Consider the following 54,773-nt stretch of genomic DNA (forward strand, 5'->3'; position numbering starts at 1 on the left):
GACAGTGAAACGACTTTGCGCCGATGATAGTGCGGGTTCCCGTGTGAAAGTAGGTCATCGTCAGGCTCTTACAGCCCCAAATCCCCTCAGTCCCCAAAGGACTGGGGGGTTTTGCGTTTGGGGAAGGCAAATTTGCTGAAATCCCCGCGGAACCATCGGCTTTGTCAGGGCTGGCGCGAGGTGCCTGCCTTGATTGCCCACCTGTTTCTCACCTTCGTTCGACCACCATGCAGCTGCAAGACATTCTGTATTCCCAGGGATTTGGAACCCGGCGCGTATGCGCCGGATTGGTGCAGCAAGGCTGGGTGGCGGTAAGCACCACTGGGGTGCAAGGCGAGTATGTGCCGTGCACCGAGGCGGCCGCCGACTTCGAGGCCGAGGGCCTGCAGCTGCGTGTGCAGGGCGTGGACTGGCCGTACTACGAGAAGGCCTATGTGCTGCTGCACAAGCCTGTGGGTACCGAGTGCTCGCAAAAGCCTTCGACCTACCCGAGCATCTACACCCTGCTGCCCGCCCCGCTGCGCCAGCGGCCGAGCAAGACGGCGGTGCAAGGCATCCAGGCCGTGGGCCGGCTGGACCAGGACACGACCGGCATGCTGCTGCTCAGCGACGATGGCCAGTTCATCCACCGCATGAGTTCGCCCAAGAAGCATGTGCCCAAGGTCTACCAGGTCACCACCAAGCACCCCGTGGACGAGGTGCAGGTGAACAAGCTGCTGGCTGGCGTGGTGCTCGACGACGATCCCAAGCCGGTGCGCGCTGCCGCCTGTGCGCTGGTGGACACGCACCGCCTGGACCTGACCTTGACCGAAGGCAAGTACCACCAGGTCAAGCGCATGCTGGCCGCCGTGGGCAACCGCGTGGAGGGCTTGCACCGCTCGCAGATCGGCAGCATGGCGCTGCCGGCGGACCTGGCGCCCGGGCAATGGCGCTGGCTCAGTGCAGACGATCTCCAGGTCCTGGTGGCATCGCCGCTCTGAGCGCCGTGCCGGGGATCCCGGCCTCTGCAAATTCGCCGGCAGGTGGAACTTCTTTGATCCAGGCCTTGTCCTGTGCAGATGTTACGCCTTGCGGCACAGGAGCCCGGACTCCCGGCGCTACACTTGCATACTGTCCTGAAAGTGCTTGGTTGTTTGTGAAGATTTTCTCTCCCGCGCGCGTGAGCGCCGCCCTGGCTGGCCTGGTCTTGCTGTGGGGCGCCAGCGTGGCGGCCGCACCAGCCGCAGCGCCCGTGCCGCCGATTTTCGTGCTGAACTCGCTGGAGGCCAATGTCAGTGTGATCGATCCGCTGACGTGGACGGAAACCTCGCGCATCCCCACCGGCAAGGAGCCGCACCACCTGTACCTCACGCCCGACGAGCGCTCGCTCATCGTGGCCAATGCGCTTGGTGACACACTGACCTTCCTGGACCCGCGCACGGCCCAGGTGCAGCGCACGATACGCGGCATCGTGGATCCCTACCACCTGCGCTTCACGCCCGACATGAAGTGGCTCATCACGGCCGCCAACCGCCTGAACCACGTGGACTTCTACCGCTGGGACGGCAAGGAGCCCACGCTGGTGGCGCGCGTGAACACCGCCCGCACGCCGAGCCACATGTGGATCGACAGCCGCAGCACCACCGTCTACGTGTCCATGCAGGACAGCGACGAGCTGGTGGCCATCGACATCGCCACGCAGGTGGTCAAGTGGCGCCTCAAGACCGGACCCATGCCGGCCGACGTGTATGGAACCCCCGACGACAAGCATGTCTTCGTGGGCCTCACGGGTGGTGACAGTGTCGAGGTGTTCGACGTCTCGGGCCGCGAGCCGCGCAGCGTGCGCAAGATCAAGACCGGCAACGGCGCGCACGCGTTCCGTGCGGCGGGCGATGGCAAGCACCTGTATGTGAGCAACCGCGTCGCCAATTCGATCAGCAAGATCGACATGGCCAGCATGGCCGTGGTGGACAGCTACCCCGTGCCCGGCGGGCCGGACTGCATGGAGGTCTCGGCCGATGGCCGTTTCATCTACGTGAGTTCGCGCTGGGCGCGCAAGCTCTCGGTGGTGGACACCGAGGCCAAGAAGGTGGTGCGCCAGGTGCCCGTGGGCAAGTCCCCGCACGGCGTCTGGACGCTGCAGCACGCGCCCCGGTAGTGGCAATGACCGCCGGCATGCCGCCCCGCATGGCTGCGGCTCGCGCCGTGCCCCGCTGGTGCCTGCAGGCCGTGCTGCCCCTGGCCTTGCTGGCCGGTTCGCCTGCCGGCCTGGCGCAGGCCAGCCCCTGCACCAAGCCCGTCTACCTGACCCTGGACACCGGCCACATGGAGGTGGCGCCGCTGATGGCCGATGTGCTCAAGCGCCAGAACGTGCAGGTGACCTTCTTCGCGGCGCAGGAGCGCACCAAGGAAGGTGACGGCAGCCTGGGCGAGCACTGGGCCCCTTGGTGGCGCGCCCGGGCCGCCGAAGGCCATGCCTTTGCCTCCCACACCTGGGACCACACCTACTGGCGCGCCGACCTGGGCACGGCCGCCAGGCCCTCCTTCAAGGTGCGCCCATCGGCCGGCCCGCGCGCGGGGCAGGACTTCACGATGACGGCGGCAGAGTACTGCGCCGAGATCACCAAGGCCGCCGACCGCCTGCAGGCCATCACCGGCCAGAAGGTGCTGCCGCTGTTCCGTGCGCCGGGGGGCAAGACATCGCCGCAATTGCTGGCCAGTGCCCAGGCCTGCGGCTACACCCACGTGGGCTGGTCGCCCGCGGGCTTTTTGGGCGACGAGCTGTCCACCGCACAGGCCAGCAACGATGCGCTGCTGCGCAAGGCGCTGCGCGATATCCGTGCGGGTGACATCCTGCTGGCGCACCTCGGTATCTGGTCGCGCACCGATCCTTGGGCGCCCGCGGTGCTGGAGCCCCTGATCGTGGGCCTGAAAGAGCGGGGCTTTTGCTTCAGAACACTGCGCGAGCACCCGGACTACGGTACAAAGCCCGTGCGGTGACGCCGGGCGATCACGGCAGCGATGGCACAGCAACAGGAGCAGCGAACGCAATGGAGTGGTTGAGCGCGATATTCGACGGGGCGCAGCAGTGGCTGTTCGAGACCGTGGTGCAGCCGCTGATGTTCGCGGGCGGCCTGGGCAACCTGCTCGAGGACGGCTACGACGCCACCGGCTGGCTGCTGGTGGGCCTGCTGCAGCTGGCGGTGATCATCGCCATCATCGGCCCCATCCAGCGCTGGCGCCCCGTGGAGCCGGTGACCAACCGCGCCACGATCCGCACCGACATCCTCTACACCCTGCTGCACCGCCTGGGCCTGTTCCGGGTGGGCCTGTTCTTCGCCATCGACCCGCTGATGGACGCCATGTTCGGCGAGCTGCGCATGTCGGGCGTCAGCACCTTCCACCTCGATGGCCTCTGGCCCGGCGTGACCGACGTGGCCTGGGTCAGCCTGCTGTTGTACCTGGTGGTGTTCGACTTCGTGGACTACTGGATCCACCGCGGCCAGCACCATTTCGGGTGGTGGTGGAAGCTGCATTCGCTGCACCACGCGCAGCAGCAGATGACCATGTGGAGCGACAACCGCAACCACCTGCTGGACGACATGCTGCGCGACACCATCCTCGTGGTGGTGGCCCAGCTCATCGGCGTGGCGCCGGGGCAGTTCGTGGCCATTGTCGCCATCACGCAGCTGAGCGAAAGTTTTCAGCACGCCAATGTGCGCCTGTGGTTCGGCCGTGTGGGCGAGCGGCTGTGGGTGAGTCCGCGCTTTCACCGGCTGCACCACAGCATCGGCATCGGGCACGAGACCATCAAGCCCGCGGCCGCGGGTGATAAGGCCCCGCGCGTGGTGCTGGGCGGCCACAACTTCGGCGTGCTGCTGCCCTGGTGGGACATGCTCATGCGCACCGCCAACTTCGAGCAGCGCTACGACCCCACGGGCGTGCGCGACCAGGTCGAGCCCGGGCCCGACGGCCGCACACGCGACTATGGCCGCGGCTTCTGGTCGCAGCAGTGGCGTGGGGTGCTGCGCCTGGTCGGAAAAGCCTAGGTCCGCCGCGCGGCGACATCGCGCACCAGCCCCCAGGCCACGGCAGCTACGGGCGCCAGCGCGCGGTTGGCGCGCCGCACCAGCACGATGGCGCGTTCCACACGCGGTGTGAGTGGTCGCACCTCCAGGCCCTGCAGTCCGGCGGGCGGCAGTGCCAGCGTGGGCACGACCGAGATGCCCAGGCCCGCATCGAGCATGCGGAAGATGGTCGTCACATGGCCCACCTCCTGCGCCACGGGCGCCTGCACGCCGTGCTGGCGCAGCGCATCGTCGATCAGCCGGCGGCTGCCGGAGGCATGGTCGAGCAGCACCAGGGGTTCACCGGCCAGGGCCGCCCAACGCACGCTGCGCTGTCTGGCCAGCCGGTGCGTGGGCGGGCAGACCAGGCAGAAGGGCTCGGAGAGGATGGGCTCGGCATGCAGCTCGTCGTTGCGCCCCGGCTCGGGCTCGATCACCACGCCGAAATCCACCTCTCCCGAGAGCACGCTGGCGAGGGCATCGTGCTGCATGCGGTCCAGCAGCAGCAGCTCCAGCCCCGGGTGGTCCTGCCGGCAGCGCGCAATGCACTCGGGCAGCAGGTTGGCCGACAGGGTGGGGCTGCTGGCCACCCGCACCCGGCCCTGGCGCTGCGTGGCTAGGCCACGCACATCCAGCAGCACGGTGTCCAGGTCTTCCAGCACGCGCGCCAGGCGCACCGCCAGGCTGCGGCCCGCTTCGGTCAGCACCACCTCACGCGTGGTGCGGTCCAGCAGCTTGATGCCCAGGTGCTGTTCCAGCTCGGTCACGCAGCGGCTCACGGCCGGCTGGGTCAGTCCGATCTGGTCGCCAGCGCGCGTGAAGCTGCTGTGCAGGGCCACGGCCTGGAAGACGCGCAACTGGCGCAAGCTAGGGTGTGCCATGGCCTATTTCCCCTTCGCGCGGGCCATGGCGTGGGGATGGATGCGCGAAGCGCGGCGCAGCCCATGGCGGGCCATGGGCAAGCCGTGCGACAAAGCAGACGCCGCACGCCGTGGGCCGCGCGTGGGGAAATAGGCCATGGCACACCCTTGATTCATGCAGGGAAATTATAAATTCATCAAATCAATCCATTTCTCTTGGGGTGGCAAAGCAGGTCCAATCGGTGCAACCCGTTTCTCTTGAGGCCCTCGCGCCCCTGTTCCCATGGCCCGTTCCCGTCTGCTTCCCGACAATTTCACGCTCTACCTCGTCGCCACGGTCGTCGCCGCCAGCCTGCTGCCGGCCTCCGGCGGCTTCGCCCGGGCGCTCGAGGTGGCCACCACCGTGGCCGTGAGCCTGCTGTTCTTCCTGCATGGCGCAAAGCTTTCGCGCCAGGCCATCCTGGCCGGCATCGGCCATTGGCGCCTGCACCTGGTGGTGGTGGCCAGCACCTTCGTGCTGTTTCCGCTGCTGGGCTGGGCGCTGCGCCCGGTGCTGGAGCCGCTGGTCACGCGCGACCTGTACACCGGCATCCTGTACCTGTGCGCGCTGCCGGCCACGGTGCAGTCGGCGATCGCCTTCGTCTCCATGGCGCGCGGCAACATCCCTGCGGCCGTCTGCAGCGCCTCGGCCTCCACGCTGCTGGGGGTGGCCTTCACCCCGCTGCTCGTGGGTCTGCTGATGTCGCAGAACGCGGCCATGGGCGATCCGCTGGCGGCGATGGGCCGCATCGGCGTGCAGCTGCTGCTGCCCTTTGCCATCGGTCACCTGCTGCGCCCCTGGATCAGCGGCTTTTTTCAGCAGCGCGCATCCGTCATGAAGGTGGTGGACCAGGGCTCCATCCTGCTCGTGGTGTATGCCGCCTTCAGCCATGCCGTCATCGACGGGCTGTGGTCCCAGGTGCCGCCCATGGCCCTGGCCGGCCTGCTGGCCGTGTGCGCGGTGCTGCTGGCGCTGGTGCTGACCCTCACCACCTGGAGCGCACGGCGCATGGGCTTTTCGAAGGAGGATGAGATCACCATCGTCTTCTGCGGCTCCAAGAAGAGCCTGGTGAGCGGCGTGCCCATGGCCAACGTGCTGTTTGCCGCCAATGTGGCGGGCGCCATCGTGCTGCCGCTGATGCTGTTCCATCAGATGCAGCTCATGGTCTGTGGCGTGCTCGCGCAGCGCTATGCGCGGCGCGAGGCCGCGGCCCAGGTGCCGGCGGGGCAGGGCGCGGCTGCGGCGGAAACGCGCGCCTGAGTGTGGGTGGGGGCAGCTCGGCTATGCTGTCCCGAGCCGTGCCCGCACACCGTGGGAGCATTTCCCTGCCATCCCCAAGGAGCTGATCGCCATGCCCCTCGTCCCTGTCTCGGCCACCCTTCTGGCGCAGGGCCAGGTGGCCTACCGGGTGCATGAGCACCCAGAAGCGCACACCACGCAGCAGTTCATGGGGCTGGGCTTTCCGGTGCCGCAGATGGTCAAGACGCTGGCGTTCCAGGCCGGGGATGGCGGCATCGTGCTGGTGGCCCTGCGCGCCCTGGATCCGGTGGACTATGCGGCCGTCGCGCGGGCCGTGGGCACGTCCCGCGCCAAACTGGCGCCCCTGGATGAAGAGCTGTTGCGCGAGCGACTGGGCATGCAGGCCGGCGGTGTGGGGCCCTTCGTGCAGCAGGACGGGGTGCGCGTGCTGGTGGATCGGCAGGTGCCCGCGTTGCCGGTGGTGTTCTGCGGCTCGGGCGAGCGCACCAGCACGCTGGAAGTGCCGGGCCAGGCCTTTGCCGCCATTGCCGGGGTCGTGCTGGGTGAATTCGCCAAGCCCGCGGGCACGCCGGTTCCAGCCGCATAGGCACGCACGCACGGGTGTCATCGGCACGGGGCAAGGCTCGCGGTATGCTCACGCGCATGGGACTACTGCTGGACTCCTTCTGGCGCGCCGCGGCGTATTGCATGCGCCCCCGCGTCATCCTCCTGTCGCTGCTGCCATTGATGCTGATGGCGGGGCTTGCGTTCGGGCTGGGCTACTTCTACTGGGACGTGGCGGTGCAGAGCATGCACTCACTTCTGGATGCCTCCCCCATGCTCAAGAATTTCTGGAGCTGGCTTGAAGGCTGGGGCCTGGGCAGTGTGGTGGCGGTGCTGGCGCCCATGATGGTCATCCTCACGGCGACGCCGGTGCTGGTGGTGGTCTCGCTGCTGCTGGTGGCCGTGCTCATGACGCCGGCCCTGGTGACCCTGGTGGCCGAGCGGCGCTTTCCCGAACTGGTGCGCAAGAAGGGCGGCTCGTTCTTCGCCAGCCTGGCCTGGTCGGTGGGCTCCACGGCCCTGGCGCTGGTGGCGCTGGCGGTGTCCGTGCCGCTGTGGCTGGTGCCGCCGCTGGTGCTGGTGCTGCCGCCGCTGATCTGGGGCTGGCTGACCTACCGTGTGATGGCCTTCGACGCGCTGGCCGAGCATGCCAGCAAGGAAGAGCGCAAACGCCTGTTCGAGCGCCACCGCGCCAGCCTGCTGGGCATCGGCATCATCACCGGCTACCTGGGCGCCGCGCCCAGCATCGTCTGGGCCTCGGGCGTGCTGTTCGTGGCGGCGTTTGCCGTCCTGGTGCCATTGGCGATCTGGATCTACATGCTGGTGTTTGCCTTCTCCTCGCTGTGGTTCACGCATTTCTGCCTGGCGGCCCTGCAGGAGCTGCGCGAGGACGACGTGCGGGCCACCATGCCCGTGCCCTCGCGCCTGCCGCTCGATGCGCTGGCACCTGCGCCCGCCATTGCAGACACCGCACCGTCCCCTGCCAGTGCACCCGCCCCTGCGGCGGCCACCCTGCCGGCCCCCGGCGCCCTCCCTACCGATTCCCGTAGCACCCCATGACCCCCACTTTCGGCCTCATCATCGTCGGCGACGAAATCCTCTCGGGCAAGCGCGCCGACAAGCACATGCCCAAGGCCATCGAGCTGCTGGCGGCGCGCGGCCTGGCGCTTTCCTACGCCGACTACGTGGGCGACGACCCGGCACGCATCACCGCCACGCTGCAGCGCGCCTTTGCCTCGGGCGACGTGGTGTTCTCGTGCGGCGGCATCGGCGCCACGCCCGACGACCACACCCGCCAGTGCGCGGCGCGGGCACTCGGGGCGGACCTGGCCCTGCACCCCGAGGCCGAGCGTCTGATCCGCGAGCGCATGCAGGACGTGGCGCGCGAGCAGGGCCTGCCCTACGAGCCCGAGCGCCACGACAACGTGCACCGCCTGAACATGGGCATGTTCCCGGCGGGAGCCCAGACCATCCCCAACCCCTACAACAAGATCCCGGGGTTCACCTTCGCCAGCCCGGGCGGGCAGGGCGGGGCCGTGCACTTCGTGCCGGGCTTTCCGGTGATGGCCTGGCCGATGATCGAATGGGTGCTGGACACCCTGTATGCCGAGCACTTCAACCGCACGCCCCAGACCGAGCATTCGGTGGTGGTCTTCGGCGCCATGGAGGCGGCACTCACTCCGCTCATGGAGCGCATAGAAAAATCGCACCAAGGCGTTCGGGTGTTCAGTTTGCCCAGCGTGGATCATCCACAATACGGGCGGCACATCGAACTGGGCGTCAAAGGCCCGGCCCAGGCGCTTCCCGCGGCATGGACGGACCTCAAAAATGGACTGCACGAATTTGGTGCAGAACTTGGCCCCGAAATGGTGCGCAACCTGTGATGTGCAGTGGGGGTGGTTGTGATGCACCAAATTTGTGCATTCGATGGCCCTTGCCAGAGCCCAGGTCGGGCCGCTGCTCCGCGATAGTGCGGTGATTGCACCCCGCTGGCACGCAAACTGCTTTTATTTCGGCAAATTCTTTTTTCAACAAGCGCTTTACCCAGGAGAACCTGATGGCCAAGACCGTTGCAGACGTGATGAAGATCGTGAAGGAAAACGAGGTCAAGTTCGTTGACTTCCGTTTTACCGATACCCGGGGCAAGGAACAGCACGTGACCGTGCCGGTTTCCCACTTCGATGAAGACAAGTTCACGTCGGGCCACGCATTTGACGGTTCGTCGGTGGCTGGCTGGAAGGGCATCGAAGCCTCGGACATGCAACTCATGCCCGACCCCAACACCGCCAACATCGACCCCTTCTTCGAAGAAACCACGCTGTTCCTGCAGTGCGATGTGATCGAACCCGGTGACGGCAAGGCCTACGACCGCGACCCACGCTCCATCGCCAAGCGCGCTGAAGCCTACCTGAAGGCCTCCGGCCTGGGCGACACGGCCTTCTTCGGTCCCGAGCCAGAATTCTTCATCTTCGACGGCGTGCGCTGGTCCAACGAACCCGGCAAGGTCATGTTCGAGATCGAAGAGTACGAAGCCCCCTGGAATTCGGGTGCCAAGCTCGAAGGCGGCAACCGTGGCCACCGTCCCACCGTCAAGGGCGGCTACTTCCCCGTGCCTCCCGTCGACAGCACGCAGGACATGCGCGCTGAAATGTCCCTGATCCTCGAATCCCTGGGCATCCCGGTCGAAGTGTTCCACCACGAAGTGGCAGGCGCTGGCCAGAACGAAATCGGCACGCGTTTCAGCACGCTGGTCGAGCGCGCCGACTGGACGCAGGTCCTGAAGTACGTGGTCTGGAACGTGGCCAACGCCTACGGCAAGACCGCCACCTTCATGCCCAAGCCCTACGCTGGCGACAACGGCTCCGGCATGCACGTGCACCAGTCCATCTGGAAGGACGGCAAGAACCTGTTCGCAGGCGACGGCTATGCCGGCCTGTCGGACTTCGCGCTGTACTACATCGGCGGCATCATCAAGCACGCCCGTGCCCTGAACGCCATCACCAACCCCGGCACGAACTCGTACAAGCGCCTGGTGCCCGGCTTCGAAGCCCCTGTGAAGCTGGCCTACTCGGCCCGCAACCGCTCGGCCTCGATCCGCATCCCTTACGTTGCCAACCCCAAGGGCCGCCGCATCGAAGCGCGCTTCCCCGATCCATCGGCCAACCCTTACCTGGCCTTCTCGGCCCTGATGATGGCCGGCTTGGACGGCGTGGAAAACAAGATCCATCCCGGCGAAGCCGCCACGAAGGATCTGTACCATCTGCCACCCGAGGAAGACAAGCTGGTGCCTACCGTGTGCCACAGCCTGGACCAAGCCCTGGAATACCTCGACAAGGACCGCAGCTTCCTGACCAAGGGTGGCGTGTTCACCGACTCCATGCTCGATGCCTACATCGATCTGAAGATGACCGAAGTCACGCGTTTCCGCATGGCTCCCCACCCTGTCGAATACGACATGTACTACTCGCTGTAATCTGCCCACCCGGCGATTACCCCGAAAAGGCGGCGCAAGCCGCCTTTTTTCATGGCGTCGGCACAACACTGGCTGCGGAACCAACGCAGGCGGCGGCGCCTCTGTAGAGCCTGGGCGCACTGTCTGCAGCCATGCCCCAGGCCCGTTGTCCGTCCCAAGACCCGCCCCGAAGCCCCCATGGCCGCGGTACTTGCTCAATTGGCGATGCGGGATGATTGGGGGATACTCTCTGGTTGTCCCCTGCATAAGCTGCTGCGCGAGGAATTTCCATGAAGAAGACTGTCACCACCCTGTTGTTGCTTGCCGCCCTGGCCCCCGTTGCCGGCTGGGCGCAGGACCGCATCTACCGCTGTGGCAACGAGTACACGAACAATGCCACCCAGGCCAAGGAGCGCGGCTGCAAGCTGGTCGAAGGCGGCAATGTCACCGTGGTGCAGGGCGCACGCCCGGCCGCGGCTGCGGGCGGCGCCGCCGCGCCTGCTGCGGGCAGTGCCCCGTCCGCATCGCCACCCGGCGCCCCGCGCGTGAACACCAACGACCAGAAGGCCCGCGACGCCGATGCGCGTGCCATCCTCGAGTCCGAGCTGCGCAAGGCCGAGGCGCGCCATGCCGAGCTGGTCAAGGAATACAACGGCGGCGCGCCCGAGCGCAATGCGCTGGATCTGCGCAACCCGCAGCGCTACATGGAGCGCACGGCCGAACTCAAGGCCAGCGTCTCGCGCAGCGAGAGCGACATCGCCGGCATCAAGCGCGAGCTGGGCCGCGTGGCACCCGCCAACTGAGAAGGTGTGAAAGAACCCGCCATGCCCGCTCATCCCTCCAAAACACGCGCGCTCGTCGTTGCAAATGCTCGCCATAGCCCGAGCTATGGCTGTGCTTTGCGCCTAGACCGCACGCGTTGTGGCGGCCTGCTCGGACACGCCGGATTCATTCACACCTTCTGAGCCGACCCCGCGCGTGAGCACTCCACCCGACACCACCTTCCTGTCCGAGACCGAGCGGTTCCATTCGCTGGACCTGATGTCCACGCTGGTGGCGGTGCTGCGCGCCGATGGCGCCGTGCAGTTCGCCAATGCCGCGCTGGAAAACACCCTGGGCCTGTCGCGCCGCACGCTGGAGGGCGGCGACTTCTCCACCTTCTTCACCGATCCGGCCCTGCTGCAGACCGCGCTGGCCGGTGCCCGCGTGCAGGACTTTGCGGCGCTGCGCTACGAGGCCAGCCTGAAGCGCCTGCACCAGGACCCCGTGCCCGTGCATGTCAACGTGGCGGCGGCCGAGCAGGCCGGCGAGATCCTGGTGGAGCTGTGGCCCCTGGAGCAGCAGGCCCGCCAGGACCGTGAGGAGCGCCTGCTCGACCAGGCCCAGGCCAACAAGGAGCTGATCCGCAACCTGGCCCACGAGATCAAGAACCCGCTGGGGGGCATCCGCGGCGCTGCGCAGCTGCTGGAGATGGAACTCGAGAGCCGCGAACTCACGGAGTACACCCAGGTCATCATCCATGAGGCCGACCGCCTGCAGAGCCTGGTCGATCGCCTCCTGGCCCCGCACCGCCACCCGCACCTGGTGGGCGACGTCAACATCCACGAAGTGTGCGAGCGCGTTCGCTCGCTGGTGCTGGTCGAGTACCCGCACGGCCTGCGCGTGCAGCGCGACTACGACACCTCCATCCCCGAGTTCCGCGGCGACCGGGCGCAGCTCATCCAGGCCCTGCTCAACGTGGTCCAGAACGCGGCCCAGGCCCTGTCCGAGCGTGTGGCTGCAGGCGATGCGGTGATCACCCTGCGCACCCGCGTGGCCCGACAAGTAACGTTTGGTCGCCAGCGCTACCGGCTGGCACTGGAATTGCATGTCATCGACAACGGACCGGGCGTACCCGATGCCATCAAAGAGCGTATTTTCTACCCTCTGGTGTCGGGTCGGGACGGCGGATCGGGGCTGGGACTCACGTTGGCGCAAACCTTCGTACAGCGGCACCACGGATTGATCGAATGCGACAGCGTGCCGGGTCGCACCGACTTCCGTATCCTGATCCCCTTGCCCTGAGGTCCCTGACACGCAACCACAGGGAAGGTAAGAAAAAGATATGAAGCCGATCTGGATAGTAGATGACGACCCCTCGATCCGCTTCGTCCTGGAAAAGGCGCTGGCCCGGGAGAACCTGCCCACGCGCAGCTTCACCCATCCGCGCGAAGTGCTCGACGCGCTGGCCGACATCACCGCCGGCGACCCCGCCCGCCAGGCACCGCAGGTCCTGGTGAGCGACATCCGCATGCCCGGGGGATCGGGCCTGCAGCTGCTCGAGAAAGTACGCGAACTGCAGCCCGGCCTGCCCGTCATCATCATGACGGCGTACTCCGACCTGGACAGCGCCGTGTCGGCCTTCCAGCGCGGCGCGTTCGAGTACCTGCCCAAGCCCTTCGACCTGCCCAAGGCGGTGGAGCTGATCCGCCGCGCCGTGGAGGAAAGCCAGCGCGAGGAAGTGACCGAAGAGCGCCAGGCCGAAACCCCCGAGATGCTGGGCCAGGCGCCCGCCATGCAGGACGTGTTCCGCGCCATCGGCCGGCTCAGCCAGAGCCAGGTGACGGTGCTGATCACCGGCGAATCGGGCTCGGGCAAGGAACTGGTGGCACGTGCGCTGCACAAGCATTCGCCGTGTGCGGACGGCCCCTTCGTGGCCATCAACACCGCGGCCATCCCCAAGGACCTGCTCGAATCCGAACTCTTCGGCCACGAGCGCGGTGCCTTCACCGGTGCGCAGACGCAGCGGCGCGGCCGCTTCGAGCAGGCCGAGGGCGGTACGCTGTTCCTCGACGAAATCGGCGACATGCCGTTCGACCTGCAGACGCGCCTCTTGCGCGTGCTGTCGGACGGCCAGTTCTACCGCGTGGGCGGCCATGCGGCCGTGAAGGCCCATGTGCGCGTGATCGCGGCCACCCACCAGGACCTGGAAAAGCGCGTCAAGGAAGGCGGTTTCCGCGAGGACTTGTTCCACCGCCTGAACGTCATCCGCCTGCGCCTGCCCGCGCTGCGCGAGCGCCATGAAGACGTGCCCATGCTCACGCGCCACTTCCTGCAGCAAAGCGCGCGGCAGCTGGGCGTGGAGCCCAAGCGCATCGCCGATTCGGCACTGGTGCGGCTGGAGCAGTTTGCCTTTCCTGGCAACGTGCGCCAACTCGAGAACATCTGCCACTGGCTCACCGTGATGGCGCCCGCGCAGGTGATCTCGCTGCAGGACCTGCCGCCCGAAGTGCTCGAGGCCCCGGTGTTCCAGGCACCTGCCCGTCCCGCCGTGGCCGACGGTCAGGCCGTGGCGCCGCAGCCGGTGATCGCCATGCCCGTGGCGGCCATCGCACCTGCGCCCGAAATGGTAGGGGGCCTGCATGCCGTGGCACCTTCGGCACCGCAGTTCGCGGCGGCCGCGCCGGCAGCCACCTGGGCTGCAGACGCTGCCGTGGGCCTGGCAGCGCCCGCTGCCGCGGCGACAAGCCCCGTGTTGAGCTGGGAACAGGCGCTGGAGGCCGAGGCGCAGAAGCTCCTGTCCGGCGGCCAGCCCGAGGTATGGGATGCGCTCACGCGCCGCTTCGAATCGCGCCTGATCCGCACCGCCCTGGTGGCCACCCATGGCCGGCGCATGGAGGCCGCGCAGCGCCTGGGCATCGGCCGCAACACCATCACCCGCAAGATCCAGGAGCTGGGCCTGGACGCGCCGGACGAGGGCTGAACGCCTGGGGCGCCGCTGGTGCAAGAAAAGAGCCTCGGAATCCCGGGGCTCTTTTTCTTAGGGGGCAGGGTGGGAGGGCGATGCGTGGTGCTCCTACACGCCGCGATCACGCGGCTGTGTAGGCTGCAGGGCTCACCCCAACGCTCTGGACGTCCCATGCACCTCGAAGGCTCCTGCCATTGCCGCGCCGTCCGCTTCTCGCTCGAAGCCGACAGCCCCGTGCCCTTCATGCACTGCCACTGCTCCATCTGCCGCAAGACGGCGGGTGGAGGCGGCTATGCCATCAATCTGGGCGGCGACGCGCGCACGCTCAAGGTCCGGGGTGCCAGGCATCTGGGCACCTACCATGCCGTGGTGCGCGAGGAGGGCCAGCGCGCCAAGCGCTCCAAGGCCGAACGCAAGTTCTGCCTGCAGTGCGGCAGCGCCCTGTGGCTGTGGGACCCGCGCTGGCCCGAGCTGGTCCACCCCCATGCCTCGGCCATCGACACGCCATTGCCCAAGCCACCCGAAGTGGTCGAGGGCATGCTCGAATTCGTCGCCAACTGGGTCGATGTGCCCAAAGGCAAGGGCCACCGGCACTACCAGGCGTTTCCGTCCGAATCACTGGCCGAGTGGCATGAGCGGCACGGGTTGAAGGCATAGCCCGTCAGGCATGGGCAACCCACCCCCGGAACGCCAGCCCCGCATAGAACAGACGGATGCCGCTGAAGCCTGCCTGCGCCAGCAGCGCTTCCTCCTCGCCCGGGCTGAGCAGGGGCAGGGCGGTGTCGATGGCCGTGGAGGCGCGGTGCGCGGCCTCTGGGTCCACGCCCGAGGCGATGGCGAAGGCGGCATAGCGGGCCAGCCACTGCGCGCTCTCCTCAAGTGATGCCAGCGGGAAGCTCAGGTGGGCCGTCACCAGCGGGGCGCCGGGCTGCAGGCGCTGGTGGATGGCCTGCAGGGTGGCCAGCCTCTCCTGATGGGGCACGAAATGCAGGGTGAGCAGGCAGGTCGCGCCATCGAAAGGGCCTGCGGGTGCCGTGTGCACATAACCCTGGTGAAAGTCCACGCGCGCCGCCAGCGGCCCGAGCGTGGCCTGCGCCAATTGCAGCATGGGTTCGGACGGGTCCACGCCCACGAAGCGCCACTGCGGCTGCGCCCGGGCGAAGACGCCCAGTTCGGCGCCGCCACCGGCGCCGATGACGAGCACCTGGGCCTGTGGCGGCGCATGTTCGGCCAGCAGCACGCCGGCCATCTTTTGCAGATCGTCCCAACCGGGCACGAGTCGGCGGGTGCGGTCAGCGTAGGAGGCCACTGCATGGGGATCGGCGAATGGCGCGTTCGGATCTTCGCCGGTGGATGAGGTAGGCATGGCGGGATGAAATTTAAGTAACATTCATTGTTGCATATGTGCAGCGCTCACCGCAACCCGCCCTGGCAGAGGCCGGCTGGGGTCGCCGACAATGGGGCTGCTGATCCGAGGACGCATGACCCCACCCGCTACTCCCGAACCCTCTCCCCCTGCACCACCGGCCGTGGCCGGCTTGCAGGACCCGGCCCTGCTCAGGCGCCTGCTGCGCGCCAAGGACCGCATGGACGCCGCGTCGCACGAGGCCTGGCCGGTCAGCCGGCTGGCCGAGGTGAGCGGGGTGTCCGAGGCGCATTTCGCGCGTTCGTTCAAGCAGGCCTTCGGCGTGCCGCCGCACCGCTACCTGCTCACGCGCCGCATCGAGCAGGCGTCGACCCTGCTGCGGGACACCGACCAGCCCATCACCGACATTGCGTTCGCCACCGGCTGGGAAAGCCTGGGCACCTTCGGCCGCATCTTTCGCGACATCACCGGCAAGAGCCCCAGCGCGCTGCGGCGCGAGGCCCGGGCCGAGGCCGGGCCGCTGGCCAGCGTGCCGGGGTGCATCGTCAAGGCGGCGGAGCGGCCGGACCTCACGATCGCAGTTTTGGAGAAGCGTCGGCGCGCGGCGGACGGTACAAACAGGTCTTCGACAACCCAGGAGATCGAACGATGACGATGACAAGCTTGATGAACCCGCCTAGCCAGGGCATCGGTGTGGTGGGCGTGTACGTGGACGACCAGGACGAAGCGCTGGCCTTCTACGTGGAGCAGCTCGGCTTTCGCGTGCACACCGATGTGCGCAATGGCAGCTACCGCTGGCTCACGGTGCAGGACCCGGAGCAGCCCTCGTTCCAGCTCGGCCTGTTCACCCCGGGGGCGCCCCTGCACGATGACGCCACGGCGCAGACCCTGCGCGCCATGGTCGCCAAGGGGGCCATGCCGCCGCTGGTCTGGCATGTGGCCGACTGCCGCGCGACTTGCGCGCAACTGCGCGAGCGGGGCGTGGAGTTCACCCAGGAGCCGGTGGACCGCTACGGCAATGTGGATGCGGGCTTTCGCGACCCGGCCGGCAATGGCTGGAAGGTCATCCAGCGCGCTGCCGGGGCGGCGCGATGAGCGGCGGCGGCAACCGGCTCCGGCAGGTCCACCGCTGGGTATCGATCGCCTTCACGCTGACTGTCGTGGCCAACTTCGCGGCCATGGGCCTGGGCCGAGGAGCACCGCCTGCGTGGATCACCTACGCGCCCTTGGCTCCACTGGCCGTGCTGCTGCTGACGGGGCTCTATCTGTTCGTGCAACCCTACCGGGCCCGCCGGTCCGGCGCGCGTGGCGGTACAGCACCGGTGTGCGGTTCACATCCGTTCTAGCCGTGCGCGCAGGCCGTGGGCACCATCGCGGGCATGACCTCTTCATCTGCTGCTTCTCTCCCGGCCTGGTCCCACCAGGGCTTTACCGCACCCTTCACCACCACGGGCCGCTCGGCCCTGGTGCCGCCGCCACCGTGGCACTACGCCGGCTGGCTGCTCAACGTGGCCTTCCAGTTCGATGCCGAGTGCGCAGTGCCACTGGTGCCGCCGGCGGCGGGCCGGCCGCTGGGGACGGGCTGCGTGCACTTTGCCGACTGGCAGGCGTGCACGCTGCACGGCGATGAACTGCTCGACCCGGTGCTGGCGCAGTACCGCGAGACCATCGTCGTGCTGGGGGTGGAGCGGCCCGATGGCAGCCGCGCCATGTACTGCCCGGCGATCTGGGTGGACCAGGACATCTCCCTGGTGCGTGGTCTGCTGCAAGGCTGGCCCAAGAAGCTGGGCAGTACGTGGCTGACGCGCAGCCTGCCGTTGGACCACCCCGCAGCCGCACCGCTGCGCGCCGGCAGCCGGCTGGGTGCTAGCCTGGCGGTGAAGGACCGCCGGGTGTTCGAGGCGCAGGCCACGCTCACGGGCCAGCCCGGCCGGGCGCTGGGTTTTCTGGGCATGCCCACCATCGGCGCCGTGGGCTGGCCGGACCTGCGGCAGCCCGCGCAACTGCCTGCCCTGGCCTTGGTGAAACCGGCCATCGGGGAGCGCGTCGGGGCGGGCTGGCATGAGGCCACGGCCACGCTGCAGCTCACCCCCCATCCATGCGAGGACATCGGCCTGCTGGGTGGGCTGGTGGCGGGGGGCGCCAGCGCTGGCTGGATCGGTATCACCGTCGCAGGCGCGGTCGATGCCTGAGCGCAGGGCTGCCGCCCCGCAGGGCCTGTCACCGTGGCGCTGAACCTGCGCTCCGAGGTGCGCCGGCTGCGCGTGTTCGACCTGGAGCAGGTGCGGCACCAGGAGCCGGGGCAGGAGTGGGTGCCGCACTGGCACGAGGAATGGTCGTTCGGCGCCATCGTGCGCGGCGAATGCCGCTGCTGCGTGGCAGGCCGTCCGTTCGTGGCGCGCACGGGCGACGTGATCGCGATTGCGCCGGGCATGGTCCACACGGGGGCGCTGAGCGCGCCGCAGTACCAGGGGCGCGTGTTGGTGGCCATGCTGTATGTGCCCAGCGACTGGCTCGTGCACGAAGGGCTGCGGCCTCCCCCGCGCAGCGGCGTGGCGCGCATGCCCCGGCTGGCCGAAAGCGCGCGCGGCCTGGTCACCACGGCCGAGGTGCAGGCCTGGCTGCGGCGCGCCGTGCCAGCCCTGCGCCGCAGCCTGCCTGCCGATCCATCTGCCGTGGAGCCGGGGCCCCCGAGTGCCGCGGTGCGCGCCCTGATCGAGCGGGTGCAGCAGGCCGTGGCTGGCAGCGACCTGTCGGTGGCGGACCTGGCAAACCGCTGCGGGGTGAGCCGCGAGCGCATCCACCGCGTGCTCACGCAATGGGTGGGCATGGCACCGGGCGACTACTTGCGGGCCGTGCGCCTGCACCGTGCCCGGCAGCTATTGCTGGCGGGCGAGCCGGCCGCCGCGGTCGCGGCGGAGTGCGGGTTTGCCGACCAGGCGCACTTCACGCGCTGGTTTCGCCGCTCCTTCGGCTACACGCCCGGGGACCTGCTGCAGGCGGCCGAACGTGGCTGACCAGGACGGGCACCGAAGGGCAGGCACAATCGCCCGGCGACAGGGCCTTTGCCCTGCCGGTTTTCTGCCTTTTGCGCCACGTCCCTTTCGTTGACCGATGCCCGCGCCCGGAGTGCTTGCGGGCGCCTCTTTTTTCTCCATGCAATCGCCGCTGCCCGTCTTCGCCCTGCTGTTCAACGCCTTCGTCTGGGGCCTGGCCTGGTGGCCGTTCCGGTTGATGCATGGTGCCGGGCTGCACCCGCTGTGGGCCACTGCGGCGATGTACGCCGTGGTGCTGCTCGGCCTGCTGACCCTGCGGCCGGGCATCCTCGCGCAGGTGCGCCAGCACCCGGGGCTGTGGCTGCTGGCGCTGGCCTCGGGCTTCAACAACGTGGCCTTCAACTGGGCCGTGACGGTGGGCGACGTGGTGCGCGTGATCCTGCTGTTCTACCTCATGCCCGCCTGGGCGGTGCTGCTGGCCTGGCGCATCCTGGGCGAGCGGCCCACGCCCATGGCCATCGCGCGGCTGGTGCTGGCCTTCACCGGTGTGGTCCTGGTTCTGCTGCCCGGGGACGCCTCGCCGGCCAGCCTGCTGCAGGGCCTGTCCATGGCCGATGGCCTGGCCTTGATGGGCGGCTTCATGTTCGCGCTGGTCAATGTGACGGTGCGCCGCCTGCACGATGTGCCGGGGCAGGCGCGCATGTTCGCCATGTTCGGCGGCTGCATGCTCATGGCGCTGGTGGCGGCGGTCGTCGGCATGCAGTTCGGCTTGGTGGAGGCCTTCCCGGCCTTCAACGCCACCTGGGCCATCACGGGGCTGCTGCTGTCGGGCGTGCTGATGCTGGGCAACTGGGCCCTGCAGTTCGGCGCATCGCGCCTGAAGGCGGGCACCACGGCGGTGGTCATGCTGTCCGAAGTGGTGTTTGCCAGCGTGTCCTCGGTGCTGCTGTCGGCCTCGCAGCTGGAGGCGCGCACGGTGCTCGGGGGCTCGCTGATCCTGCTCGCCGCGCTGCTGGCGTCCTTGCGACGCTAGCCCGGTAGACGCGCCGCGGCGCGTTTGAGCGCCGCCGCAAATGCCAGCGCTGCAGGCTTGGGCTGGGTGCCGCGGCGTGACACCAGGTACAGGTCCAGGTGGGCCACTGGCTCGCGCAGCATGGCCACCCCCAGGCCCTGGCGCAGGCATTCCTCCATCGCGAACGAAGGGATGACGGCATGGCCCCGGCCGGCGCGCACCATGCCGATGATGGTGCCCAGCAGGTTCATGCGCGGGCGCTCCTCGTGCGTGCGGCCCAGGCGGGACAGGTGCTTTTCGATCACCACCTGGATCGGGTTGCCCGAAGGCAGACTCACCAGGGGCAGGCCCGCCAGGCTGCTCCACGGCAGGCTTTCCGCCAGGCCGCTGCCGGCGCCGGGCGGGCTGATGCGCATGAGCCGGAACTTGCACAGCGGCTGGCGCGACAGGCCCACGGCCGGCTTGACGAAGAAGCCGAAGCCGATGTCGGCCTCGCCCTCAAGCACCTCCTGGCGCACGGTGCCCACCTCCACGTCGGCCAGGTGCACCTGCACCGCTGGATGCGTGTCGGCAAAGCCGCGCACCACATCGGGCAGCAGGCTGGCCGAGATCATGGGCGTGGCCGCCACCAGCAGGCGCGAGCGCACGGCGGCCTCGCTGCCATCGAGCACGGCGCCCAGCGTGCGCAGCTCGCCGACGATGCGTTCGGCCACCGGCTGGAGCCGCCGGCCCGCATCGGTGAGTGTGAGCGAGCGGGTGGTGCGGTGGAACAGGCGTGCGCCCATCTGCTCCTCCAGCTCCTTGACCAGCATGCTCATGCCCGAGGGGGACAGGTGCACCTGCTCGGCTGCCTTGGCAAAGCTCTGCAGGCGTGTCACCTCCAAAAAAGCGTGGAGCTGGCGGCTACTCAAATTCATCAGCTTTGTTGACGAATTCATCAGAAATTTCCGTTTGATTCAAATCAAGACTGTCGTTGTAATTGTGGTCCAACTTCCAAAGAGACAAAGCCATGACCCTTGCAGCCCCGTTGCAGCCGTCCTCCCTTCCACGCCGACACATCGTGCTCGGCGCCCTGGCCACGGTGGCGGCGCCCCTGGTCCGTGCGCAGGGCAGTGGTGCGGACACGCCCGTGCGCCTGGTCGTGCCGTTCACGCCCGGCACCGGCATCGACCTGATCGCGCGCCAGATCGCAGCCCCGCTGTCCGAGCGGCTCAAGCGACCCTTCTTCGTGGACAACAAGGCGGGTGCCTCGGGCATCATCGGCACGCAGGAGGTGGTGCGTGCGGCGGCCGATGGGGCCACCTTGCTGGTCAGCGTCAATACGCTCGTGATGAACATGGCGCTGTACCCCAAGCAGGGCTTCAATCCGCTGACCGACCTGCAGCCCGTGGGGCAGACGAGCTGGGGGCAACTGCTGCTGGTGGCCAGCGAGAGCTCGAAGATCCAGTCGCTCAAGGAGCTGGTCGAGCGCGCCAGGGCCAAGCCCGGTGCGCTCAACTACGGCTCGCCCGGCGCGGGCACGCCGCACCACCTGGCCATGGAACTGCTCAAGAACCGCGCCAAGGTCTCGCTCACGCACATCAGCTACCGTGGCACGGCACCGGCCGTGACCGATCTGCTCGGCGGGCAGATCGACGCCATGTTCCTGCCCATCCACGTGGCCCTGCAGCACGTGAAGGCGGGCAAGCTCAAGGCTCTGGCCATCAGTTCCGAAACACCCCATCCGCTGCTGCCCGAGGTGCCTTCGCTGAACAGCCTGAAGGTGGGCGACCTGAACGTGGACATGTGGTACGGCGTGTTTGCGCCTGCGGGCACGCCCCGCGCCTACGTGGAGCGCCTGAACACCGAGCTGCGCGAGGTGCTGGCGGCACCCGCCGTGGCCAAGGCCTTCGAGACCCAGGGCATGACGCCTGCCCACAGCACGCCTGAGGCCTTCAAGAAGCTGGTGGCCGCCGACGCCAAGCGCTGGGCCGACCTGATCAAGGCCCAGGGCATCACCGCCGAATGATGAAGATGACGAAAGCAGCAGACGCAATGAACGCATCGAGCAAGGATCTGGCGCAGGACGCCGAAGTGGTCATCGCCGGCGGTGGGCCCGTGGGCATGGGCCTGGCGATCGAGCTGGGCCAGCGCGGCGTGCGCACCATCGTGGTGGAACGCTATCCACAGCCCCAGCCCATCCCCAAGGGCCAGAACCTGACCCAGCGGACGATGGAGCATTTCCACTTCTGGGGGGCGGAGAAGCCGTTGCGCGCAGCGCGCACCATCCCCGTGGAATACGGCATCGGCGGGCTGACGGCGCATGGCACGCTGCTCGGCCCCCACACCTACGACTGGCTGCAGCGCGACCTGGTCAAGCCCTACTACTTCACCGGCAATGAGCGGCTGCCGCAGTACGCGACGGAGGCCGTGCTGCGCGCGCGCGTGGCCGAGTTGCCTTCGGTGCAGACCCTTTACGGCTGGGAAGCCAAGGCCGTGGTGCAGGATGCCGATGGGGTGTCCATCACCATCGCGGAGCGTGGCGGCAGCGGTGTCGAGCGCGTGCTGCGCAGCGCCTATGCCGTGGGTTCGGACGGCGCCCGTTCCGTCGTGCGCGAGCAGGCCGGCATCACCCAGACGCGCACGGACCATGACCGCATGATGGTGCTGCTGGTGTTCCGCTCGCACGGGCTGCACCAGCTGCTCGAGCGCTACCCCGGCAAGTCCTACTACAACGTGCTGCAGCCTGAACTCAAGGGCTACTGGAAGTTCTTCGGCCGCGTGGACCTGGGGAGCACCTGGTTCTTCCATGCGCCCGTGCCACCGGGCACGACCAAGGACAACTTCGACTTCGCGGCCTACCTGCACGAAGCGGTGGGTGCGCAGTTCGACGTGGAGTTCGAGCACGTCGGATTCTGGGACCTGCGCTTCATGCTGGCCGACCGCTACCGCCAGGGCCGTGTCTTCGTGGCCGGCGATGCGGCGCACAGCCACCCGCCCTACGGCGGTTATGGCGTGAACTCGGGGCTCGAGGATGCGCGCAACCTGGGCTGGAAGCTGGCTGCCACCCTGCAGGGCTGGGGCGGCGAGCGCCTGCTCGACTCGTACGATGCCGAACGGCGCCCGGTGTTCGCCTCCACCATCAACGATTTCATCGCCAAGTCCATCGACACGGACCGCGCGTTCCTCGATGCGCATGACCCCGCACACGACCTGGCCGCCTTCGAGGCCGCCTGGAGGGCGCGGGCCCAGGGCGCGGTGGGCGAGGTGCATGCCTTCGAACCCCACTACGAGGGCTCGGCCGTGGTCTGGGACAGCGCGGGCCGTGCCAGCAGCGCCAAGGGCTCGCACCGCTTCGACGCACGGCCCGGCCACCATCTGGCGCCGGCCCTGCTGCCCTCGGGCCGCAATGTGTATGAGGAACTGGGCGCCGGCTTTACCCTGCTGGCCTTCGGCGCCAGCGCGCAGGAGGTCCAGGCCTTCCGTGATGCCGCCACCGAGCAGTCGCTGCCTCTGGCGGTGGTGCAGGCGCAGGGCGCAGGCGAGCACGAGCGCTACGACGTCCGGCTGGTGCTGGTGCGCCCGGACCAGTTCGTCGCCTGGACAGGCCGTGGCGCCGAGCTGGGGGCAGACCAGGCCCGCGAGGTGCTGGAGGTGGCTGCCGGAGTGCAGGCCGAGGTGGCCGCGGCCTGAGCTACGGCTTTTTCCTCTGCAAGGCCTTCAGCCGCACCCGCTGTTCCGGCGTCGTGCTGGGGGCGTACAGGCGCCCGACCAGGGCCTGCTCCCATTCCTCGCCGTGGTCGGGCCAGGTCTCGATCAGTTGGGTGAGGCCTTCCACGTCCTCTGCATCCGCCAGTTCGCGCACGCGCTGGGCGAACGGTGACAGCGGTGGTGGCGGTGGAGGAGGCTCGGGTGCCGGCTCCCGCATCACCGGCTGTGCGCCGGGGCGAAAGGGGTCGCGTCCCTCGCGCATGAAGCGGCGTATCGCCTCTGCCGCAATCATGGTGCCCGGCTCGTCGGCGTTCTCGTCGTCGAACTCGAACAGTTCGGGGTCCAGGTAGCCCTCCCAGTTCTCGTGCGAATTCCACTCACAGATCGGCAGGTGGTAGCCGCCTTCGGCGTACATGTCATGGTCCAGGGTGATGAAGGCGCGGCCGCGCATCGCACCATTGATCACCAGGCTGCCGTCGTTGTACTCGCCGTAGATGATGTTGGCCACCTTCACGTCGCCCATCACGCGCATGTGGCCGTCACCATGGCCGAAGCTCGTGGCGTGGATGGTGCCGCTCACCAGCGTCTGCCCCGGGTAGGTGTAGGTCAGCTGGCTGAACACGCCAGCGACCTCCACATCCCCCTCCACGACGACGCCGGCATGCAGGCCGAATTCGGCGATGCGCTCCAGATCGAAGTCTGTGTGCCAGCGCAGCCCGTGGCGGAACAGCGCCAGCCTGCGGGGCTGGCCGCGCAGTTCGTCGGCCCCGTTGATGGCCAGGAAGGCATCGAGCAGCGCGTGCGGTATGCGCCCGTCGCAGAACAGCTCGTCGGCCACGCTGCCATCGGCCACCGGCAGTGTCGGGTCGCAGGGCATGTAGCCCCGTTCATGCCATTCGGCCTGCAGGCGCTGGCAGTGGGCCTGCGCCTTGCTGGCCGTGCCGTAGGTGGCGTTGAGCACCAGGCAGGGCTTGCCGATGGTGCCGCTGCGCACGCGCAAGCGGGTGCCGCCCGCGTGCAGCAGCAGTTCGATGAATTCACCGTGCTCGGCCGATTCGAGGTAGCAGGTCACAGGGGCGGTGGGGGAGGTTGGCAGGCTCATGCGGCATTGTCCCGTGCGATTGCCCGGACGGCCTGCCAAGGCGGCGGCATCTGTTTCAGGCTGTTTCGAGGCCTCTGCACAAGGGGCCGGATGTCCTACACCGGCACCCTCTGCATGCCGACCCATGGGGCGCGAGGGGCCTCCCACAATAAACCCACTGTTCAACCAACCGGAGACCTCTTATGGCCGATTTCAACGATGCGAACCGTGACCCCCTGACGAATGAACCTGGTGCACACCCCGTGGGCACAGGCGTGGGCGCTGCCCTCGGCGGTGCTGCCGCGGGTGCCGCAGCCGGCGCTTTCGGTGGTCCTGTGGGCGCCGCCATCGGCGGTGTGGCCGGTGCGGTGGCGGGCGGGCTGGCTGGCAAGGCGGCCGGCGAAGCGGTCAACCCCACCAATGAAGATGCTTACTGGCGCGAGAACTACCACCGCGAGCCCTACTACGTGGGCGGCCGGACGTACGACCAGTACCGCCCCGCTTATGAATTGGGCTGGAGTTCGGTGGGCCGCTACGAAGGCGACTACGACGCCGTCGAGCCCCGCCTGGCCGATGACTGGCGCGCCCGCCATGGCGACGATGGCCTGGCCTGGACCGACGTGCAGCCCGCCACCCGCGCCGCCTATGAGCGTGCCTACAACAGCCAACCGCTGGACGTGGCGGGCGAGATCGACAACGACGACGTGATCGACACCCTGAACGACCTGCTGGAGTCGGCCCGCGATGGCGAGTACGGCTTCCACGCCAGCGCCGAGCATGCCGATTCGGGCCAGCTCAAGGGCATTTTCCAGCGCCACTCGCGTGAATGCGCGGCCGCTGCCGCCGAACTCGAACGCGAGATCCGCGCCCGCGGCGGTGAACCTGTCAGCGGCGGTACGGTGGCCGGTGCACTGCACCGCGGCTGGGTGTCCGTGAAGACGGCCCTGTCCACGCAGGACGACAAGGCCGTGCTGGAAGAGTGCGAACGCGGCGAGGATGCGGCCGTGGCCCGCTACCGCAAGGCCCTGAAGGCCAGCCTGCCGCATGACCTGCGCGCCCTGGTCCAGCGCCAGGCCGATGGCGCCCAGCGCAACCACGACGAGGTGAAGGCCTTGCGCGACAGCTTCAGCCCTGCACGTTGACCGGTTCGCCGGCCCTCCCGGACTCCTGCCCGCCTGTACGCAGGCGGGCAGGGAACGGGCAGGCCGCCACCGTGAGGGCAGTGGCCGTGCTTTGAACCACAAGGTACCGCTGCGGCTCCCCGCCACCGCCGCCATGGGTTTGCGCCCATGGCGGCGGTGTGCGTTGGGCCGGGGCCCTCATGGTGGCGCGAAGTGTTCCAGCGCAAAATCGATGAAGCTGCGCAGCTTGGGCGTCACCCGCCGGTCCGGCGCATAGACCAGGTGCAGGGGACGCGAGGGCACGGCATAGCCCTGCAACACCGGCACCAGCTGGCCGCCGTGCAGGGCATGCTGCACGGCATCCAGCGGCTGCAGGATGATGCCCAGGCCCGCCAGGGCGGCGTGCACCAGGGGTTCGCCATGGTCGGCCACCAGGCGGCTGTGCACGGGCACGACGATCCTGCCCTCGGGGCCATCGAAGCTCCAGTGGGTGCGCAGCTCGGTGTGGGCAAAGCCCAGGCATTCGTGCTGCTGCAGGTCCCAGGGGGTCGACAGCGGCTGTGGGTGCGCCTGCAGGTAGCCCGGAGAGGCGCATGCCACCAGCCGATAGGGCGCAAGCGCCCGCGCAATCAGGCCGCTGTCCTGCAGCACGCCCACGCGGAACACCGCGTCGTAGCCCTCGTCCACCAGGTCCACCGCGCGGTTCGAGGTGGTGAGTTCCACCTCGACCTGCGGATGCGCCTTCATGTACGCGGGCAACAGCGGTGCCAGGCTGTGGATGCCAAAGCTCACGGGCGTATTGATGCGCAGCCGCCCGCTGGGCACGGAGCGCGCCTCGGCCGCCAGTTGCTCGGCCTGCTCCAGCTCTGCCAGGATCAGCCGGGCGCGCTCGACGTAGGCACGCCCGAAGTCCGTAAGGCTCTGCCGCCGGGTGGTGCGGTGCAGCAGGCGCACGCCCAGGTGCTGCTCCAGCGCCTGCACATGCTTGCCCACGAACTGCGACGACATATGCAGCGCATCGCCCGCAGCGCGGAACGAGCCCAGCTCCACCGCCTTGACGAACACCGCCATGCCCGTGAAACGGTCCATTGCAATCCAATCGTTTCGAATATCGCACCATTCTAGGTATTTATCTGAATTGGGTCTGAATCGACACTGAAGTCCTTGTTTCAACCAACCAATGGACAAAGGAAAAGTCATGACGACAGCAAACATTGCAGTGATCGGCGCGGGCAACATGGGCGGTGGCCTGGCCACGGCGCTGGCGGCGGCCGGCGTGGAGGTGGCGCTGGGCGTGCGCGAGGCTGGCGGCAAGGCGGCTGCGCTCGCCGAGGGCCGCGTACGGGTCCTGGACGTGGCGGCTGCGGTCGCCGCAGCCGAGGTGGTGGTGCTGGCGCTGCCCTATGGCGCCAGCGTGCAGGTGCTCCAGGCCCTGCCTGCCGCGGCGCTGCAGGGCAAGGTGCTGGTGGACATCAGCAACCCGGTGACGGCCAACTTCCAGGGCCTGCAATTGGGCACCACCACCTCGGCCGCCGAAGCGATCCAGGCCGCCGCGCCGGGGGCGCAGGTGGTCAAGGCCTTCAACACCATCTTTGCCCAGTTGCTGGCAGCCGGTGCGCGCCAGGGCAAGGCGCCGCTGCAGGTGTTCGTGGCGGGCGATGCGGCCGACGCCAAGGGCCGGGTGCACGAACTGGCACGCGTGCTGGGCTTCGAGCCCGTGGATGCCGGCCCGCTGCGCAACAGCCGCTACCTGGAGCCCCTGGGCGGCATGAACATCCAGTTCGGCTTCTTCCTGGGCTGGGGCCCGGCGGCCGCTCCGGCCTGGGTGCGCGTCTGAGTGCGCGCATCCCTTTCTTTCTCACCATTCCATCGAAAGCCTTCCATGCAACACTTCCCCTTGCCACGCCGCAGCCTGGCGGCCGTTTTCACGACCACTGCCATGCTGGCCCTGGGCGCGGTCTCTCCGGTGGCGGTCGCTGCGGGAGCGGATGACACCGCCGCCATCCGCCAGACCCTGCAGCGCTACGAAGAAGCGCTCAACCGCGCCGACACCGCCGCCATCGTGCAGCTGTACACGGGCGATGGTGTGCAGATGGCGCCTGACGCGCCTGCCGTCACAGGACGGGAGGCTTTGCGCAGCGCTTACGCCGGCACGTTCCAGGCGATTGCGCTCCAACTGGCCTTCACCGTGGACGAGATCCAGCTGCTGGGCAAGGACGCGGCGCTGCTGCGCAGCCACTCGGCGGGCACGCTCAAGGTGCAAGGCAATGACCAGCCCGCAGGGCCGGCAGCGTTCAAGGAGCTGTTCGTGCTGCGCAAGCAGCGCGACGGGCAGTGGAAGTTTTCGCATTACGCGTTTTCGGCGGCACCGGCCAAACCCTGAACGCCGGCATGCCGGCACAATGCGGTGACTGCGGCCGCTGGGGCCGCGCTCCTTCCAGAACCCCCGTGCCGCCCATGACCACCATCCACCTGCGTCCGGAGCTGCCCGGTGACGCACCGGCCATCGAGGCCGTGACCGTTGCCGCCTTCGAACACGCACAGCACAGCTCGCACACCGAGCAGTTCATCGTGCGCGCACTTCGAGAGCGCGGGCAGCTGGCGGTCTCGCTGGTGGCGATGGAGCGGCGCACGGAGGTGGATGGGGACCTGGACGGCGAGGTGCAGGGCATAGAGCACATCGTCGGGCATGTGGCCATCTCGCCGGTCACTGTGGACCCCGCCCCCGCAGGCGGCTGGTACGGCCTCGGGCCCATCTCGGTGCTGCCCTCCTGCCAGGGCAAAAGCATCGGCGCGCAGCTGATGCGGCAGGCGCTGGCGCAACTGCGCGCACTGCCCGGGACGGTGGGCTGTGTCCTCCTGGGCGAGCCGGCTTACTACACGCGATTTGGTTTCCGGGCCGAACCTGCCCTGGTCCTGCCCGGCGTGCCGCCGGAGTACTTCATGGCCCTTGCATTCACCGGGCCTGTGCCTGCAGGCACGGTGCAGTACAGCGACGCCTTCGAGGCCAAGGCATGAGAGAAGAGCGGACTACCCCAACGTGACCACCACCGGCGCGTGGTCGCTGGGCTGCGGGTTCTTGCGCGGGGCGCGGTCCACCACGCAAGCCGTGACGCTGGCGCGCAGGGCCTCGCTCACCAGGATGTGGTCGATGCGCAGGCCCCGGTTCTTCTGGAAACCGAGCATGCGGTAGTCCCACCACGAGTAGATCTTCTCGGGCTGCTCGAACATGCGGAAGCTGTCCGTGAGGCCCAGCTCCAGCAGCGCCTTGAAGTGGTTGCGCTCTTCGGTCGTGTGGTGGATGGTCTCGCGCAGGCCCACCGGGTCGTAGGAGTCGCGGTCCTCCGGCGCCACGTTGAAGTCGCCCACCAGGGCCAGGCGCGGGTGCGCCGCCATCTCGGCGCGCACCAGGTCCTGCAGGGCCTGCAGCCAGCGCATCTTGTAGGCGAACTTTTCCGAGCCCGGCTCCTGGCCGTTGACGAAGTAGCCGTTGATGAGGCGCAGCGGGCCGGTGGGCGTGTCCAGCGTGGCGATGATCACGCGCGCCTGCTCGTCCTCGTGCGCCGGGATGTTGCGCACCACGTCGGCCAGGGGGTGGCGGCTCAGGATGGCGACGCCGTTGTAGGTCTTCTGGCCGAAGGCCACGGCCTCGTAGCCGGCCTCCTTGAAGGCGTCGTGCGGGAACTTGTCGTCGGTGAGTTTCAGCTCCTGCAGGCCGATGGCGTCCACCGGGTTGGCGGCCAGCCAGGCCAGCACCTGGGGCAGGCGCACGGAGAGGGAGTTCACGTTCCACGTCGCTATCTTCATCACCATCATCGGTCCTTGCTTGTTCAATCTCAATCGCTCATGGCGATTGCACTGGGGTGCATCCTATCCTTGATTGGCGGGGATGATCGCGGAGGCATTTCGGGGCGAAAAAATGCATATGCACAACATATGCAGATGCCCTGAAAATACTATTGGATTTGATGACGCTGCCGGCTTATCGTTGCGCCAAATTACAACGCTGGAGACAAGCCTTGCCATTCGATTCCATGCCCCCGCTCCCGGACAGGCGACTGCCCGTCTGAGCCTGGGCGGGGCCTGTGCCGCCGCCTGACCAGCCAGTCCGAGGCCGCCTGCCGGGCCTCGTGGTTGTCCCCTCGCTCCCAACTTCCCACTTCGTATTCCGTACCTGGAAGGCATCGCCATGTCCACGCCCAACGCATCCCACGTCCTGCAGCAGATCTTCATCCTCGCCACCGGCCATGCAGCCCCCGCCCCTTTGCTCGCCGAATTCGAGGCGGTGGTCACTGCCGATGGCAACTATGGCCGGGTGGCCGCAGCCTTCGAGACGGCCATGGGCCAGATGGTCGCCAGCCGTGGCGTGGGCGGCACGGTGCAGCAATTGGCGCTCAACGGCCTGGGCGTGGTGCTCTCGGCGGACGACGGCCTGGTCATCGCGCGGCTGGCGCAGGAGCAAGGCCTCACCACCTGGGCCAGGCTGATGGATTTCCTGGTCAACGCCGATGGGGGGGTCTACACCGCGCTGGATCACCGTGCCGAAGCGGCCAACGCCTTCAACAGTGCGCTGGCCAGCCAGAACAAGGGCGCGCTGTTCAGCGGAGAGGGCCTGTCGGCGGCCGTGCACACCCTGCTGCAGGGCATTGGCACCACCGATGCCAGCGCGGCCATGGGCATCAGCGGTGTGCAGGCCCTGGCCGGCAGACTCACCGCCGCGGGTCTCCAGGGGCGTGTGGCCGATGGCTATGTGAAGGGTGCCACCGTGTTTGCCGACGCCAATGGCAACCACAGGCTGGACGCAGGCGAATGGTCCGCCACTACCGATGGCGCGGGCGGCTTCACGCTGCCGGCCAACGTGCAGGGGACGCTGGTGGCCACCGGCGGCACCGACCTGCTCACGAACAAGGCCTTCAAGGGCCAGCTCACCGCACCCACCGGCAGCACGGTGCTGAACCCCATCACGACCCTGGTGCAGGCGCTGATGGACAAGGGCGGCGCCACCACCACGGTGGAGCAGGCCACGGCCCTGGTCGCCAAGGCGCTGGGGCTGCCTGCCGGCGTGAACCTGCTGACCTACGACCCGCTGGCCGTGCTGGCCAGCAGCAGCGCCAGTGCCGCCGACAAGGCCGTGGCCCTGGGCTACCAGAAGGTGGCAGTGGCGCTGGTGAACGTGGTCAGCATCGGCGCGGCCGCGCTGGATGCGGCCGAGGCCAAGGCCGGCCAGCCGGGCGTGGCCACGCCGCATGCGGGCCAGCCAGGCGCGGCGGCGGGCACGCTGATCGCGTCCCTGGCGGATGCCCTCGCCGACGCAGCGGGGGGCAGCGCCGGCATGGTGAACCTGTCGGATGCCACCTTCCTGCGCGCCATCGTGGCCGATGCCGCGGGCGACTATGGCCTGCGGCTGGATGCCACCAGCCTGGACCTCATCGGCAAGGTGGTGGACGCCGCCAACGATGCGGCCGACGCTGCGAGCACGGTGGCGGTGCTGGGCCAGGTGGCGGCTGCGGCCACCGATGCGGCGGGCTCGGTGGCCACGGGCAACTTCCAGGCTGCGGCCAACGGCTACACGGGCGCAGCCTTCACGGCCGCGGTGCAGCAGCAGGCCGTGGGGGAACTGGCGCCCGGCGTGTCCGCGGGCCAGGGCAGCAATCCGCCCACGCCACCGGCATCCGGCGGTGGAGGCGACGCGCCGGGCCCGGTGGACACGCAGGCCCCGGTGCTGACCATCACCAGCTCTGCCGCTGCGCTCAAGACCGGCGGCACCGCAACCATCACCTTCACCTTCACCGAAGACCCGGGCGCGAGCTTCACCGCGGCAGACATCACGGCGTCTGGCGGCACGCTGGGCGCCCTCAGCGGCACGGGCCTGGTGCGCACGGCCACCTTCAAGGCCACCAGCTCGGCCAACCTCGACACGGGCGGGCACATTGCCGTGGCCAAGGACAGCTTCAGCGACGCGGCCGGCAACAAGGGCGCGGCGGCGGCCGTGGACATCGCCACGGTGTTCAATCCGGTGCTGTTCGTGGGCAACAGCGCGACCTTTGCGCGCATCGACCCGGCCATGTCGTATAACACCTACGATGCGGCGACCAATCCCTTCGGCGTGCACGACCTGACCTCGCCGGCCAATGGTGGCACCTTCACCAATCTCACGGGCGCCAACCTCTACGAGCCGCACCCCTGGGGCGGCGTGGCGGGCCTGTTCGACAAGTTCGCCGACCAGGTGGGCCTGGGCTACGACGTGTCGCTCTCCACCCGCAACGCGGCCACGCTCAAGGGCCATTACCTGAACTCCTCGGCCGCGGGCTGGGACATGCGCGGCAACATTGCCAGCCAGAAATGGGAGCTGGTGGTGCTGCAGGACCAGACGGACGAACCGCTGCCTTCGGGCTCGGGCAGCATCACCTTCGCGGCAGGCAGTGCCACGGCCAACCTGGTCATCACGCCCACGGCCGATGGCGCGAAGGAATACGACGAGACCCTGGCGCTGAAGCTGGCCGCTTCGGCCGGCGACTACCGCGTGGGCACCAGCTCCGCCGTGGGCACCACCATCCTCAACGACGACCCCACCGCCCCCGCCACCAACCCGGCCCTGGCCACGGTGACCCTGGTGGCCAGCCCTGGCCAGGTGACGGAGGACGGCACGGCCAACCTGGTTTTCACCTTCACGCGCACCGGTCCCACGACCAGCGACCTGGTCGTGGGCTTCACCGCCTTCCGCGACGGCAGCACCTCGCCATCGGTCTCGAACGCGGTTTCCGCAAGCCAGGATCTGGAGCTGTACAACACCGCCAGCGGCGCACTCTCGGCTGCGGGAGGCGCAGGCACTTCACCCTATCGCTTCACCAGTGGCGGGGGCTTTGCGACCAGCGCCGATACGGGTGCGGCCACCACCACGGGCGCCGTCTCCTTCACCAGCAACACCGGCACCATCACCATCAAGGCGGGCCAGACTTCGGCCAGCATCACGCTGGACCCGCGCGTCGACAGCACGGTGGAGGCCGACGAGGGGATCCGCATCACGCTGGCACACCCTGCCACCGGCACGGACTACAACCTGGGCACGCTGGGCGCCGTCAGCGGCACCATCGTCAACGACGACTTCGCGGTGGGCACCGACACCAGCCTGCCCAACGTGACGCTGGGCCGGAGTTCGGCCGCAGGCGTGTACGAGAACGCCGGCCAGAACCTGGTCTACACCTTCACGCGCAGCGGCGACACCAGTGCCGCGCTCACGGTGAACTTCACGGCGGACGGCACGGCCACCTACTTCGCGGCGGATCCGTCCAAATCGGACTTCGGCATCTCTGCCAACGCCACGCTCACCACCACTTCGGGCGCCAATGCCGACATCGGCGAGTTCCAGAAGTACGCCACGGCGATCGAGAATTTCGTGCACACCGGCGCGGCCGACACCGCCACCCAGCCCGGCACCACGATCGCCGGCAACCCGAATGCGGACGCCTCGACCGACATGTATCTCTACGCCACCTGGGCTCGGCCCGACATGGTGGCCGGCGCCTACGACATGCTCACCTCGCGCACGCTGAACGGTGCTGGCGCCTACGAAGGCACGGGGGACATCAGCCGCTCGGACACCCAGGCGAGCGCCTACTACCTGACGCTCGAGGGCATGACCACCGACCTGCAAAACGCCTATGCCAACCTGGCTACCGTCAACCCCGACTTCGTGGGGGTTGCGCCGGTGGGCACGGCCTTCATGGCTGCCGTGCAGAACGGGCTGTCCATCCGCGACCCCTACACCGAGACGGGCGGCGCCAGCGTTGCCAACGGCGGCAAGATCAACCTCTGGCACGACGACAACCTGCATGCGAGCAAGTACGGCTCCTACCTCTCGGGCCTGGTGCTGTTCGAGACGCTCACCGGCCTGGACGCGCGCGCGCTGGGGGCGAGCGACAAGGTGGCGAGCGACCTGGGCATCGACGCGACCACCGCCGTGGCGCTGCAGAAAGTGGCCTCGGCCACGCTGGGTTTCAACCAGAGCTACCAGTGGAGCGCCCCCGGCAAGGTGGCCGACCTGGGCGGCAGCAACGCCACGGCCACGCTGGCCACGGCCGGCGGCTTCAGCTTTGCCGACCCGGCCTTCGCCGCGCACACCGTCAGCGTCACGCCCACGGCCGGGGCCCTGGGGACGCTGACCGCGCAGGTGCGCTCCGATGGCCACACCGGCCAGGTCAACTGGCTCTACACCGTGGGCAACCAGGCCATTGACCCGCTGCTGGCCAGCGGCCAGCAGCGCCACGACCAGTTCACCGTGACCCTGGACGACGGCCACGGCCATGTGAGCACACGTCTGGTCGACATCACGCTGGTGGGGACCAGCGCCATCTGAGGCGCGTGCGGCCGCCGCGGCAATGCGCAGCAACCTGTGCTCCGCGTCACAGCCTTGCGGGCGGGGGATGCCTATGATTTCCTTGCCGGCCTCCAAGCGGCATCCCCTCTTGCGACAAGCAAGTTGCTGCCCGCCTCCGTGCGGGCTTTTTTTTGCGGGTTGGCGGCTGTGAACTTCTTTGCGTCCCGTGATTCAGAACGCGTGACGCAAACCAAAGGAACAAGACGCATGAGCAATACATTCAGATCGGTGGCCGCAGCCCTGCTGCTGGCAGGGGCCTCGGGGGCGGGCATGGCCGCAGGCGGCCCGCTGGACGGCGTCTACCAGTGCGCGGTGGCCGGTACCGGCGTGTTCATCACGGTCAGTGGCCAGCCCAGCGGCCCCGCGATGTTCACCATCGCGGCCCTGGGCCCGGCCAATGCGCTCTATGGCTACGGCATGGGCTCGGCCACGGCCTCGTCGTTCACGGGCACCACCAGCTTCAACCTGCCATTCACGCTGTCGGTGAGCCAGGGCAACCTGATCGGCAGCATGGGTGTGCTGCAGGGGACCACGGCCGCCCAGTTGCCGGTGAACTGCGCCAAGCTGTTCTGACCTCCCGCTGGCGGCGGGGCCCGCGGCCACTGAGGGAGCGGTGGTTTTCCATTTCGCGGCTACATTGGTCACGGGAGGCGCCGTATGGCATCCGTTGGCAGGGACTGGCTTAACGCCGCAGGTATGTTGCTCGGGCTGTTGTCGGCATGCAGTGCCATGGCCAGTCCCGCTGCCGCGGATGCCACGGACCAGCGGATTGAAGTGCAGCGGCTGCAGAGCGATGCAGTCCACGGCAGGGCATGGCCACGGGCCGACTACGTGGTGCGCAGTGAAGCGCAGTGGCTGGATGTCTGGGCACAGGGCCAGGGCGAGCCGGACCCCCGGGTCACGCGCTCGGGCGGCGGCAGGCCCATCGTGGATTTCGAGCGCTTTATGCTGGTGGGTGTCTCTCGGGGCTGGCAAGGCCATGGTTGCTCCGGCCTCTACATCGAGGATGCCGTCGAACGGGGCAGCGAGATCGAAATCCGCTTTGTGTATCCGGGGGCTGACGATCATCTGCCTGGGCAGCCCTTCAAGGTCTGTACGGCGGTTGTGACCAATCTGGTGGATTGGGCCTTGCTTCCTCGGAGCGCCAAGCCGGTGCGTTTCGTGATGGTGAGGAAGTGATCAGCGCTTGCGCTCCAGCGTCACGAAGCTGAAGGGCAGCCCGTTGGTCGACGTGTGCGTGCTGCGCGCCGTCTCGTGCCAGCCGGCATCGAGCACAGGCGCGTGGGCGTCGCCCTCGAAGTCCTGCGCAATCTCGGTGAGTTCGATGCGGTCGGCCAGGGGCTGGGCCTCGGCATAGACCTGCGCGCCGCCAATCACCCACACCGTCTGGCCGGCGCTCGCGTGCTGCAGGGCGTCCTGCAGGCTGGCGGCTCGCACGGCCCCTTCGACCACCCAGTCGGCCTGGCGGGTGATGACGATGTTGGTGCGGCCCGGCAACGGGCGAAAGCGCGGCGGCAGCGAATCCCAGGTCTTGCGGCCCATGACCACGGGGCAGCCCTGGGTCAGCGACTTGAAGCGCGCCATGTCTTCGGGCAGGTGCCAGGGCAGGCGGTTGTCCTTGCCGATCACGCCGTTGGCGGCGCGCGCGTAGATCATATGCAGAGGCATAGCTGGTTGCTCCGGCTGTAGAACGCGGGTTCGGTCACGCCTTCTTAGATGTGCAGGGTGGCCAGCGCGCCGACGACGATGCCGATGCCGGCCACGCCGTACATGCCGTACTCCAGCCATTTCTTGCGGGTGAGCAGGGCGATGGCGGCCAGCGCGATCGCGACCTGCAGCGCCGTGGTGGCCTGGGCCCAGCGGTGATGCTGGTGCATCTGCTCTTCGCTCTGGCGGTCGAATTTGTGGCTGTCGGCCTCGAGCTTTTCAGCGACGACCTTGATCTCGTTCTTTTCGCTCTCGTAGCGCTCCACCTTGGCCTGGTAGGTGGCCTTGCGGTCCTCGGGCGCCAGGTCACGGGCCAGCTCGGCCAGGGACTGCTTGGTGCTCTTGGACTGGAAGTAGTTCCACTGGTTGGAGGCCTCGGTCTTCTTGATGGCCGCGTCGTTCTTGAGCAGGCCGGCATTGGCCTGCGTGGCGCCGCCCATGTACGCGAAGATCGCGCCCACCGTGGCGACGATGGCCGTGAACATTGCGATCTTGCTCATCGACGAGCCGCCGCCTTCGCTGCCGTGGCTGGCCGCATGGTCGTCGCCATGGCCGTGGCCCTGTGCTGCATGCTCCACTGCGTGGTCGTGGGGGCCGTGTACGTGAAATCCGCCGGAAGACATAGTGAGTGCTCTTTGTGGTTCGTGAAGGGAGACAGGGGATGTCAGGCAGGGCACATCGGCGCCTGCACTGCAGGAATCATGGGAAGGCGAGGGGGCTCAGACCGCCACGGGCGCCTTGATGGCGGGGTGGCACTGGTAGTCCAGCACTTCGAAGTCTTCGAACTGGTAGTCGAAGATGCTGTCCGGCCGGCGCTTGATGTGCAGCGTGGGGTAGGGGTAGGGCGTGCGCGCCAGCTGGGTCTGCACCTGTTCGTGGTGGTTGCTGTAGATGTGGCAGTCCCCGCCGGTCCAGATGAAGTCGCCCACGTCCAGGTCGCACTGCTGGGCCACCATGTGGGTTAGCAGCGCGTAGCTGGCGATGTTGAAGGGCACGCCGAGAAAGATGTCGGCACTGCGCTGGTAGAGCTGGCAACTGAGCGTGCCGCGGCCCCCGGGCTCCTGGGCGGGTGCCACATAGAACTGGAAGAAGGCGTGGCAGGGCATGAGGGCCATCTTGTTCAGCTCGGCCACGTTCCAGGCGCTCACGATGATGCGGCGCGAATCGGGGTTGGTCTTGAGGGTTTGGATGACATCGCTGATCTGGTCGATGTGGCCGCCGTCCGGCGTGGGCCAGCTGCGCCACTGCACGCCGTACACGGGGCCCAGGTCGCCGTCCTCGCGCGCCCACTCGTCCCAGATGGTGACACCGCGCTCCTTGAGCCAGTTGTTGTTGCTCGACCCGGTGAGGAACCACAGCAGCTCCTGGATGATGGAGCGCAGATGCACCTTCTTGGTGGTGACCAGTGGAAAGCCTTCCTTCAGGTCGAAGCGCATCTGGTGGCCGAACACGCTGGTCGTGCCCGTGCCCGTGCGGTCGGACTTGTGCACGCCCTGCGTGAACACGTGGCGCATGAAGTCCTCGTACTGGGAGCGCACGGGGCGGGCGGGCAGGGCAGTGGCTGCCAGGGTGGCAGAGGGCTGGGTCATGGGATCGGTCACTCGTGGTGGGAGGGCGCGACCACCAGGGGATGGCCGTTGCCGACTGCGGATTTTATGCGGAGCGGGACAATGGAGTATCTCCCCGCTCCTGACCGCTTTGTCCATGACCTCTTCGCCCGCCCCGATCACCATCCGCCCCCTCATGCCCGCCGATTGGCCAGCCGTCTGGCCTGTGCTCCAGGCCACCTTCCAGGCGGGCGACACCTATGCCTTCGCGCCCGAGAGCAGTGAAGCCGAGATCCACAGGGCCTGGGTGGAACTGCCCGCCGCCACCTTTGTCGCGTGTGGCGCCGAGGAGCAGTTGCTGGGCACCTATTTCATCAAGCCCAACCAGGCCGGGCTGGGCGGCCACGTGTGCAACTGCGGCTATGTGGTGGCGCCGGCCGCGCAAGGGCACGGCGTGGCTTCGCTGATGTGCGAGCACTCCCAGCAGCAGGCCATGGCCATGGGATTTCGGGCCATGCAGTTCAACCTGGTGGTGGCCAGCAACGTGCGTGCCGTGCGGCTGTGGCAGCACCTGGGCTTTGCGATCGTGGGCACGCTGCCGGGCGCCTTCAGGCACCACACGCTGGGCTATGTCGATGCCCACGTGATGTTCAAGACCCTGTTGGCCTGAGCGGCGGCTGACGTCAAAAAAAGGGCTCCCGCATGGGAGCCCTTTCAGGGGGTCAGGGGAAACACTTCCACATGGTGGCGGTGCCCACGACCGTGAGACACCACCACCATGGGAAGGCCCGCATTCTTTACAGGGCGCTGATTTCGCCCGAAGGGATCTGGCCCAGGCGCACGGCTTCGGCGGCTGCGGCACGCACGGCAGCACGGTCGGCCGTGGACTTGTAGGTCACAACGCGCGAACCAGCTGGCTCCAGGCTGCGCGTTTGAGCGACGGTAGCGGCTTCTGCAGCCACTTCAGCGCGGGTGCGGTTCGTCTCGAACTTCAGGGCGAACTGCGAGCTGTCGGCTTCGTCAGCGTGGGCACCGAAAGCGGAGAAAGCAGCCACAGCGGCGATGGACAGGAAACGTGCGGTCTTGTTCATGGTGATCTCGATTCTTTACTTTGTTTATTGATTGGGTAGGGGGTCGGTTCAGTCCGGGGCGCTGATTACAGAGCGCCGATTTCGCCAAAAGAGATCTGGCCGGTGCGCACAGCGTCAGCAGCCTGGGCACGCACGGCAGCGCGGTCGGCCGTGGACTTGTAGGTCACGACACGCGAACCAGCGGGCTCGATGCTGCGGGTCTGTGCCACGGTGGCGGCTTCAGCGGCCACTTCGGCGCGGGTGCGGTTGGTTTCGAACTTGGTGGCGAATTGCGAAGCGTCGGCTTCGTCGGCGTAAGCACCGAAGGAAGCGAAAGCGGCAACAGCGGCGATGGAGAGGAAGCGTGCGGTCGTGTTCATGATGAAAATCCTTAAAGTGAAAAAGCGTCTCAAAAACACCGGAACAAAAACAACTTCGAACCGGGTTCGGTGAGTCGCCTTGCGGGTTCGGCTCATCGATGGGTTGAACTGTACGCCTCAGGTGACCAGAGAAAAACCACTCAGTCGCGAACTGACTGTTCCAGTTTTGGAAATAGTCGGCCGCGCACTGGAGGTGCATGGGCTCCCGGTGCAGGCCGCTCCCCGCAGGGCAGAGCAGGCACTGCAGGCCGACAATGCGCATACCCAGTTGACGTATCTAGGTATAAATCCTGAGATTCTGGCGAAAATTAGTATGTGTATGGGTTTTCAAAGTATCAACTGAGCATCAGAGCATCGGTATCGTTCAGGCCATCAATGCCAGCCATCCGACCGGCGTTGAATGGCAGATCCATACCAACTACGCAGGAGACGTTTCGATGCCCCGTTCCACCCGTCCACACACCCGCCTGGCCCTGGCCGTCGCCGCCCTGGCGGCATCGCTGTGCGGCGCCGCTGCGCATGCGCAGACCGAGCTCGTGATTGCCACCGTGAACAACGGCCACATGATCGAGATGCAGAAGCTCTCCAAGAACTTCGAGCAGGCCAACCCCGACATCAAGCTCAAGTGGGTCACCCTTGAAGAAGGCGTGCTGCGCCAGCGCGTGACGACCGACATCGCCACCAAGGGCGGCCAGTTCGACGTGATGACCATCGGCATGTACGAAGCCCCCATCTGGGGCAAGAAGGGCTGGCTGCAGGAGCTCAAGACCGACGCCGCCTACGATGTGGACGACCTGCTGCCCGCGGTGCGCAACGGCCTGTCGATCGATGGCAAGCTGTTCGCCGCACCGTTCTACGGCGAAAGCTCGATGCTGATGTACCGCAAGGACCTGGCCGACAAGGCCGGCGTACAGGTGCCCGAGCGCCCCACCTGGCCCCAGATCAAGGACCTGGCCGCCAAGATCCACGACCCCAAGAACGGCGTGTACGGCATCTGCCTGCGCGGCAAGCCGGGCTGGGGTGACAACATGGCCTTCCTGACCACGCTGGTCAACACCTTCGGCGGCCAGTGGTTCGACATGCAGTGGAAGCCGCAGCTCGAATCCAAGCCCTGGAAGGATGCGATCACCTTCTACGTGGACCTGCTCAAGAACTACGGCCCACCCGGCTCGTCGGCCAACAGCTTCAACGAGATCCTGGCGCTGACCAACTCCGGCAAGTGCGGCATGTGGATCGACGCGACCATCGCCGCATCCTTCGTGAGCGATCCCAAGCAGTCCAAGGTGGCCGATCAGATGGCCTTTGCCCAGGCACCCACCATGAACACGCCCAAGGGCGCCAACTGGCTCTGGTCGTGGAACCTGGCCATCCCCGCCGGTTCGAAGAAGGTGGATGCCGCGCAGAAGTTCATCACCTGGTCCACCAGCAAGGAGTACGTGCAGCTCGTGGCCAAGACCAACGGCTGGGCCAACGTGCCCACCGGCACGCGCAAGAGCACCTACGCCAGCCCCGAGTTCCAGAAGGCGGCCCGCTTTGCAGCGGCCGAGAAGGTTGCCATCGACTCGGCCAACCCGACCGATTCGACCCTGCCCAAGAGCCCGTACGTGGGCGTGCAGTTCGCGGCCATTCCTGAGTTCCAGGCCATCGGCATCGCCGTGGGCCAGCAGATGAGCGCAGCCCTGGCCGGCAAGACCAGCGTGGACGCGGCGCTCAAGGCCAGCCAGGTGTCGGCCGATCGCGAAATGAAGAAGGGCGGCTACTACAAGTAAGCCGCTGGCCGGCCACCGAGGGCTGATCGGGGCCCGCGACTCCTCGCTGCGCGCATGTGCGGCGGGGAGTTTCGGCCTCTCAGGTCCTTGGCACCGGCTTCTACCTTGTCTGGCGACGCCAGATTTCTCCCGGGATTCCCATGAACCGCCTGCTCCCCCGCCTGCTGCTCACGCCAGCCATGGCCACGCTCTTCCTGTGGATGATCGTGCCGCTGGTGATGACGATCTACTTCTCGCTGATCCGCTACAACCTGATGCAGCCGGACCAGACCGGCTTTGCCGGGCTGGAAAACTTCGAGTACTTCGTCACCGATCCTTCGTTCGGCACGGCGGTGGTCAATACGCTGCTGCTGCTCGGCAGCGTGATCCTCATCACGGTGGTGTTCGGCATCGCCATCGCACTGCTCATCAACGAGCCCTTCGCGGGCCGGGGCATCGTGCGGGTGCTGCTGATCTCGCCATTCTTCGTCATGCCCACGGTGAACGCACTGATGTGGAAGAACATGATGATGAACCCCATCTACGGCGTACTCGCCCAGGTGTGGATGTTCTTCGGCGCGCAGCCGGTGGACTGGCTCACCGACCACCCGCTGTTCTCGGTCATCGTCATGGTCTCCTGGCAGTGGCTGCCGTTTGCCACGCTGATCTTCATGACCGCGCTGCAGAGCATGAACCACGAGCAGCTCGAAGCCTCGCGCATGGATGGCGCCAACTACCTGCAGCAGCTGCGCTACCTGTACGTGCCGCACCTGGCGCGCTCGGTGGCCGTGGTGGTGATGATCGAACTCATCTTCCTGCTCAGCATCTTCGCCGAGATCTACACCACCACCGGTGGCGGGCCGGGCGATGCGAGCACCAACGTCACCTTCCTGATCTTCAAGCAGGCGCTGCTCAACTTCGACGCGGGCGTGGCCTCGGCCGGCGCGCTGTTCGCGGTGGTGCTGGCCAACATCGCGGCGGTGTTCCTGATCCGCATGGTCGGCAAGAACCTCGACAAATAACCGAAGCACCACCATGACCGCATCTGCTCGACGCCGATCCTCCTACCCCCTGGGCCTCTTGGCCCTGCGCACCGTGGCCGCCTGGGGCGTGGCCCTGCTGCTGTTCTTCCCGCTGGCCTGGCTGTTGCTCACCGCGTTCAAGACCGAGCTGCAGGCCATCGCGGTGCCGCCGCAGCTGTTCTTCATCCCCACGCTCGAAAACTTCCACGAGGTGCAAGAGCGCAGCGACTACCTGCTGTACGCCAAGAACTCGGTCATCACCAGCGTGCTTTCCACCGTGGTGGGGCTCATGCTGGCTGCGCCGGCGGCGTATGCCATGGCCTTCTTCAAGGGCAAGTACACCAAGGACATCCTGATGTGGATGCTCTCCACCAAGATGATGCCCGCCGTGGGCGCGCTGGTGCCGATCTACGTGCTGGCACAAAAGAGCCACCTGCTCGACACGCAGCTGGCGCTGATCATCGTGTTCGCGCTGTCCAACCTGCCCATCATGGTGTGGATGCTGTATTCGCACTTCAAGGACATCCCGCGCGAGATCCTGGAGGCCGCGCGCATGGACGGCGCCACCCTGTGGCAGGAGGTGCGCCTGGTGCTGCTGCCCCTGGGCATGGGCGGCCTGGCGTCCACCGGCCTGCTGTGCCTGGTGCTGTCGTGGAACGAGGCCTTCTGGAGCCTGAACCTGAGCGCCGCCAAGGCTGGCACTCTGGCCACGCTGATCGCCTCGTACTCCAGCCCCGAGGGCCTGTTCTGGGCCAAGCTGTCTGCCGCCTCGCTGATGGCCATCGCGCCCATCGTGGTCTTTGGCTGGTTCAGCCAGAAGCAGCTCGTTCAGGGCCTGACCTTCGGTGCGGTCAAGTAAGCGCCGCAGTTTTTCTCCCAGTTTTCAAGATTTCAGGAACCCGATTCCATGGCCTACCTTCAACTGCGCGGCATCGAGAAATTCTTTGGTGAGCACCGCGCCATCAAGGGCATCGACCTCACCATCCAGCAAGGCGAGTTCATCGTCTTCGTCGGCCCCTCGGGCTGCGGCAAGTCCACGCTGCTGCGCCTGATCGCGGGGCTGGAGAACATCGACGGCGGCTCGCTCATGCTCGATGGCCGCGACATCACCGACCAGCCTTCGAGCAAGCGCGACCTGGCCATGGTGTTCCAGAGCTATGCGCTGTACCCGCACATGAGTGTGTACGAGAACATGAGCTTCGCGCTCAAGCTCGCCAAGGTCGACCCGGCCATCGTGCGCGAGAAGGTCGAGCGCGCCGCGGCCATCCTGAACCTCACCACCTACCTGGAGCGCACGCCCAAGGAACTCTCGGGCGGGCAGCGCCAGCGCGTGGCCATCGGCCGTGCCATCGTGCGTGCGCCCAAGGTGTTTCTGTTCGACGAGCCGCTGTCCAACCTCGACGCGGCCCTGCGCGGCCAGACCCGCGTGGAGATTGCCAAGCTGCACCGTGACCTGGGCGCTACCACCATCTACGTGACGCACGACCAGGTGGAGGCCATGACCCTGGCCGACCGCGTGGTGGTGCTGCGCGACGGGCTCATCGAACAGGTAGGCACGCCGCTGGAGCTGTACGACAGGCCCGCCAACCAGTTCGTGGCCCAGTTCATCGGCACGCCGCAGATGAACGTGGTGCCCTTGCAGCAGTTGCCCGCGCCGGTGCAGCAGCAGGCCCCGGCGGGTGCGGCGGGCGGCACCATCGGCCTGCGCCCGGAAAACATCGCCGTGCGCAACGCCGGCACCACGCCGGTGGGCGGGCAGGTGGACCTGGTCGAAGCGCTGGGTGCCGAAACGCTGATCTACGTGAGCACGCCCGGCGGCGCGCAGTTCGTCTCGCGCCAGAACGACCGCACCGGCCTGCGCGCGGGCGATGCCGTCAGCCTGGACATCGACGCCTCGCAGGCCCACTGGTTCGATGCGGCAGGCCACGTCGTGGCGGGGCAGGGCGCGTGACCGCCGTGCATCCCCTGCAAGGCCAGGTGGCCGCCATCACCGGCGCGGCATCGGGCATCGGCTTTGCCAGCGCAAAGGCGATGGCGGATGCCGGCGCGCGCGTGGTGCTGATCGACCGCGATGAAGCAGCCTTGGCCAGGGCCTGCGCCGCGATTGGCGAGCGCGCTTCGCCATTGGTGCTGGACCTGCTGGACGCCAAGCAGTGCGCGAGCCTGCTCGAACGCACGCTGGCCATCGCGGGCCAGCTCGACGTCTTCCACGCCAATGCCGGGCTCTACGTGGGCGGCGACCTGGTCGATGCCGACCCCGATGCCATCGACCGCATGCTGCAGCTCAATGTCAACGTGGTGATGAAGAACGTGCACAACGTGCTGCCCCACATGATCGGGCGCGGCCGCGGGGACATCATCGTCACGAGTTCGCTGGCCGCCCATTTCCCCACGCCGTGGGAGCCCGTCTACGCATCCTCCAAGTGGGCGGTGAACTGCTTCGTGCAGACCGTGCGCCGCCAGGTGTTCAAGCACGGCATCCGCGTGGGCGCCATCTCGCCGGGCCCGGTCATCACCTCGCTGCTGGCCGACTGGCCTGCCGAAAAACTCGAAGAGGCCAAGGCCAATGGCAGCCTCATCGAGGCCGCCGAGGTGGCCGAGGTGGTGCTGTTCATGCTCACCCGCCCGCGCGGCATGACCATCCGCGACGTCGTGATGATGCCGACCAATTTCGACCTCTGAGATCCCCATTTTTTCGCATCCACGCACCATGAATTTCATCCTGCACCTGGGCCTGGGCTCGTTCCACCGTGCCCACCAGGCCGTCTACGTCCACCAGCTGCGCCAGCAGGGCGATACAAGTTGGGCCATCGTGGGGGGCAACCTGCGCCCCGACATGGCCGAGACCATTGCCGCGCTGCAGGCCCAGGGCGGGCGCTACACGCTGGAGACCGTCACGCCCCAGGGCGAGCGCAGCTACACCCGCATCGAATCGATCGAGCGCGTGATTCCCTACCAGGACGACCTGGCCCCGCTGATCGCCGCCGGTGCCGATGCCGCCACGCGCATCGTCTCGTTCACTGTGACCGAGGCCGGCTACTACCTGGATGCAGCCAACCAGCTCGACTGGGCCAATTTCCCGGACCTGCGCGCCGATCTCGCAGCGGTCCAGGCCGGCCAGGCGGGCCACAGCATCTACGGCGCCCTGGTGGGCATCCTGCGTGCGCGCATGGCCGCCGGTGCCGGCCGCGTGACGCTGATGAACTGCGACAACCTGCGGCATAACGGCGAGCGCTCGCGCGGCGGCCTGCTGCAGTTCATCGACGCGCTGGGCGATGCCGCGCTCAAGGCCTGGGTGCAGGAGCACACCAGCAGCCCCAACGCCATGGTCGACCGCATCACGCCGCGCCCCACGCCGGACGTGGCCGAGCGCGTGAAGGCCGCCACCGGCTGGGACGACCAGGCCGCGCTCATGGGCGAGAGCTTCATCCAGTGGGTGATCGAGGACCGCTTCATCGCCGGGCGCCCTGCATGGGAGGCGGTCGGCGTGGAGATGGTGGACTCGGTGCAGGCCTACGAAGAGGCCAAGATCCGTTTGCTCAACGCCACCCACAGCTGCATCGCCTGGGCGGGCACGCTGGCGGGCTACCAGTACATCCATGAAGGCACGCACGACGCCGCCATCCGCCAGATGGCCTACGACTACGTGACCGACGACGCGATCCCGGTGCTCCACACCCCAGAGCAGCCATGCCCCATCAACCTGGAGCAGTACCGCGACGTGGTGCTGGACCGCTTTGGCAACCCCGCCATCGCCGACACCAACCAGCGCGTGGCCATGGACGCGTTCTCCAAGATCCCCGGCATGATCGCGCCCACCATCCGCGACCAGCTGGCGCGCAATGGTTCGTTCGACAGCGTGGCCATGCTGCCCGCGCTGTTCCTGGCCTACCTGCAGCGCTGGCATGCCGGGCAGATCCCCTACGCCTACCAGGACCAGGCCATGGACCCGGCCGTGGCCCACGCGATCTGCGATGCGGCCGACCCGGTCGCCGCGTATGCCGCCGATGCGACGCTGTGGGGTGAGATGGCCTCGGACCCACGCCTGGTCGCTACGCTGCGCAGAGCCTACGCCCGGGTGCAGGCTTTCGTGGCGGAACGTGCAAAATCACCGGGGTAAGTGGAGCAGCCTGCCCCCAGGAATGACGCCATGACCGTGAAGACCACGCCTGTCTCCCCGCGCCAGACCAAGCCCGAGCTGGAGCACGACTATGTGCGCTCGCCCGAGCTGGGTTACGAGCCGCCCGAAACAGCGGGCTTCATCCGCTGCCTGTCGCACGGCTTTCCCACGCCGCTGGCGCGCTGGCACTACCACGACGAGTACGAGCTGCACCTGATCACCGCCACCTCGGGCAAGGTGTTCGTGGGCGACTGGATCGGCCAGTTCCAGCCCGGCCACCTGGTGCTGACCGGGCCGCGCCTGCCGCACAACTGGATCAGCATGGACCTGCCCGAAGGCGGCGTGCCGCTGCGTGATCTGGTGATCCAGTTCTCGCATGCCCCGCTCATGGCCAGCAGCGAGAGCATCCCCGAGCTGCGCGAGGTGCTGCCCCTGCTGGAGCGGGCCCGCCACGGCATCGAGTTCTTTGGCATGGAGGCACAGGCGCAGGAGCATTGGCACCGCATCAAGGCGCGCCAGGGGCTGGCCCGGTTCGGCGCGTTCTGCGAATTTTTGAGCGACCTGGCCCGCTGTACCGACTTTCGGCTGCTGTCGAGCACGCAGCTGCAAAGCGAGGACAACGACACTCAGCTCGACCAGATCAATGCGGTGGTGAGCCGCATCACCGACCACCTGGCCGAGCCCCTGTCGGCCGCCGACCTGGCGCAGGAGCTGGGCATGACCGAAAGCCGCTTCTCGCGCTTCTTCCGCCGGGCCACGGGCAATACCTTCACCGACTTCGTGAACCTGGTGCGCGTGAACCGCGCCTGCCAGCTGCTCATGGAGTCCGAGCGCTACATCACCCACATCGCCTACGACGTGGGTTTCAACAACATGGCCAACTTCAACCGCCGCTTCCTGGACATCAAGGGCATGACGCCCAGCGAATACCGCAAGCAGGGCGCCGGCCGCTTCGGGATCAAGTCATGACCGTGCTTTTCCCGCTGTTTCAGGAATAGTGCATGTACTTGGGTATTGATTTGGGCACCTCGGGTGTCAAATTGCTGCTGCTTGGCGAAGACCAGCAGGTGCACGCCGTGGCCGATGCCCCTGTGCCCCAGCACCGCCCCCAACCCGGCTGGAGCGAGCAGCACCCGGCCCACTGGCTGGCGGCCACCGAGGCCGCCGTGCCGCAGCTGCGCGCTCAGGCGCCTGCCGCCTGGGCCCAGGTGCGCGGCATCGGCCTGTCGGGCCACATGCACGGCGCCGTGGTGCTGGGCGCACAGGGTGAGGTGTTGCGCCCCGCCATCCTCTGGAACGATGGCCGCGCCGCGGCCGAATGCGCCGGGCTGGAGCAGGCGGTGCCCACTTCGCGCGAGATCACCGGCAATCTGGCCATGCCCGGCTTCACGGCGCCCAAGCTGCTCTGGCTGCGCAAGCACGAGCCCGAGGTCTTTGCACGCACGCGCAGCGTGCTGTTGCCCAAGGACTGGCTGCGCCTGCAGCTCACGGGCGATGCGGTGAGCGACATGTCCGATGCGTCGGGCACCCTGTGGCTGGACGTGGCGCGCCGCGACTGGAGCGACACCCTGCTGGCCGCCTGCGGCCTGACCCGCGCCCATATGCCGCGCCTGGCCGAGGGCAGCGATGCCACCGGTGTGCTGCGCGCCGATGTGGCTGCCCGCTGGGGGCTGCCCGCCGGTGTGGTCATGGCCGGCGGCGGCGGCGACAACGCCGCCAGCGCGGTGGGCGTGGGCGCACGCCAGGCGGGGCAGGGCTTCGTGTCGCTGGGTACCTCGGGCGTGGTGTTCCGGGTGTCCGAGCGGTTCGCGCCGGCCACCGAAAGCGCCGTGCATGCGTTCGCCCATGCGCTGCCTGGCCGCTGGCACCAGATGGCTGTGATGCTCAGCGCGGCCAGTGCGTTCGGCTGGCTGGCCCGCATCACGGGCCAGAGCGAAGCGCAGCTGTCCGCCGCCGTGCAGGGCATGGACCTGGTCCGCCATGCGCAGGCCCCGATCTTCCTGCCCTACCTGAGCGGCGAGCGCACGCCCCACAACAATGCGGCGGCCACCGGGGTCTTCATGGGGCTGCGCGCCGAGCACGGTGTCGCCGACATGGCCTGTGCCGTGATGGAAGGGGTGGGCTTCGGCCTCATGGACGGGCTGCAGGCCATGCAGGCCGCGGCTGGCGAAGGCGCGGGCCCTGCCGCGCCGCTGGCACTGGTCGGCGGCGGTGCCCGCAGCGATGCCTGGGCGCAGTTGCTGGCCAGCGGCCTGGGCTGCCCGCTGGAGCGGCCCGAAGGTGCCCATGCCGCCGCCGCCCTGGGCGCCGCGCGCCTGGCCGCCATGGCCTGCGGTGGCGACGAAGCCCTGTGGTGCCAGCGCTTGCCAGCAGAGGCCCGCTTTACCCCCCAGCCCGCCCAGCAGGCCCTGCTGCAGGAGCGCCATGCGCGCTTCAAGGCGCTGTACCCTGCGCTGCTGCCCCATTTCTGAACCGTTCGTTCTTTCAACCATGTCCACACACTCCCCCGTGCAGGTCGCCATTGCCGGCGAAGCGCTGATCGATCTCATCCGCCGTGCCGACGGCCACTACGAGCCCTGCCTGGGCGGTGCGCTGTACAACCTGGGCCGGGCGCTGGCGCGCCAGGGCGTGGGCACGCAGTACCTCAACCCCCTGTCGCGCGACCGCTTTGGCCGTGAACTCGCGGCGCAGTTGGTGGCGGATGGGGTGCAACTGGCCCAGCCCATCCCCGTGGGCGAAGTCACCTCGCTGGCCGTGGTCAACCTCACCGAGCATGGCCACCCCGACTACGCCTTCTACCGCGAAGGCGTGGCCGACCGCACCGTGACGGCATCAGGGCTCGGCGCCGCCTGTGCCGCCCATGGCGGCGCACTGCAGGTGGTCTGCACCGGCGCCCTGGCCCTGGATGCGCGCGATACCGCCATCTACCTGCCCTGGCTGCAGGCCCAGCGCGCGGCCGGCCGCTGCGTGGTGGTGGACGCCAACCTGCGCCCCTCCGTCATGCCCGACCTGCCGGCCTACCGAGCCCAGGTGCATGCGGCCCTGGCCGAGGCGCACCTGATCAAGGCCAGCGACGAAGACCTGGACCACCTGCAGGTGTCCGGCACCGGGCCACTGGCCCGTGCCCGCCACCTGCTGGCCGCCAACCCGCGCGCCCGCCTCATGGCGCTGACGCTGGGCGGCGAGGGTGCCTGGTTGCTTCGGCAGGGAGAGGACGGTGGCCAATGGTTCGCGAAGGAGGCCGAGCCGCTGGCCGTGGTCGATACCGTGGGTGCCGGTGACAGCTTTCTCGCGGGCCTGCTCGCGTACCTTTTGCGCGCGCAGGCGCAGCAGGGCACGCTGGCACCCATCGGCATGGCAGACTTCATTGCAGCCCTGCCTGCTGCTACCTACCAGCAGGCCCTGCACCATGCCCTGGCCAGCGCCAGCCTGTGCGTACAGGAGCGCGGCTGCGTGCCGCCCAGCTGGCAGGCCGCACAGCACTGGGCAGCAGCCCACCCCGCGCGGCAGGGCTGAAGCGCAGGCGAATTCGCCGCGGTGCGAGGTGGCGGCGTGGAACCGGTCGGTAAGATGACTGGTGGGCAGGGGCGGCTGTCCGTTGGAGCGCCGCATTGTGACCGGCGCTGGGCGTGCGGGAGATTACAGACCTTTACCCGTGTGCTACGCGCAGCATGATCGTGTACGGGGCACCCGTCACCGGCTCCAGGTGCGAGGCCAGGGTGCGGAACCCCATCCGGGCATAGAAGCTTTCGTTGCGTGCGGAAAATGTCTCCAGGTAGCAGGCCACGCCTGCCTGGTCGGCCGATGCCAGCGCGGGCGCCAGCAGCCGGGCGCCGAGCCCCTGGCCCTGGGCGGCAGGGGCGATGCCCAGGATCGACAGGTACCAGGCGCCCGCCAGCTCGGCGCCGCTGGCGCGCGGGCCCATGAAGGCAATGATCCGGTGGTAGTTGTCCATGCCGCGCGGGCCCAGCACGGCCGCCAGCTGCGCCTCCTTGGCGCGTGCGCTGGCCGCTTCGGCGTCGGGTGGACGGGGCAGGCTCCAGATGGCCATGCCCAGGCGCGGATCGTCGGGCGTGTGGCACAGGCCGCCATGCTGCGCCTCGCGCACGGCGCAGTCCAGGTAGTGCTGCAGCACCGCGAGGCGCGCAGCCGCATCGTGCGCGAAATCGATGGTGACGGCCTGGTAGAACGGATCGTCGATCAGCGATGCCGCGAGGGCCGGCGTGGAAGGATGAAGGGGCGGTGTGGACATGGGCGCGGACCTTACCAGACCCGCACGGTGGTGTCCCGCCTCAGGACCCGGGCTGCGCGTAGGCCTCTTCGAAGAAATAGTCCTTCCACGAGGCGGCCTTGTTCTTGAGCACGCCGAGCTTTTCCAGCTCGTCGGCATAGACGAAGGTGCGGTGCGGCGACACGGTGAAATCGTTCTCCGGGTCTTCCACGATCTTGCGCACCAGCTCGGGCGCGAGCTTGGACTTCTGCACGCGGATGAAGATGTCGGCGGCCTTGGCCTTGTCGGCCTTGATGATCTGCGCGGCCTCGACGAGCGCGGCGTAGAACGCCTTGTAGGTCTTGGGGTTCTCGTCGTGGAACTTCTGCGTGGTGTAGAGCACGTTGAACGTGGCCGGCCCACCCAGGATGTCGTAGGAACTGATGAGCTTGCGGACGTTCTTGTTGGCGGCCAGGGCCTGGTAGTAGAACGGCGCGCTCGAGAAGTGCGTGTTGATCTCGGTGGCCCCTGCGATCAGCGCGGCCGTGGCCTCCGGGTGCGGCAGGCTCACCGAGATCTTGTCGAAGCGCTTGAAGTCGTCCTTGCCGAACACGCGCGCCGTCTCGATCTGCAGCGTGCGCGACTGGAAGCCCACGCCCGCAGCGGGCACAGCAATGCGGTCCTTCTCGCCCAGGTCCTTCAAGGTCTTGACCGTGGGGCTGTTGGTCAGCAGGTAGTTGGGCAGCGAGCCCAGCGCCGCCACGGCCTTCACATTCTGCTTGCCGCGCGTGCGGTCCCACAGCGTGAGCATGGGCGGCACGCCGGCGGACACCACGTCCAGCGACCCGGCCAGCAGCGCCTCGTTCATGCCCGTGGCGCCCGAGATGGCGGCCCACTCCACCTGCACATCCAGGCCCTGCTGCTTGCCATGCTTTTCGATGAGCTGCTGGTCGCGCACCACGTCCAGGATCAGGTAACCGATGCCGAACTGCTGCGCAATGCTGATCTTGCCCTCGGCCTGCGCGGCCAGGGGCGCCAGGCCGAGCAGGGTGGCGGCTGCCAGCGCGAGGGTGCGCCGGACCAGCGAAGGCCGGGTGCGCTGTGCGGCTTGCCGTGCCTGCGTGTTCGTTGCCCGGGCCACCAGGCCTGTGTCTTGTTCCTTGCCCCATCCTGCCATGTCGTTTCCCTGTTCAGTCGTTCGTTCGTTGGTCCAAGCGGCAGACTCTAGGGCCGAGCCGGGTGTGCGGGAACGAATGAATCGTGCATACCTAACAACCAATTCATCTATGCAGGCCGCCGCACCGCAGGGTGCGCCGGCCGCGCCAGGCCCAGGTGCTCGCGCAGCGTGCGGCCCTGGTACTCGGTGCGGAACAGGCCGCGGCGCTGCAGCTCGGGGATCACCAGCTCGGCAAAGTCCTTGAGGCCGTGCGGCAGGGTGGGTGCCAGCACGTTGAAGCCATCGGCCGCGCCGGTGGTGAACCAGTGCTCGAGCTGGTCGGCGATGGATTCGGGCGTGCCGACGATGGTCCAGTGCCCGCGCGCGCCGGCCACCTTCTCGTAGAGCTGGCGGATGGACAGGTTCTCGCGCCGGGCCATGCCCTCGAAGAGTTCCTGGCGGCTCCGCCAGCCCTCGGTCACCGGCAGGTCGTTCGGAAACGGTCCGTCGATGTCGTAGTCCGACAGGTCCACATTGCCCAGGAAGGTGGAGAGCAGGCCCACGCCCAGCACCGGGTCGATCAGGCCCTGCAACTGGTCGAACTTGTCCTGCGCCTCCTGCTGCGTGCGCCCGACGAAGGGCGAGATGCCGGGCAGGATCTTGAGCTGCCCGGGCGTGCGGCCATGGGCGGGCAGCCGCGCCTTGAGGCCGCTGTAGAAGGCCCGTGCCTCGGCCGCACTCTGCTGCGCGGTGAACACCACCTCGGCCGTGGCGGCGGCCAGGTCCTGCCCATCGCCCGAGGAGCCGGCCTGCACCAGCACCGGGTAGCCCTGGGGCGCGCGCGGCGTCTGCAGGCCGCCGTGCACCTTGTAGTGCTCGCCCGTGTGGGCCACGCGGTGCAAGCGGGCCGGGTCGAAGAAGCGGTTGGCCGCCTTGTCGTGGATGAAGGCCTCGTCCTCCCAGGTGTCCCACAGGCCCTTGACGATCTTCACGTACTCGTGCGCCCGGGCATAGCGATGGGCATGCGCGAGCTGCTGTTCCAGCCCGAAGGCGCGCGCCTCGAAGTCGCTGCCCGAGGTGACCAGGTTCCAGCCGCTGCGCCCGCCGCTCACCTGGTCCAGTGACGCGTACTTGCGCGCCAGGTGGTAGGGCGGCAGGTAGGTGGAAGACACCGTGGCCACCAGGCCGATGTGCGTGGTGGACTGCGACAGCGCCGCCAGGCTGATGAGCGGATCGAGCGGATACCACAGGGCGTTCTTGGCCACCACCTCGTCCGGCGGGCCGGGCAGGCCCACGTTGTCGGCGAAGAAGATGGCGTCGAACTTGGCGGCCTCGGCGATGCGCGTCCATTCCTTGAGCGACTCGATGCGGCCGGCCGCAGCCGGGTCCACGTCGGGGTGGCGCCAGGCGGCCAGGTGGTGGCCTACGCCAAAGAAGAAGGCACCGAGGTGCATCTGGGGGCGGGGAGTGGTCATGGTGGGCAGTGGAGCAACGACCGCGCCCGCCACCCCCTGGAAGGGAGTGCGGGCGCAGACTGGAACGAGGGCGTGGCGGGTGCCGCTGCCGCCTCAGAGTTTGGCGATGGAGACTTCGGTCGACTTGACCAGGGCCACCACCTCCGAGCCCACCACGAGCGCGAGTTCATCGACCGAGCGTGTGGTGATGACGGAGGTGACGATGCCGTAAGGCGTCTCGACGTCGACCTCGGAGACGACGGAGCCGCGGATGATCTCGCGGATCTTGCCGCGGAACTGGTTGCGGACGTTGATGGCCTTGATGCTGGATGACATGGGGTGTGCCTTGTGGGTCAAAGGGGTGGGGGGAGGTTGCACCAGGGCGTGCGCCGCATGAGGCCGCTCACCATGAATGCGCCAGAAGAGGGCGGGGCAAGGAGGCCGCCAGGGAGGCGCGTGCCGCCTGCGCTGCAGCCGCCACCTGGGCCTCTGTGCGCCGCAGCACCCGCGTGCGCACATGGCCGTGCGGCGCGCGGCGTGCCAGTGCCGCGGGGGAGTCTGGTACCACGCCCCAGGCCTGCGCCGTCAGGGCCAGCACGCGGCGTGCCTGCGCTGCGGGTGATGCCGGTGGAAGAAGAGCGTTGTCGCGGGCCATGGCGAGGGGTCTGGATTCAGGCGCGGGCCGCCGTGCCCGGGCTGCCTGGCTGCACCGGCTGTGCCTGGGCGGAGGTGGCGACCAGAAAGCCCGCGATCAGCGCGACCGCGCACACCACGAGCGCACTGATGGCCAGGTTGCGCAGCGCCTTCCAGAAGGCGCCGTCGGGCGGACTGAGGTCGATGTCTTCGGTGGTCACGGGCAGCATGGCGCAGGCTCCAGGTTCGTCGTCGTCGCAGGCAAGCGGTGTGGGCGCGATTGTCGGAAGCGGGTGGCCGCAATGGAACGACTTTTGCGTCAGTTGCATATAGCCAAATCAACCGAGTGCGCGCGGGGGCGTGGGTGCTCAGGCGCTCACCGGCAGCGGTGCCTGCGTGGGCACCCTGGTGCGGCGCGCATCGATGCTCCAGGGCCCCGCGCCAGCGGCCGCGATGTACAGGAACACGAAGGAGAACAGCACGGCGGCCTCGCCCTGGTTGAGCGAAGGCGCCAGCACATGTCCCTTGGTGGCATGGCCGATGAAGTAGGCGAATGCCGTGAGGCCCGAGAGCACGAAGGCCGTGGGCCGCGTGAACAGGCCCACGAGCAGCAGCACCCCGCCCACCAGCTCCAGGATGCCGGCCAGGCCGAGCAGGGAGACGATCTGCAGGTTGTCGAAGTACGCAACGTGCGGAAAGCCCAGCAGCTTGGCCGAGCCATGCTGGATGAGCAGGAAGGCCGAGATGATGCGCAGCACGGACAGCGCACGGGGCGCCAGGAGTTCGGGGTGGCGAAGCAGTGACATGGTGAAGTCCTTGCGTTGGGAGGAGAGACGAAGGGGCCGGCGCCTGGTTCCCCTGTTGGCACCGACCCGTGTCATTCTGCGCAGGCAGGCCAGCGCCTCCAACGAAGGAATGCGAGTTTGCAGATGCGGTTTTTGTTGGCCGCTATGCCGCTCCTTCCTCGCTCCTCCCTCGCCCCTCCCGGTCTGCGGACGGCGCCCGTCAGTGCGCCGCCGCCAGGGCCGGCAGAAACTCCACCCCCGTCCTCTTCACCAGCTCCTGGTAGCTGATGGGCGGGCCTGCCCGCTCGCCCGCGCGGTTGGCCTGCCAGTGCGCCCAGGCGCGCTGCGTGCTGGCGTCGTACACCAGCTTGAACAGGTAGGCCGGCACGCGCACCCGGTTGCCACCGATGGTGGGACTCTCGGCAGTGAAGACCGGGCCGGTGATCACGTACACGTCGCCCCGGGCACGCAGCACATAGCGCCGCGTGTCCTGCTCGATGCGGGCCCAGGGGCCGCCGTTCTGCTTGGGGTCCTGCGGCACCATGTTGGCCAGCGAGAAGCTCTGCGCCATGGCCGTGGGGGTGGACATGTCCGCCGCCGGTGCCATGTGCCCGCGGCTGTAGCCCGAGCGCTTGTAGTCGTCGAGCTCGGCGCGTTCGCCGCGGGGCAGGCGGGCGTCGGCAAAGAACTTGTCGGCGCGTTTTTCGTCCGCGCCCTCCAGCACCTGGCGGTTCAGGCGCTGGGCCACGTAGACCGGTGTGCGCGTCTCGCCGCTGTGCAGCACGGCAAAGGCCTCATAGCACAGCTCGCGCTGCAAGGCGCGGCGCGGCGCGGGCGGCGGCTTGCCGCCCGCGAAGAACTGCGGGCAATGCCCGAAGCCCGTGGGCTGCGTGCTGCGCAGGCCGGGGATGCTGTCGAGAAAGGTGGAGGGAGTGCGGGCGAGGGAAGGGGCGACGGCGCCAAGGACCAGCGCCAGGGCCGTGGCCCCACGCGCGGCGCGGGGCCAGGAAAAAAGCAGATTCAAAACAGGGTGTCAAAGCAGCGAAAAGGGCGCTGATTGGACCACCGTGGCGGGCCTGTTTTGGCCTTGCGGGCCGTAATGTTGAAAGGTTTTTCTGTCGCTTGCAGGGCTTACGTTTGGAGGCAGGACAGCAGGCCCGTCAAAGCTCTTTCGCGTAGACGATGAAGCCGTGGTGTTTGGCCACCTTGTCGTACAGCGCGCGACCTGCCGCATTGCCCTCCTGCGTCTGCCAGTACACGCGCGACGAGCCGGCCGAACGGGCCTGTTCGTACACGGCTTCGATCAGCAGGCGGCCGATGCCACGCCCGCGCGCGGCCTCGCGGGTGAACAGGTCACTCAGGTAGCAGACC

The 54,773-nt window shown here is 68.0% G+C and carries 57 protein-coding genes (1 of these 57 running past the window's edge); 37 read left to right on the plus strand and 20 right to left on the minus strand.

What is annotated here, in order from left to right:
- Positions 1-227: 227 nt before the first annotated feature.
- From AC07PF_RS23970 to AC07PF_RS23985, 4 genes are all read left to right on the plus strand, one after another.
- Entirely contained in the window at positions 228-980 is a 753-nt protein-coding gene (locus tag AC07PF_RS23970; protein ID WP_494613529.1) for a 16S rRNA pseudouridine(516) synthase, read from the plus strand.
- Between the two features lie 155 nt (positions 981-1,135).
- A complete protein-coding gene (locus tag AC07PF_RS23975; RefSeq protein WP_494613530.1) occupies positions 1,136-2,137 on the plus strand; it encodes a YncE family protein in 1,002 nt (333 codons plus the stop codon).
- Between the two features lie 29 nt (positions 2,138-2,166).
- Positions 2,167-2,979: a polysaccharide deacetylase family protein gene (locus tag AC07PF_RS23980; RefSeq protein ID WP_494613531.1), complete on the plus strand. Its 813-nt coding sequence runs from the start codon at positions 2,167-2,169 to the stop codon at positions 2,977-2,979.
- Positions 2,980-3,029: 50 nt separating this feature from the next.
- Positions 3,030-4,028: a sterol desaturase family protein gene (locus AC07PF_RS23985; protein ID WP_494613532.1), complete on the plus strand. Its 999-nt coding sequence runs from the start codon at positions 3,030-3,032 to the stop codon at positions 4,026-4,028.
- Here AC07PF_RS23985 and AC07PF_RS23990 read toward each other — a convergent pair.
- Complete coding sequence (locus AC07PF_RS23990; protein ID WP_145698100.1) at positions 4,025-4,927, minus strand: LysR family transcriptional regulator; 903 nt, start codon at positions 4,925-4,927, stop codon at positions 4,025-4,027. The two genes, AC07PF_RS23985 and AC07PF_RS23990, sit on opposite strands and share 4 nt — an antisense overlap.
- Before the next feature lie 262 nt (positions 4,928-5,189).
- Between AC07PF_RS23990 and AC07PF_RS23995 the strand changes: the two genes are divergently transcribed.
- From AC07PF_RS23995 to AC07PF_RS24035, 9 genes are all read left to right on the plus strand, one after another.
- Positions 5,190-6,206, plus strand: a complete 1,017-nt coding sequence (locus AC07PF_RS23995; RefSeq protein WP_494613533.1) for a bile acid:sodium symporter family protein — start codon at positions 5,190-5,192, stop codon at positions 6,204-6,206.
- 91 nt (positions 6,207-6,297) lie between these two features.
- Entirely contained in the window at positions 6,298-6,792 is a 495-nt protein-coding gene (locus tag AC07PF_RS24000; RefSeq protein ID WP_494613534.1) for an aminoacyl-tRNA deacylase, read from the plus strand.
- Between the two features lie 44 nt (positions 6,793-6,836).
- On the plus strand, positions 6,837-7,808 hold the full coding sequence (locus AC07PF_RS24005; protein ID WP_494613535.1) for an EI24 domain-containing protein: 972 nt from the start codon (positions 6,837-6,839) through the stop codon (positions 7,806-7,808).
- Positions 7,805-8,632, plus strand: a complete 828-nt coding sequence (locus tag AC07PF_RS24010) for a competence/damage-inducible protein A (protein WP_494613536.1) — start codon at positions 7,805-7,807, stop codon at positions 8,630-8,632. The genes AC07PF_RS24005 and AC07PF_RS24010 overlap by 4 nt, the downstream gene beginning before the upstream one ends.
- A gap of 173 nt (positions 8,633-8,805) precedes the next feature.
- Positions 8,806-10,221 (plus strand): type I glutamate--ammonia ligase, encoded by a 1,416-nt coding sequence (gene glnA, locus AC07PF_RS24015; protein WP_007854205.1) that lies wholly within the window; start codon positions 8,806-8,808, stop codon positions 10,219-10,221.
- Positions 10,222-10,490: 269 nt separating this feature from the next.
- Complete coding sequence (locus tag AC07PF_RS24020) at positions 10,491-11,003, plus strand: hypothetical protein (RefSeq protein ID WP_007854207.1); 513 nt, start codon at positions 10,491-10,493, stop codon at positions 11,001-11,003.
- 238 nt (positions 11,004-11,241) lie between these two features.
- Positions 11,242-12,264, plus strand: a complete 1,023-nt coding sequence (glnL, locus tag AC07PF_RS24025; RefSeq protein WP_035203374.1) for a nitrogen regulation protein NR(II) — start codon at positions 11,242-11,244, stop codon at positions 12,262-12,264.
- A gap of 40 nt (positions 12,265-12,304) precedes the next feature.
- A complete protein-coding gene (gene ntrC, locus AC07PF_RS24030) occupies positions 12,305-13,942 on the plus strand; it encodes a nitrogen regulation protein NR(I) (protein ID WP_007854210.1) in 1,638 nt (545 codons plus the stop codon).
- A 156-nt stretch (positions 13,943-14,098) separates the two neighbouring features.
- Entirely contained in the window at positions 14,099-14,584 is a 486-nt protein-coding gene (locus tag AC07PF_RS24035) for a GFA family protein (RefSeq protein ID WP_145698095.1), read from the plus strand.
- A 4-nt stretch (positions 14,585-14,588) separates the two neighbouring features.
- Here the strand turns inward: AC07PF_RS24035 and AC07PF_RS24040 are convergent, their stop codons facing one another.
- Positions 14,589-15,293, minus strand: coding sequence for a class I SAM-dependent methyltransferase (locus AC07PF_RS24040; RefSeq protein WP_494613537.1), 705 nt, complete (start codon positions 15,291-15,293; stop codon positions 14,589-14,591).
- A gap of 115 nt (positions 15,294-15,408) precedes the next feature.
- On the opposite strand from AC07PF_RS24040, the gene AC07PF_RS24045 reads away from it, so the two are divergent.
- From AC07PF_RS24045 to AC07PF_RS24065, 5 genes are all read left to right on the plus strand, one after another.
- The gene (locus AC07PF_RS24045; protein WP_494610025.1) at positions 15,409-15,945 is read left to right on the plus strand and encodes a helix-turn-helix domain-containing protein; all 537 of its coding nucleotides are present in this window, start codon (positions 15,409-15,411) and stop codon (positions 15,943-15,945) included.
- Entirely contained in the window at positions 15,942-16,388 is a 447-nt protein-coding gene (locus AC07PF_RS24050; RefSeq protein ID WP_494610024.1) for a VOC family protein, read from the plus strand. The genes AC07PF_RS24045 and AC07PF_RS24050 overlap by 4 nt, the downstream gene beginning before the upstream one ends.
- A 284-nt stretch (positions 16,389-16,672) precedes the next feature.
- Complete coding sequence (locus AC07PF_RS24055) at positions 16,673-17,485, plus strand: acetoacetate decarboxylase family protein (RefSeq protein ID WP_494613538.1); 813 nt, start codon at positions 16,673-16,675, stop codon at positions 17,483-17,485.
- 33 nt (positions 17,486-17,518) lie between these two features.
- Entirely contained in the window at positions 17,519-18,310 is a 792-nt protein-coding gene (locus AC07PF_RS24060; RefSeq protein WP_494613539.1) for a helix-turn-helix transcriptional regulator, read from the plus strand.
- A 139-nt stretch (positions 18,311-18,449) separates the two neighbouring features.
- Entirely contained in the window at positions 18,450-19,322 is an 873-nt protein-coding gene (locus AC07PF_RS24065; protein ID WP_494613540.1) for a DMT family transporter, read from the plus strand.
- Here AC07PF_RS24065 and AC07PF_RS24070 read toward each other — a convergent pair.
- Entirely contained in the window at positions 19,319-20,218 is a 900-nt protein-coding gene (locus AC07PF_RS24070) for a LysR family transcriptional regulator (RefSeq protein WP_494613541.1), read from the minus strand. The two genes, AC07PF_RS24065 and AC07PF_RS24070, sit on opposite strands and share 4 nt — an antisense overlap.
- A 92-nt stretch (positions 20,219-20,310) precedes the next feature.
- Here AC07PF_RS24070 and AC07PF_RS24075 point away from each other — a divergent pair, with 92 nt between their 5' ends.
- Together AC07PF_RS24075 and AC07PF_RS24080 are read left to right on the plus strand one after the other, a co-directional pair.
- Positions 20,311-21,309: a Bug family tripartite tricarboxylate transporter substrate binding protein gene (locus AC07PF_RS24075; RefSeq protein ID WP_494613542.1), complete on the plus strand. Its 999-nt coding sequence runs from the start codon at positions 20,311-20,313 to the stop codon at positions 21,307-21,309.
- Positions 21,306-22,973 (plus strand): FAD-dependent monooxygenase, encoded by a 1,668-nt coding sequence (locus tag AC07PF_RS24080; RefSeq protein WP_494613543.1) that lies wholly within the window; start codon positions 21,306-21,308, stop codon positions 22,971-22,973. Before AC07PF_RS24075 ends, AC07PF_RS24080 begins: the two co-directional genes overlap by 4 nt.
- 1 nt (position 22,974) lies before the next feature.
- Here AC07PF_RS24080 and AC07PF_RS24085 read toward each other — a convergent pair whose 3' ends face one another.
- Positions 22,975-24,093 (minus strand): hypothetical protein, encoded by a 1,119-nt coding sequence (locus tag AC07PF_RS24085; RefSeq protein ID WP_494613544.1) that lies wholly within the window; start codon positions 24,091-24,093, stop codon positions 22,975-22,977.
- 182 nt (positions 24,094-24,275) lie between these two features.
- Here AC07PF_RS24085 and AC07PF_RS24090 point away from each other — a divergent pair, with 182 nt between their 5' ends.
- Positions 24,276-25,214 carry a ferritin-like domain-containing protein gene (locus AC07PF_RS24090; RefSeq protein ID WP_145698085.1) on the plus strand — a complete coding sequence of 313 codons (939 nt, stop codon included), beginning with the start codon at positions 24,276-24,278 and terminating at the stop codon, positions 25,212-25,214.
- 177 nt (positions 25,215-25,391) lie between these two features.
- Here AC07PF_RS24090 and AC07PF_RS24095 read toward each other — a convergent pair whose 3' ends face one another.
- Positions 25,392-26,282: a LysR family transcriptional regulator gene (locus AC07PF_RS24095; protein WP_494613545.1), complete on the minus strand. Its 891-nt coding sequence runs from the start codon at positions 26,280-26,282 to the stop codon at positions 25,392-25,394.
- Between the two features lie 109 nt (positions 26,283-26,391).
- On the opposite strand from AC07PF_RS24095, the gene AC07PF_RS24100 reads away from it, so the two are divergent.
- The 3 genes from AC07PF_RS24100 to AC07PF_RS24110 all read left to right on the plus strand — a co-directional run bounded on the left by AC07PF_RS24100 (position 26,392) and on the right by AC07PF_RS24110 (position 28,211).
- Positions 26,392-27,030: an NADPH-dependent F420 reductase gene (locus AC07PF_RS24100; RefSeq protein ID WP_494613546.1), complete on the plus strand. Its 639-nt coding sequence runs from the start codon at positions 26,392-26,394 to the stop codon at positions 27,028-27,030.
- Positions 27,031-27,075: 45 nt separating this feature from the next.
- On the plus strand, positions 27,076-27,576 hold the full coding sequence (locus tag AC07PF_RS24105; RefSeq protein ID WP_494613547.1) for a YybH family protein: 501 nt from the start codon (positions 27,076-27,078) through the stop codon (positions 27,574-27,576).
- A gap of 74 nt (positions 27,577-27,650) precedes the next feature.
- A complete protein-coding gene (locus AC07PF_RS24110) occupies positions 27,651-28,211 on the plus strand; it encodes a GNAT family N-acetyltransferase (RefSeq protein ID WP_494613548.1) in 561 nt (186 codons plus the stop codon).
- Positions 28,212-28,223: 12 nt separating this feature from the next.
- Here AC07PF_RS24110 and xth read toward each other — a convergent pair whose 3' ends face one another.
- Positions 28,224-29,000: an exodeoxyribonuclease III gene (gene xth / locus AC07PF_RS24115; RefSeq protein WP_494613549.1), complete on the minus strand. Its 777-nt coding sequence runs from the start codon at positions 28,998-29,000 to the stop codon at positions 28,224-28,226.
- Positions 29,001-29,382: 382 nt separating this feature from the next.
- Here xth and AC07PF_RS24120 point away from each other — a divergent pair, with 382 nt between their 5' ends.
- The 3 genes from AC07PF_RS24120 to AC07PF_RS24130 all read left to right on the plus strand — a co-directional run bounded on the left by AC07PF_RS24120 (position 29,383) and on the right by AC07PF_RS24130 (position 34,749).
- Positions 29,383-33,549, plus strand: coding sequence for a beta strand repeat-containing protein (locus AC07PF_RS24120; protein ID WP_494613550.1), 4,167 nt, complete (start codon positions 29,383-29,385; stop codon positions 33,547-33,549).
- A 228-nt stretch (positions 33,550-33,777) separates the two neighbouring features.
- Positions 33,778-34,143 (plus strand): hypothetical protein, encoded by a 366-nt coding sequence (locus AC07PF_RS24125; RefSeq protein ID WP_494613551.1) that lies wholly within the window; start codon positions 33,778-33,780, stop codon positions 34,141-34,143.
- Positions 34,144-34,299: 156 nt separating this feature from the next.
- Complete coding sequence (locus AC07PF_RS24130) at positions 34,300-34,749, plus strand: hypothetical protein (protein WP_494613552.1); 450 nt, start codon at positions 34,300-34,302, stop codon at positions 34,747-34,749.
- Here the strand turns inward: AC07PF_RS24130 and AC07PF_RS24135 are convergent, their stop codons facing one another.
- The 3 genes from AC07PF_RS24135 to AC07PF_RS24145 form a co-directional block, all read right to left on the minus strand.
- Positions 34,750-35,238: a dihydrofolate reductase gene (locus AC07PF_RS24135; protein WP_494613553.1), complete on the minus strand. Its 489-nt coding sequence runs from the start codon at positions 35,236-35,238 to the stop codon at positions 34,750-34,752.
- A 44-nt stretch (positions 35,239-35,282) separates the two neighbouring features.
- Positions 35,283-35,900, minus strand: a complete 618-nt coding sequence (locus AC07PF_RS24140; protein WP_007856749.1) for a DUF4337 domain-containing protein — start codon at positions 35,898-35,900, stop codon at positions 35,283-35,285.
- Between the two features lie 96 nt (positions 35,901-35,996).
- Positions 35,997-36,866, minus strand: coding sequence for a thymidylate synthase (locus AC07PF_RS24145; protein ID WP_494613554.1), 870 nt, complete (start codon positions 36,864-36,866; stop codon positions 35,997-35,999).
- A 115-nt stretch (positions 36,867-36,981) separates the two neighbouring features.
- Here AC07PF_RS24145 and AC07PF_RS24150 point away from each other — a divergent pair, with 115 nt between their 5' ends.
- Complete coding sequence (locus tag AC07PF_RS24150) at positions 36,982-37,494, plus strand: GNAT family N-acetyltransferase (protein ID WP_494613555.1); 513 nt, start codon at positions 36,982-36,984, stop codon at positions 37,492-37,494.
- Positions 37,495-37,621: 127 nt separating this feature from the next.
- On the opposite strand, the gene AC07PF_RS24155 is transcribed toward AC07PF_RS24150, so the two are convergent.
- Both AC07PF_RS24155 and AC07PF_RS24160 read right to left on the minus strand, forming a co-directional pair.
- On the minus strand, positions 37,622-37,915 hold the full coding sequence (locus AC07PF_RS24155; protein ID WP_494613556.1) for a DUF4148 domain-containing protein: 294 nt from the start codon (positions 37,913-37,915) through the stop codon (positions 37,622-37,624).
- A gap of 65 nt (positions 37,916-37,980) precedes the next feature.
- A complete protein-coding gene (locus tag AC07PF_RS24160) occupies positions 37,981-38,274 on the minus strand; it encodes a DUF4148 domain-containing protein (protein WP_108016751.1) in 294 nt (97 codons plus the stop codon).
- 437 nt (positions 38,275-38,711) lie between these two features.
- Between AC07PF_RS24160 and AC07PF_RS24165 the strand changes: the two genes are divergently transcribed.
- The 9 genes from AC07PF_RS24165 to AC07PF_RS24205 all read left to right on the plus strand — a co-directional run bounded on the left by AC07PF_RS24165 (position 38,712) and on the right by AC07PF_RS24205 (position 48,680).
- Positions 38,712-40,043: an ABC transporter substrate-binding protein gene (locus AC07PF_RS24165; protein WP_145698074.1), complete on the plus strand. Its 1,332-nt coding sequence runs from the start codon at positions 38,712-38,714 to the stop codon at positions 40,041-40,043.
- 140 nt (positions 40,044-40,183) lie between these two features.
- Positions 40,184-41,044 (plus strand): carbohydrate ABC transporter permease, encoded by an 861-nt coding sequence (locus AC07PF_RS24170; protein WP_007859036.1) that lies wholly within the window; start codon positions 40,184-40,186, stop codon positions 41,042-41,044.
- 13 nt (positions 41,045-41,057) lie between these two features.
- The gene (locus AC07PF_RS24175; protein WP_007859034.1) at positions 41,058-41,903 is read left to right on the plus strand and encodes a carbohydrate ABC transporter permease; all 846 of its coding nucleotides are present in this window, start codon (positions 41,058-41,060) and stop codon (positions 41,901-41,903) included.
- Positions 41,904-41,951: 48 nt separating this feature from the next.
- A complete protein-coding gene (locus AC07PF_RS24180) occupies positions 41,952-42,995 on the plus strand; it encodes an ABC transporter ATP-binding protein (RefSeq protein WP_494613557.1) in 1,044 nt (347 codons plus the stop codon).
- Positions 42,992-43,726 carry an SDR family oxidoreductase gene (locus AC07PF_RS24185; RefSeq protein ID WP_494613558.1) on the plus strand — a complete coding sequence of 245 codons (735 nt, stop codon included), beginning with the start codon at positions 42,992-42,994 and terminating at the stop codon, positions 43,724-43,726. The genes AC07PF_RS24180 and AC07PF_RS24185 overlap by 4 nt, the downstream gene beginning before the upstream one ends.
- A 28-nt stretch (positions 43,727-43,754) precedes the next feature.
- Complete coding sequence (gene dalD / locus AC07PF_RS24190) at positions 43,755-45,164, plus strand: D-arabinitol 4-dehydrogenase (protein ID WP_494613559.1); 1,410 nt, start codon at positions 43,755-43,757, stop codon at positions 45,162-45,164.
- A gap of 30 nt (positions 45,165-45,194) precedes the next feature.
- Positions 45,195-46,133, plus strand: a complete 939-nt coding sequence (locus AC07PF_RS24195) for a cupin domain-containing protein (protein ID WP_494613560.1) — start codon at positions 45,195-45,197, stop codon at positions 46,131-46,133.
- A gap of 32 nt (positions 46,134-46,165) precedes the next feature.
- Entirely contained in the window at positions 46,166-47,635 is a 1,470-nt protein-coding gene (xylB, locus tag AC07PF_RS24200) for a xylulokinase (RefSeq protein ID WP_494613561.1), read from the plus strand.
- A 19-nt stretch (positions 47,636-47,654) separates the two neighbouring features.
- On the plus strand, positions 47,655-48,680 hold the full coding sequence (locus AC07PF_RS24205) for a PfkB family carbohydrate kinase (protein ID WP_494613562.1): 1,026 nt from the start codon (positions 47,655-47,657) through the stop codon (positions 48,678-48,680).
- Between the two features lie 133 nt (positions 48,681-48,813).
- On the opposite strand, the gene AC07PF_RS24210 is transcribed toward AC07PF_RS24205, so the two are convergent.
- The 9 genes from AC07PF_RS24210 to AC07PF_RS24250 form a co-directional block, all read right to left on the minus strand.
- The gene (locus AC07PF_RS24210; RefSeq protein ID WP_494613563.1) at positions 48,814-49,416 is read right to left on the minus strand and encodes a GNAT family N-acetyltransferase; all 603 of its coding nucleotides are present in this window, start codon (positions 49,414-49,416) and stop codon (positions 48,814-48,816) included.
- A gap of 40 nt (positions 49,417-49,456) precedes the next feature.
- The gene (locus AC07PF_RS24215; protein ID WP_494609999.1) at positions 49,457-50,551 is read right to left on the minus strand and encodes an ABC transporter substrate-binding protein; all 1,095 of its coding nucleotides are present in this window, start codon (positions 50,549-50,551) and stop codon (positions 49,457-49,459) included.
- A gap of 107 nt (positions 50,552-50,658) precedes the next feature.
- Positions 50,659-52,005, minus strand: a complete 1,347-nt coding sequence (locus AC07PF_RS24220) for an LLM class flavin-dependent oxidoreductase (RefSeq protein WP_494613564.1) — start codon at positions 52,003-52,005, stop codon at positions 50,659-50,661.
- A gap of 93 nt (positions 52,006-52,098) precedes the next feature.
- Entirely contained in the window at positions 52,099-52,320 is a 222-nt protein-coding gene (locus tag AC07PF_RS24225) for a TOBE domain-containing protein (RefSeq protein ID WP_007859014.1), read from the minus strand.
- Positions 52,321-52,387: 67 nt separating this feature from the next.
- On the minus strand, positions 52,388-52,639 hold the full coding sequence (locus AC07PF_RS24230) for a hypothetical protein (RefSeq protein WP_494613565.1): 252 nt from the start codon (positions 52,637-52,639) through the stop codon (positions 52,388-52,390).
- Between the two features lie 16 nt (positions 52,640-52,655).
- Positions 52,656-52,847, minus strand: a complete 192-nt coding sequence (locus tag AC07PF_RS24235; protein ID WP_007859012.1) for a hypothetical protein — start codon at positions 52,845-52,847, stop codon at positions 52,656-52,658.
- Positions 52,848-52,985: 138 nt separating this feature from the next.
- Positions 52,986-53,423: a DoxX family protein gene (locus tag AC07PF_RS24240; protein WP_007859010.1), complete on the minus strand. Its 438-nt coding sequence runs from the start codon at positions 53,421-53,423 to the stop codon at positions 52,986-52,988.
- A gap of 199 nt (positions 53,424-53,622) precedes the next feature.
- On the minus strand, positions 53,623-54,426 hold the full coding sequence (locus AC07PF_RS24245) for a DNA/RNA non-specific endonuclease (RefSeq protein WP_007859008.1): 804 nt from the start codon (positions 54,424-54,426) through the stop codon (positions 53,623-53,625).
- A 136-nt stretch (positions 54,427-54,562) separates the two neighbouring features.
- Positions 54,563-54,773: the 3' end of a GNAT family N-acetyltransferase gene (locus AC07PF_RS24250; protein WP_494613566.1), read on the minus strand. The gene runs 260 nt beyond the window's last position; the window shows 211 of its 471 coding nt (coding positions 261-471); the start codon falls outside the window, past its right edge; the stop codon is at positions 54,563-54,565.

This window comes from Acidovorax sp. GW821-FHT10A04, assembly GCF_059415825.1.

Coding starts and splice junctions, on each gene's coding strand:
- AC07PF_RS23970 (WP_494613529.1), top strand. CDS start 228: ATGCAGCTGCAAGACATTCTGTATTCCCAGGGATTTGGAACCCGGCGC.
- AC07PF_RS23980 (WP_494613531.1), top strand. CDS start 2,167: ATGGCTGCGGCTCGCGCCGTGCCCCGCTGGTGCCTGCAGGCCGTGCTG.
- AC07PF_RS23985 (WP_494613532.1), top strand. CDS start 3,030: ATGGAGTGGTTGAGCGCGATATTCGACGGGGCGCAGCAGTGGCTGTTC.
- AC07PF_RS23990 (WP_145698100.1), bottom strand. CDS start 4,927: ATGGCACACCCTAGCTTGCGCCAGTTGCGCGTCTTCCAGGCCGTGGCC.
- AC07PF_RS23995 (WP_494613533.1), top strand. CDS start 5,190: ATGGCCCGTTCCCGTCTGCTTCCCGACAATTTCACGCTCTACCTCGTC.
- AC07PF_RS24000 (WP_494613534.1), top strand. CDS start 6,298: ATGCCCCTCGTCCCTGTCTCGGCCACCCTTCTGGCGCAGGGCCAGGTG.
- AC07PF_RS24005 (WP_494613535.1), top strand. CDS start 6,837: ATGCTCACGCGCATGGGACTACTGCTGGACTCCTTCTGGCGCGCCGCG.
- AC07PF_RS24010 (WP_494613536.1), top strand. CDS start 7,805: ATGACCCCCACTTTCGGCCTCATCATCGTCGGCGACGAAATCCTCTCG.
- glnA (WP_007854205.1), top strand. CDS start 8,806: ATGGCCAAGACCGTTGCAGACGTGATGAAGATCGTGAAGGAAAACGAG.
- AC07PF_RS24020 (WP_007854207.1), top strand. CDS start 10,491: ATGAAGAAGACTGTCACCACCCTGTTGTTGCTTGCCGCCCTGGCCCCC.
- glnL (WP_035203374.1), top strand. CDS start 11,242: ATGTCCACGCTGGTGGCGGTGCTGCGCGCCGATGGCGCCGTGCAGTTC.
- ntrC (WP_007854210.1), top strand. CDS start 12,305: ATGAAGCCGATCTGGATAGTAGATGACGACCCCTCGATCCGCTTCGTC.
- AC07PF_RS24035 (WP_145698095.1), top strand. CDS start 14,099: ATGCACCTCGAAGGCTCCTGCCATTGCCGCGCCGTCCGCTTCTCGCTC.
- AC07PF_RS24040 (WP_494613537.1), bottom strand. CDS start 15,293: ATGCCTACCTCATCCACCGGCGAAGATCCGAACGCGCCATTCGCCGAT.
- AC07PF_RS24045 (WP_494610025.1), top strand. CDS start 15,409: ATGACCCCACCCGCTACTCCCGAACCCTCTCCCCCTGCACCACCGGCC.
- AC07PF_RS24050 (WP_494610024.1), top strand. CDS start 15,942: ATGACGATGACAAGCTTGATGAACCCGCCTAGCCAGGGCATCGGTGTG.
- AC07PF_RS24055 (WP_494613538.1), top strand. CDS start 16,673: ATGACCTCTTCATCTGCTGCTTCTCTCCCGGCCTGGTCCCACCAGGGC.
- AC07PF_RS24065 (WP_494613540.1), top strand. CDS start 18,450: ATGCAATCGCCGCTGCCCGTCTTCGCCCTGCTGTTCAACGCCTTCGTC.
- AC07PF_RS24070 (WP_494613541.1), bottom strand. CDS start 20,218: ATGAATTTGAGTAGCCGCCAGCTCCACGCTTTTTTGGAGGTGACACGC.
- AC07PF_RS24075 (WP_494613542.1), top strand. CDS start 20,311: ATGACCCTTGCAGCCCCGTTGCAGCCGTCCTCCCTTCCACGCCGACAC.
- AC07PF_RS24080 (WP_494613543.1), top strand. CDS start 21,306: ATGATGAAGATGACGAAAGCAGCAGACGCAATGAACGCATCGAGCAAG.
- AC07PF_RS24085 (WP_494613544.1), bottom strand. CDS start 24,093: ATGAGCCTGCCAACCTCCCCCACCGCCCCTGTGACCTGCTACCTCGAA.
- AC07PF_RS24090 (WP_145698085.1), top strand. CDS start 24,276: ATGGCCGATTTCAACGATGCGAACCGTGACCCCCTGACGAATGAACCT.
- AC07PF_RS24095 (WP_494613545.1), bottom strand. CDS start 26,282: ATGGACCGTTTCACGGGCATGGCGGTGTTCGTCAAGGCGGTGGAGCTG.
- AC07PF_RS24100 (WP_494613546.1), top strand. CDS start 26,392: ATGACGACAGCAAACATTGCAGTGATCGGCGCGGGCAACATGGGCGGT.
- AC07PF_RS24105 (WP_494613547.1), top strand. CDS start 27,076: ATGCAACACTTCCCCTTGCCACGCCGCAGCCTGGCGGCCGTTTTCACG.
- AC07PF_RS24110 (WP_494613548.1), top strand. CDS start 27,651: ATGACCACCATCCACCTGCGTCCGGAGCTGCCCGGTGACGCACCGGCC.
- xth (WP_494613549.1), bottom strand. CDS start 29,000: ATGAAGATAGCGACGTGGAACGTGAACTCCCTCTCCGTGCGCCTGCCC.
- AC07PF_RS24120 (WP_494613550.1), top strand. CDS start 29,383: ATGTCCACGCCCAACGCATCCCACGTCCTGCAGCAGATCTTCATCCTC.
- AC07PF_RS24125 (WP_494613551.1), top strand. CDS start 33,778: ATGAGCAATACATTCAGATCGGTGGCCGCAGCCCTGCTGCTGGCAGGG.
- AC07PF_RS24130 (WP_494613552.1), top strand. CDS start 34,300: ATGGCCAGTCCCGCTGCCGCGGATGCCACGGACCAGCGGATTGAAGTG.
- AC07PF_RS24135 (WP_494613553.1), bottom strand. CDS start 35,238: ATGCCTCTGCATATGATCTACGCGCGCGCCGCCAACGGCGTGATCGGC.
- AC07PF_RS24140 (WP_007856749.1), bottom strand. CDS start 35,900: ATGTCTTCCGGCGGATTTCACGTACACGGCCCCCACGACCACGCAGTG.
- AC07PF_RS24145 (WP_494613554.1), bottom strand. CDS start 36,866: ATGACCCAGCCCTCTGCCACCCTGGCAGCCACTGCCCTGCCCGCCCGC.
- AC07PF_RS24150 (WP_494613555.1), top strand. CDS start 36,982: ATGACCTCTTCGCCCGCCCCGATCACCATCCGCCCCCTCATGCCCGCC.
- AC07PF_RS24155 (WP_494613556.1), bottom strand. CDS start 37,915: ATGAACAAGACCGCACGTTTCCTGTCCATCGCCGCTGTGGCTGCTTTC.
- AC07PF_RS24160 (WP_108016751.1), bottom strand. CDS start 38,274: ATGAACACGACCGCACGCTTCCTCTCCATCGCCGCTGTTGCCGCTTTC.
- AC07PF_RS24165 (WP_145698074.1), top strand. CDS start 38,712: ATGCCCCGTTCCACCCGTCCACACACCCGCCTGGCCCTGGCCGTCGCC.
- AC07PF_RS24170 (WP_007859036.1), top strand. CDS start 40,184: ATGAACCGCCTGCTCCCCCGCCTGCTGCTCACGCCAGCCATGGCCACG.
- AC07PF_RS24175 (WP_007859034.1), top strand. CDS start 41,058: ATGACCGCATCTGCTCGACGCCGATCCTCCTACCCCCTGGGCCTCTTG.
- AC07PF_RS24180 (WP_494613557.1), top strand. CDS start 41,952: ATGGCCTACCTTCAACTGCGCGGCATCGAGAAATTCTTTGGTGAGCAC.
- dalD (WP_494613559.1), top strand. CDS start 43,755: ATGAATTTCATCCTGCACCTGGGCCTGGGCTCGTTCCACCGTGCCCAC.
- AC07PF_RS24195 (WP_494613560.1), top strand. CDS start 45,195: ATGACCGTGAAGACCACGCCTGTCTCCCCGCGCCAGACCAAGCCCGAG.
- xylB (WP_494613561.1), top strand. CDS start 46,166: ATGTACTTGGGTATTGATTTGGGCACCTCGGGTGTCAAATTGCTGCTG.
- AC07PF_RS24205 (WP_494613562.1), top strand. CDS start 47,655: ATGTCCACACACTCCCCCGTGCAGGTCGCCATTGCCGGCGAAGCGCTG.
- AC07PF_RS24210 (WP_494613563.1), bottom strand. CDS start 49,416: ATGTCCACACCGCCCCTTCATCCTTCCACGCCGGCCCTCGCGGCATCG.
- AC07PF_RS24215 (WP_494609999.1), bottom strand. CDS start 50,551: ATGGCAGGATGGGGCAAGGAACAAGACACAGGCCTGGTGGCCCGGGCA.
- AC07PF_RS24220 (WP_494613564.1), bottom strand. CDS start 52,005: ATGACCACTCCCCGCCCCCAGATGCACCTCGGTGCCTTCTTCTTTGGC.
- AC07PF_RS24225 (WP_007859014.1), bottom strand. CDS start 52,320: ATGTCATCCAGCATCAAGGCCATCAACGTCCGCAACCAGTTCCGCGGC.
- AC07PF_RS24230 (WP_494613565.1), bottom strand. CDS start 52,639: ATGGCCCGCGACAACGCTCTTCTTCCACCGGCATCACCCGCAGCGCAG.
- AC07PF_RS24235 (WP_007859012.1), bottom strand. CDS start 52,847: ATGCTGCCCGTGACCACCGAAGACATCGACCTCAGTCCGCCCGACGGC.
- AC07PF_RS24240 (WP_007859010.1), bottom strand. CDS start 53,423: ATGTCACTGCTTCGCCACCCCGAACTCCTGGCGCCCCGTGCGCTGTCC.